Source organism: Streptomyces sp. NPDC048462 (genome assembly GCF_043200175.1).
In the GTDB taxonomy this organism is placed as follows: Bacteria; Actinomycetota; Actinomycetes; order Streptomycetales; family Streptomycetaceae; genus Streptomyces.
Map to the genome: position 1 here is coordinate 343907 of NZ_JBICXG010000004.1, position 57671 is coordinate 401577.

General features: G+C 69.7%; 49 protein-coding genes and 1 pseudogene (1 of these 50 cut by a window edge). 22 read left to right on the forward strand and 28 right to left on the reverse strand.

What is annotated here, in order from left to right; translation table 11 throughout:
- Positions 1-54 precede the first annotated feature (54 nt).
- On the forward strand, positions 55-981 hold the full coding sequence (locus ACGFU6_RS10050) for an endo-beta-N-acetylglucosaminidase H (protein WP_393609499.1): 927 nt from the start codon (positions 55-57) through the stop codon (positions 979-981).
- A gap of 8 nt (positions 982-989) precedes the next feature.
- Here ACGFU6_RS10050 and ACGFU6_RS10055 read toward each other — a convergent pair whose 3' ends face one another.
- Together ACGFU6_RS10055 and ACGFU6_RS10060 are read right to left on the reverse strand one after the other, a co-directional pair.
- Positions 990-1478 carry a DUF6069 family protein gene (locus tag ACGFU6_RS10055; protein WP_393609501.1) on the reverse strand — a complete coding sequence of 163 codons (489 nt, stop codon included), beginning with the start codon at positions 1476-1478 and terminating at the stop codon, positions 990-992.
- A gap of 164 nt (positions 1479-1642) precedes the next feature.
- Positions 1643-2464 (reverse strand): GH25 family lysozyme, encoded by an 822-nt coding sequence (locus ACGFU6_RS10060; RefSeq protein ID WP_393609742.1) that lies wholly within the window; start codon positions 2462-2464, stop codon positions 1643-1645.
- Between the two features lie 704 nt (positions 2465-3168).
- Between ACGFU6_RS10060 and ACGFU6_RS10065 the strand changes: the two genes are divergently transcribed.
- The 3 genes from ACGFU6_RS10065 to ACGFU6_RS10075 all read left to right on the forward strand — a co-directional run bounded on the left by ACGFU6_RS10065 (position 3169) and on the right by ACGFU6_RS10075 (position 7685).
- Entirely contained in the window at positions 3169-4704 is a 1536-nt protein-coding gene (locus ACGFU6_RS10065; RefSeq protein WP_393609503.1) for a polysaccharide lyase family 1 protein, read from the forward strand.
- A 416-nt stretch (positions 4705-5120) separates the two neighbouring features.
- Positions 5121-5846 (forward strand): hypothetical protein, encoded by a 726-nt coding sequence (locus ACGFU6_RS10070; protein ID WP_393340664.1) that lies wholly within the window; start codon positions 5121-5123, stop codon positions 5844-5846.
- Between the two features lie 453 nt (positions 5847-6299).
- A complete protein-coding gene (locus ACGFU6_RS10075) occupies positions 6300-7685 on the forward strand; it encodes an NAD(P)/FAD-dependent oxidoreductase (protein WP_393340662.1) in 1386 nt (461 codons plus the stop codon).
- Positions 7686-7845: 160 nt separating this feature from the next.
- Here the strand turns inward: ACGFU6_RS10075 and ACGFU6_RS10080 are convergent.
- From ACGFU6_RS10080 to ACGFU6_RS10100, 5 genes and pseudogenes are all read right to left on the reverse strand, one after another.
- Positions 7846-9209: pseudogene (locus ACGFU6_RS10080) on the reverse strand (IS1380 family transposase).
- Between the two features lie 187 nt (positions 9210-9396).
- Positions 9397-9678: a hypothetical protein gene (locus ACGFU6_RS10085; protein WP_393340661.1), complete on the reverse strand. Its 282-nt coding sequence runs from the start codon at positions 9676-9678 to the stop codon at positions 9397-9399.
- Positions 9679-10057: 379 nt separating this feature from the next.
- A complete protein-coding gene (locus ACGFU6_RS10090; RefSeq protein ID WP_393340659.1) occupies positions 10058-10450 on the reverse strand; it encodes a hypothetical protein in 393 nt (130 codons plus the stop codon).
- Between the two features lie 142 nt (positions 10451-10592).
- The gene (locus ACGFU6_RS10095) at positions 10593-11015 is read right to left on the reverse strand and encodes a sortase domain-bontaining protein (protein WP_393340656.1); all 423 of its coding nucleotides are present in this window, start codon (positions 11013-11015) and stop codon (positions 10593-10595) included.
- A 251-nt stretch (positions 11016-11266) separates the two neighbouring features.
- Entirely contained in the window at positions 11267-12169 is a 903-nt protein-coding gene (locus ACGFU6_RS10100; RefSeq protein WP_393609504.1) for an LPXTG cell wall anchor domain-containing protein, read from the reverse strand.
- A gap of 251 nt (positions 12170-12420) precedes the next feature.
- On the opposite strand from ACGFU6_RS10100, the gene ACGFU6_RS10105 reads away from it, so the two are divergent.
- Complete coding sequence (locus ACGFU6_RS10105) at positions 12421-13668, forward strand: hypothetical protein (RefSeq protein ID WP_393609506.1); 1248 nt, start codon at positions 12421-12423, stop codon at positions 13666-13668.
- The gene (locus ACGFU6_RS10110) at positions 13632-14372 is read left to right on the forward strand and encodes a hypothetical protein (protein WP_393609508.1); all 741 of its coding nucleotides are present in this window, start codon (positions 13632-13634) and stop codon (positions 14370-14372) included. Before ACGFU6_RS10105 ends, ACGFU6_RS10110 begins: the two co-directional genes overlap by 37 nt.
- Positions 14373-14674: 302 nt before the next feature.
- On the opposite strand, the gene ACGFU6_RS10115 is transcribed toward ACGFU6_RS10110, so the two are convergent.
- The 3 genes from ACGFU6_RS10115 to ACGFU6_RS10125 all read right to left on the reverse strand — a co-directional run bounded on the left by ACGFU6_RS10115 (position 14675) and on the right by ACGFU6_RS10125 (position 17218).
- Complete coding sequence (locus ACGFU6_RS10115) at positions 14675-15427, reverse strand: hypothetical protein (protein ID WP_393609509.1); 753 nt, start codon at positions 15425-15427, stop codon at positions 14675-14677.
- A gap of 512 nt (positions 15428-15939) precedes the next feature.
- A complete protein-coding gene (locus tag ACGFU6_RS10120; RefSeq protein ID WP_393340644.1) occupies positions 15940-16455 on the reverse strand; it encodes a hypothetical protein in 516 nt (171 codons plus the stop codon).
- A gap of 292 nt (positions 16456-16747) precedes the next feature.
- A complete protein-coding gene (locus ACGFU6_RS10125; protein WP_393340641.1) occupies positions 16748-17218 on the reverse strand; it encodes a hypothetical protein in 471 nt (156 codons plus the stop codon).
- Positions 17219-17572: 354 nt separating this feature from the next.
- Between ACGFU6_RS10125 and ACGFU6_RS10130 the strand changes: the two genes are divergently transcribed.
- The 4 genes from ACGFU6_RS10130 (at position 17573) to ACGFU6_RS10145 (ending at position 20968) form a co-directional block, all read left to right on the forward strand.
- Positions 17573-17773 carry a cold-shock protein gene (locus ACGFU6_RS10130; RefSeq protein WP_393609511.1) on the forward strand — a complete coding sequence of 67 codons (201 nt, stop codon included), beginning with the start codon at positions 17573-17575 and terminating at the stop codon, positions 17771-17773.
- A 763-nt stretch (positions 17774-18536) separates the two neighbouring features.
- Positions 18537-19238: a hypothetical protein gene (locus ACGFU6_RS10135; protein WP_393340635.1), complete on the forward strand. Its 702-nt coding sequence runs from the start codon at positions 18537-18539 to the stop codon at positions 19236-19238.
- A 123-nt stretch (positions 19239-19361) separates the two neighbouring features.
- A complete protein-coding gene (locus ACGFU6_RS10140) occupies positions 19362-19664 on the forward strand; it encodes a helix-turn-helix transcriptional regulator (protein ID WP_393340633.1) in 303 nt (100 codons plus the stop codon).
- Between the two features lie 83 nt (positions 19665-19747).
- Positions 19748-20968, forward strand: a complete 1221-nt coding sequence (locus tag ACGFU6_RS10145) for a tyrosine-type recombinase/integrase (RefSeq protein WP_393609744.1) — start codon at positions 19748-19750, stop codon at positions 20966-20968.
- 143 nt (positions 20969-21111) lie between these two features.
- Here ACGFU6_RS10145 and ACGFU6_RS10150 read toward each other — a convergent pair whose 3' ends face one another.
- On the reverse strand, positions 21112-22641 hold the full coding sequence (locus ACGFU6_RS10150; RefSeq protein ID WP_123527244.1) for a UDP-N-acetylglucosamine 1-carboxyvinyltransferase: 1530 nt from the start codon (positions 22639-22641) through the stop codon (positions 21112-21114).
- A 314-nt stretch (positions 22642-22955) separates the two neighbouring features.
- On the opposite strand from ACGFU6_RS10150, the gene ACGFU6_RS10155 reads away from it, so the two are divergent.
- Positions 22956-23612: an MOSC domain-containing protein gene (locus tag ACGFU6_RS10155; RefSeq protein WP_393609512.1), complete on the forward strand. Its 657-nt coding sequence runs from the start codon at positions 22956-22958 to the stop codon at positions 23610-23612.
- Positions 23613-23624: 12 nt separating this feature from the next.
- Here ACGFU6_RS10155 and ACGFU6_RS10160 read toward each other — a convergent pair whose 3' ends face one another.
- The 5 genes from ACGFU6_RS10160 to ACGFU6_RS10180 form a co-directional block, all read right to left on the reverse strand.
- Positions 23625-24254 (reverse strand): glyoxalase, encoded by a 630-nt coding sequence (locus tag ACGFU6_RS10160; RefSeq protein ID WP_393609514.1) that lies wholly within the window; start codon positions 24252-24254, stop codon positions 23625-23627.
- 5 nt (positions 24255-24259) lie between these two features.
- Positions 24260-24724 (reverse strand): helix-turn-helix transcriptional regulator, encoded by a 465-nt coding sequence (locus ACGFU6_RS10165; protein WP_393609515.1) that lies wholly within the window; start codon positions 24722-24724, stop codon positions 24260-24262.
- Positions 24725-24738: 14 nt separating this feature from the next.
- Positions 24739-25149, reverse strand: coding sequence for a VOC family protein (locus ACGFU6_RS10170; protein WP_393609517.1), 411 nt, complete (start codon positions 25147-25149; stop codon positions 24739-24741).
- A gap of 95 nt (positions 25150-25244) precedes the next feature.
- A complete protein-coding gene (locus ACGFU6_RS10175; RefSeq protein ID WP_393609519.1) occupies positions 25245-26048 on the reverse strand; it encodes a class I SAM-dependent methyltransferase in 804 nt (267 codons plus the stop codon).
- 173 nt (positions 26049-26221) lie between these two features.
- Complete coding sequence (locus ACGFU6_RS10180) at positions 26222-28441, reverse strand: MMPL family transporter (RefSeq protein ID WP_393609521.1); 2220 nt, start codon at positions 28439-28441, stop codon at positions 26222-26224.
- A gap of 202 nt (positions 28442-28643) precedes the next feature.
- On the opposite strand from ACGFU6_RS10180, the gene ACGFU6_RS10185 reads away from it, so the two are divergent.
- The 8 genes from ACGFU6_RS10185 (at position 28644) to ACGFU6_RS10220 (ending at position 39133) form a co-directional block, all read left to right on the forward strand.
- Positions 28644-29411, forward strand: coding sequence for a TetR/AcrR family transcriptional regulator (locus ACGFU6_RS10185; RefSeq protein WP_393609522.1), 768 nt, complete (start codon positions 28644-28646; stop codon positions 29409-29411).
- Between the two features lie 111 nt (positions 29412-29522).
- Positions 29523-30698 (forward strand): alpha/beta hydrolase family protein, encoded by a 1176-nt coding sequence (locus tag ACGFU6_RS10190; RefSeq protein ID WP_393609524.1) that lies wholly within the window; start codon positions 29523-29525, stop codon positions 30696-30698.
- Positions 30699-30756: 58 nt separating this feature from the next.
- Complete coding sequence (locus tag ACGFU6_RS10195) at positions 30757-31197, forward strand: glutaredoxin domain-containing protein (protein ID WP_393609526.1); 441 nt, start codon at positions 30757-30759, stop codon at positions 31195-31197.
- 143 nt (positions 31198-31340) lie between these two features.
- On the forward strand, positions 31341-32201 hold the full coding sequence (locus ACGFU6_RS10200; RefSeq protein ID WP_393609746.1) for a phosphotransferase enzyme family protein: 861 nt from the start codon (positions 31341-31343) through the stop codon (positions 32199-32201).
- 299 nt (positions 32202-32500) lie between these two features.
- On the forward strand, positions 32501-35215 hold the full coding sequence (acnA, locus tag ACGFU6_RS10205) for an aconitate hydratase AcnA (RefSeq protein ID WP_393609528.1): 2715 nt from the start codon (positions 32501-32503) through the stop codon (positions 35213-35215).
- A gap of 113 nt (positions 35216-35328) precedes the next feature.
- Positions 35329-36255, forward strand: coding sequence for an oxidoreductase (locus tag ACGFU6_RS10210; RefSeq protein ID WP_393609530.1), 927 nt, complete (start codon positions 35329-35331; stop codon positions 36253-36255).
- Between the two features lie 155 nt (positions 36256-36410).
- Entirely contained in the window at positions 36411-37805 is a 1395-nt protein-coding gene (locus tag ACGFU6_RS10215; protein WP_393609532.1) for a DUF1800 family protein, read from the forward strand.
- A gap of 11 nt (positions 37806-37816) precedes the next feature.
- A complete protein-coding gene (locus tag ACGFU6_RS10220; protein WP_393609534.1) occupies positions 37817-39133 on the forward strand; it encodes a DUF1501 domain-containing protein in 1317 nt (438 codons plus the stop codon).
- A gap of 7 nt (positions 39134-39140) precedes the next feature.
- Here ACGFU6_RS10220 and ACGFU6_RS10225 read toward each other — a convergent pair whose 3' ends face one another.
- From ACGFU6_RS10225 to xylA, 8 genes are all read right to left on the reverse strand, one after another.
- Positions 39141-40559 (reverse strand): ATP-binding protein, encoded by a 1419-nt coding sequence (locus ACGFU6_RS10225; RefSeq protein ID WP_393609535.1) that lies wholly within the window; start codon positions 40557-40559, stop codon positions 39141-39143.
- A complete protein-coding gene (locus tag ACGFU6_RS10230; protein WP_393609537.1) occupies positions 40556-41266 on the reverse strand; it encodes a response regulator transcription factor in 711 nt (236 codons plus the stop codon). Before ACGFU6_RS10230 ends, ACGFU6_RS10225 begins: the two co-directional genes overlap by 4 nt.
- The gene (locus tag ACGFU6_RS10235) at positions 41259-41480 is read right to left on the reverse strand and encodes a hypothetical protein (protein WP_393609539.1); all 222 of its coding nucleotides are present in this window, start codon (positions 41478-41480) and stop codon (positions 41259-41261) included. The genes ACGFU6_RS10230 and ACGFU6_RS10235 overlap by 8 nt, the downstream gene beginning before the upstream one ends.
- Positions 41481-41501: 21 nt before the next feature.
- Positions 41502-42881, reverse strand: a complete 1380-nt coding sequence (locus tag ACGFU6_RS10240) for a GH1 family beta-glucosidase (RefSeq protein ID WP_393609541.1) — start codon at positions 42879-42881, stop codon at positions 41502-41504.
- A gap of 13 nt (positions 42882-42894) precedes the next feature.
- The gene (locus ACGFU6_RS10245) at positions 42895-43758 is read right to left on the reverse strand and encodes a carbohydrate ABC transporter permease (RefSeq protein WP_393609542.1); all 864 of its coding nucleotides are present in this window, start codon (positions 43756-43758) and stop codon (positions 42895-42897) included.
- Positions 43755-44723 carry a carbohydrate ABC transporter permease gene (locus ACGFU6_RS10250; RefSeq protein WP_393609544.1) on the reverse strand — a complete coding sequence of 323 codons (969 nt, stop codon included), beginning with the start codon at positions 44721-44723 and terminating at the stop codon, positions 43755-43757. The genes ACGFU6_RS10245 and ACGFU6_RS10250 overlap by 4 nt, the downstream gene beginning before the upstream one ends.
- Before the next feature lie 9 nt (positions 44724-44732).
- On the reverse strand, positions 44733-45995 hold the full coding sequence (locus ACGFU6_RS10255) for an ABC transporter substrate-binding protein (RefSeq protein WP_393609545.1): 1263 nt from the start codon (positions 45993-45995) through the stop codon (positions 44733-44735).
- A gap of 68 nt (positions 45996-46063) precedes the next feature.
- Entirely contained in the window at positions 46064-47233 is a 1170-nt protein-coding gene (xylA, locus tag ACGFU6_RS10260) for a xylose isomerase (RefSeq protein ID WP_393609547.1), read from the reverse strand.
- 335 nt (positions 47234-47568) lie between these two features.
- Between xylA and yicI the strand changes: the two genes are divergently transcribed.
- Positions 47569-49824: an alpha-xylosidase gene (yicI, locus tag ACGFU6_RS10265; RefSeq protein WP_393609549.1), complete on the forward strand. Its 2256-nt coding sequence runs from the start codon at positions 47569-47571 to the stop codon at positions 49822-49824.
- A 22-nt stretch (positions 49825-49846) separates the two neighbouring features.
- On the opposite strand, the gene ACGFU6_RS10270 is transcribed toward yicI, so the two are convergent.
- Together ACGFU6_RS10270 and ACGFU6_RS10275 are read right to left on the reverse strand one after the other, a co-directional pair.
- Positions 49847-50815, reverse strand: a complete 969-nt coding sequence (locus ACGFU6_RS10270; RefSeq protein WP_393609550.1) for an SDR family NAD(P)-dependent oxidoreductase — start codon at positions 50813-50815, stop codon at positions 49847-49849.
- 369 nt (positions 50816-51184) lie between these two features.
- Positions 51185-51493 (reverse strand): hypothetical protein, encoded by a 309-nt coding sequence (locus tag ACGFU6_RS10275; RefSeq protein WP_393609552.1) that lies wholly within the window; start codon positions 51491-51493, stop codon positions 51185-51187.
- 360 nt (positions 51494-51853) lie between these two features.
- Between ACGFU6_RS10275 and ACGFU6_RS10280 the strand changes: the two genes are divergently transcribed.
- A complete protein-coding gene (locus ACGFU6_RS10280) occupies positions 51854-52495 on the forward strand; it encodes a histidine phosphatase family protein (RefSeq protein WP_393609553.1) in 642 nt (213 codons plus the stop codon).
- A gap of 14 nt (positions 52496-52509) precedes the next feature.
- Here the strand turns inward: ACGFU6_RS10280 and ACGFU6_RS10285 are convergent, their stop codons facing one another.
- A complete protein-coding gene (locus tag ACGFU6_RS10285) occupies positions 52510-52827 on the reverse strand; it encodes a hypothetical protein (RefSeq protein WP_393609554.1) in 318 nt (105 codons plus the stop codon).
- 266 nt (positions 52828-53093) lie between these two features.
- The gene (locus ACGFU6_RS10290; RefSeq protein ID WP_393609555.1) at positions 53094-56939 is read right to left on the reverse strand and encodes a GH92 family glycosyl hydrolase; all 3846 of its coding nucleotides are present in this window, start codon (positions 56937-56939) and stop codon (positions 53094-53096) included.
- Positions 56940-57442: 503 nt separating this feature from the next.
- Between ACGFU6_RS10290 and ngcE the strand changes: the two genes are divergently transcribed.
- Positions 57443-57671, forward strand: partial view of an N-acetylglucosamine/diacetylchitobiose ABC transporter substrate-binding protein gene (ngcE, locus tag ACGFU6_RS10295; protein ID WP_393609557.1) — the 5' portion only. The gene runs 1214 nt beyond the window's last position; only the first 229 of its 1443 coding nucleotides appear in the window; it begins with the start codon at positions 57443-57445; its stop codon lies beyond the right edge, outside the window.

A 57671-nucleotide genomic window follows, 5' to 3' on the forward strand; every position in this document is an offset into this window, starting at 1 on the left:
GCGCTCCCGAACAGGTCCGTGGCGCCGGCCTATGCGATGGGAGACCGATCAACGATGCTCACTCCGGTACGCAGCAGAGTACGGACGGCCGCGCTGGCGCTCTCGGCCGTCGCGGCCCTCGTCGTCGGTACGACCGCCACGACCGGCGCGGCGGCGACGCCCCTTCCCGCCCCGGCTGCCACGAAGCAGGGACCGACCTCGGTGGCGTACGTCGAGGTGAACAACAACAGCATGCTCAACGTCGGCAAGTACACCCTCGCCGACGGCGGCAACGTCTTCGACGTCGCCGTGGTCTTCGCGGCGAACATCAACTACGACACGGGCACGAAGGCGGCGTATCTGCACTTCAACGAGAACGTGCAGCGCGTCCTCGACAACGCTGTCACGGAGATACGGCCGTTGCAGGAGAAGGGCATCAAGGTCGTCCTCTCGGTGCTCGGCAACCACGAGGGCGCGGGCTTCGCGAACTTCCCGAACCAGCAGACGGCTTCGGCGTTCGCGACGGAACTCTCGGACACCGTGGCCGAGTACGGCCTCGACGGCATCGATTTCGACGACGAGTACGCCGACTACGGCAACAACGGCACCGGCCAGCCCAACGACAGCTCGTTCGTGCAGCTGGTGACGGCGCTGCGCTCGGACATGCCGGACAAGATCATCAGCCTCTACAACATCGGCCCGGCCGCCTCGCGGCTCTCCTACGACGGCGTGGACGTCTCGTCCGAGTTCGACTACGCCTGGAACCCCTACTACGGCAGCTGGCAGGTCCCCGGCATCGCGCTGCCCAAGTCGAAGCTGTCCCCGGCGGCGGTCGAGATCGGGGGCACCTCGCAGAGCACGGCCGCCGATCTCGCCCGCCGTACCGTCAGTGAGGGGTACGGCGTCTACCTGACGTACAACCTCGACGGCACCGACCGCAGCGCCGACGTCTCCGCGTTCACCAGAGAGCTGTACGGCAGTGACGCCCGCTACACGCCGTAGGGACCGGGTCAGTACTCCGGGCGCATCGCGCTGCGGCCCGCGGCGGACAGCAGGCAGCCGATCGTGATCCCGATGGCGAGGTACAGCGCCGCCGAGCCCGCCATGGCGGCCGGCGGCGCCGACGTGGTGAACGGCAGCAGCACCATGACGGCGGTGGCGAGAGTGACGATCCAGGCGAAGAAGGTGCCCGGCTGGGGCGTGGCCAGGATCAGCAGATGCAGCAGCGCGGTCGCCACCAGAGCGCTCAGGGCGGCCCCGGCGGCCAGTACCCCCGTCGACGCGTCACCCATCGCCCCGTCACCCTCCGGTGCGAAGACCGCGATCCCCAGCACCCCGCGGATCAGCAGCAGCCCCACGACGGCGGTGAGGGCCGCCACGACGGCGGTCATCGCGCCTCCCGCCCACAGCCGCGCGGTGTCGACGCGGGGACGCGCCGGCTCCGGCGGCGCCTGACCGGTCTGCTGTGCCTGCCACTCGTAACCGTTGTGCGGGTCCACGACCGGACATCTCCCCTCGGTTGACCGAACCCCGATCGTGGAACGGCCCGCCCGGCGCGGCGACCGGGCGCGGTCCGGACGGGTGACGTCCGGCCGCGATGCTCACCGGCGGCGCGGCCCCCCGTTCCGCGCCGCCGGTGTTCTCCCGGTCACCGCGCGCGTGCTCAGGGGGTGTTGTTGGCCAGCGCCAGCAGCCTCGCGCTGGTGCCGCTGAAACGGTCGCGGTCCACGGCGCCGGAGATGCCGCCCACCGAGCCGGAGTCGGTGTACTGCCAGAACGTCCAGTACGGGAAGCCCGCCGGGATGGAGGGGCTGGAGGCACTCGTCCAGTGGGCCACGAAGAGCGGGCTCTTGGCGGACATGCCGGTCCAGCTGCCGGTGCAGGTGTTCCACCAGCTCGCGCTGGTGTAGATCACTGCGTCCCGGCCGGTCTTCGCCTTGTAGGTGTTGTAGAAGTCCAGGATCCAGGTACGCATCGACGAGGTGGACTTGCTGTAGCAGCCGCCTTCGAGGTCGAGCATGCCGGGCAGTGTCAGGTTGTCCCTCGACCAGCCCCCGCCGTGGGCCACGAAGTAGTTGGCCTGCGCCGCGCCGGTGGAGAGGTTCGGCCGCGCGAAGTGGTACGCGCCCCGGATCACCTTGGCGTTGTAGGCGTTCGTGTAGTTGGCGTTGAAGGCGGTGTCCCGGTACGTCGTCGACTCGGTGGCCTTGATGTAGGCGAACTGGATCCCGGCGGCCTTCACCGAGGACCAGTTGATCGACCCCTGGTAGTGCGAGACGTCGATCCCCGGCACCGTGGCGGCCAGCTGCGCCGAGGCTCCGTCGGCGTCGATCCGGAGCTCGCGGGCGTCCGGTTTGAAGGACTTGCCGTCCTCGGTGTAGCCGACGCCCATGTAGCCGTCACCGAGGGGGATGGCGCTGCCGGCCGGGGCCGGCTGGGCCGAGGCCGGGACCGCGGACAGCATCGGGGCGAGGGCCACGCCCATGGCGAGCGCAGCGGCCGCCACGAGTCTGCGACGGACGGACCGGGGACTGTGGGTTCGGGATAACAACGGGTGCCTCCTGGCGCGTCGAGTGGGGTGGGACGGTGTCGAGAGGTGCCCGACGGCCGTGCGGGTCTACCCGCGTAGCCGGCGGTTCGTCGTAAGTGCGGTGCGGGTGCTGTGGGGGAGGTGCGGTGGGAGTGCGGTGCACAGAGCGTCCTTGATGTGGACGTGTCATGAGTGACGCATGGGCGGGCTCGCGCTGTAAAGGGGGTACGGGTTCCGGCTATGGTCCAGACCAGTGCGGAAGGGGTGGAGCTGCGGGAATGGTCCCGCGCCGGCCGGGAGTTTCCGGAAATGAAAGTTGCCCCGGGCCTGAGGGGTGGGGTGGGGTGAGCGTGTCGTCCCCTCGTGTCGGGGCCGACGGGGCCGCCCGCCGTGGCACTCATGGGTGGACGGGTGGGCCGCCCGCGGTGAAAGCGCCCTCGGACGCGGGCGGTTCACATCCTCGTTCAGCCGGTTGTCCGATCGGGGGAGGGGTCGCGGTCGATACGACCCGGTTGAGCCGCGAACGCCATAGTCTTGTCGTGCCCAAATCAAGACAGCCTCTTCTTTCTGCGTTCACATCCTTGTACGGCAAGCGTGGCGCCCCTATTCTCGCCATCCAGAAAGCGCTTTCCATCTCTCTTCGACGAATGGGAACGAACATGAGGCGACCAGTCGCACTGCGACTCTCCGCGGTCCTGTCCACCATGGCCCTGGCGGCCGCGACCGGGGCGGTCCTGACCATGCCCGAGGCCTCGGCGGCGACCGGAGGCGCCACCGGCTACGCGAGCCAGAACGGCGGGACCACCGGCGGTGCGGGTGGGCAGACCGTGCGGGCCACCACCGGGACCCAGATCCACCAGGCCCTGTGCGGCCGGGCCAGCAGCAGCACCCCGGTCATCATCGAGGTAGAGGGCACCATCAACCATGCCAACACCGCCAAGGTGTCCGGCGACAGCTGCAACACGGCCGCAGGCGTCATCGAGCTCAAGCAGATCAGCAACGTCACCCTCGTCGGCGTCGGCAGCGGGGCCGTCTTCGATCAACTGGGCATCCACATACGCCAGTCCAGCAACATCATCATCCAGAACGTGACCGTCAAGAACGTCAAGAAGTCCGGCTCGCCCACCTCCAACGGCGGCGACGCCATCGGCATGGAGAGCGACGTCCGCAACGTCTGGGTCGACCACTCCACCCTGGAGGCGTCCGGCGGCGAGGACGACGGGTTCGACGGCCTCTTCGACATGAAGGACAACACCCAGTACGTGACGCTGTCATACAGCACCCTGCGCAACTCCGGCCGAGGCGGTCTCATCGGCTCCAGCGAGACCCAGCTCGACAACGGCTACATCACGTTCCACCACAACCTGTACGAGAACGTCGACTCCCGCACGCCCCTGCTGCGCGGCGGCATCGCCCACATCTACAACAACTACTACGTGAAGCTGAACAAGTCCGGGATCAACTCCCGGGCCGGCGCCCACGCGAAGGTGGACAACAACTACTTCAAGGACTCCAAGGACGTCCTGGGTACCTTCTACACCGACACGACCGGCTACTGGCAGGTCGGCGGCAACACCTTCGACAACGTCACTTGGTCCGAGCCCGGCGGCGAGAACCACCCGGCCGGCCCCGATCCGAAGTCCAACACCACGGTCAGCATCCCCTACGACTACACCCTGGACGCGTCTTCCTGCGTGCCCGACATCGTGACCCGCACGGCGGGCGCCAACAAGGGGCTTGAGGTCTCGGACGGCAACTGCTCCACGACCACCCCGACCCCCGACCCGACCGACCCGACGCCCGACCCCACCGATCCGACCACGCCCGCCGGCACCAACCTCAGCCTCGGTGCGGGTGCCGATGGGTCCAGCAAGGCGAGCGGAACCAGCTACGGCAACGTGCGCGACGGTGACCTGAGCACCTACTGGTCGCCGACCGGTTCGACCGGCTCCGTCTCCGTCAAGTGGGGCTCCGCAACCAGCGTCTCCGCCGTCGCCATCCGCGAGGCCGCGGGCGCCCAGGGTGTGATCGGTTCCTGGCGGCTGCTGAACGCCGACACCGGAGCGGTCCTGAAGACCGGCAGCGGCGCAGGCGCGTTCACCTTCACGGCGACCTCCCTGCGCAAGATCACCTTCGAGGTCACCGGCGCCAGTGACACGCCGAGGGTCGCGGAATTCCAGACGTACGCCGGATAGCGGCGAAGTCGCAGGCGAGCGGCCCGGTCCGGGAGTACCGCCCTCCCCGGACCGGGCACTTGACCGGCCGAGCAGTCTCGGCGGCCGGTCTGGCGCACCGTGCTGCGCTCCACTCAAGATCATCTTGAGAGCTCTCAGATGTCCCGGAAGAGACCAGGGAACGCGGTGACCTGCCGCGATGACTGACTTGTGGTCGATGACCTGCGCGAATGACCTTTCGGCTGTTTCACGCTCGTGCCGCTTGATAGGGCCGAAAGTCCCAGAAAAGTCCCAGGGGACTCCCACTGCTGACGGGTGTCTTTCCGCTCTGTACGGGCGTGTGGGCCGTCGAACGGCCTCGTTTCTAGCGAAGGTGGTGGAGCCTGGATGTCGAGTGACTGGCGCTCGGCCGATGCCTTGCGGGATGGTGGGGTCTGATGATCGACGACGACTCTGCGGTCGCTGGTGGCGGTGAGCCAGCAACGTCCGCCAGCCCTCGGACGCCCTACAGCGAGAGGCCCGTCGCGCGGGACCGGCGGGCGAAAGTTCGTAAGCTGATCGAACGGCTCGTCACCGAGGGCCGCGTTCGGATCACCGGCACTGACGGCGACGAGGTCGCGGAGTGGCGGCGCGTCGTCAACTATGCGAAACGGCACGGCCTGGAACCAGTGGGCAAGCGCATCGAAATGGTTCCGTACGGTGGGCCGGGGCTGGAGCTGTTCCTTGCGGATGGCCCGCATCCCAACGCGCGGAGTCAACGGCCGAAGGAAGGCGGAGATCCAGTTCCCGTTCCCTCACGGCTGGGGAACCTCCGTCCGATTGTGACCGCGCTCAAAGACGACGAGAGCCGACTCGTCATGCCGTCTACTCTGCGCCGTAGGTCGCTCCTGCTGTTGCAGGGACTGGCGGCTGAGGCGGTCCGGCGAGGGCACGAGGTGCGGAAGGCCAGGTCGTCCTTCTACCCGCGCGAGGGCGGAGTGGACGTCGCTGTCGACGGCTTCGCGCATACCGTCACCGTCAGACAGGAGTTCCCGGAGTCCACAGATCCGGAGCGTTCCGTGCAGGAGCCTCCCACGTCCCGCAGGGCTCGTCCCTACTCCTCGATCGCTCGTGGCACGCCGGGGTCGACGTGGGGTGCCGTTAACGAGCGGCGAACCAGGTGACAAGTAACCCGCCAGTAGCTTGATCATGGTCTGTGGACCGCCCAGGTGAACCCAAAAGGGGCCATGGGATGATCTTGAACCGGCGTCAGGTCCGGCCTCGGGGAACAGCTACTGGTGAGCTCGCCTATTCAACTGTCGTCAGTTCTCCCCGGGGTCCAGCCCGCTGGTGACCGTAGGTGGTCCCAGGCCAGCGATATCTGTGCGGCGGCGGAGCATGTCGTCGGTCATGACAGGGGATCTGGCGGAGGCCGGTCCGGGTGGGCTTCCTTTTCTCGGACCGCTTCCTTTGGGCTGCCTGATCGTTTTCCTGATGGGCGGGGATTTCCCTGCCCATCAGGGTTGAGCAGGCCGTGCATACCGCAGTGGCAGGCGCGGCATTCTCGGTGATCACTGGGCTGGCGCACGCGGGATGTGCGCCCTTCGCCCCACTGCGATCGATCAAGAGGAGCAGGCGTGTCGGATTGGACTGCCACCGTTCACGGGGAGCACTCAGAGCAGGAAGTCCTGCGCGTGGAGCGGCTCCTGGAACTCAACCATGTGGAATATGTACACGTCGAGGAGAAGAACCCGGACACGGTCCGTGTGGAGCTCACGCCCTCCGGTGGTGGTCAGCCGGTCATTGTCAACGGGTACAAGCCGGGTGAGCTGATGGCGCATCTGAAGCTGGACACCTACACGGAGAAGGACTCGTACGACCTTGTCGTTGTGGGGAGCGGCCCGGCGGGGATGTCCGCCGCGTTGAATGCGAAGACCTTGTTCGGCTGGACCACGCTCATCGTCGAGGACAGCGCTCCTGGCGGGTCGGCCGGCACCGCGCTCAACCCGATCAACAACTATCTGGGAATCCCGGCGGGGACCAAGGCCCTGGACTTGGCCCACACCTGGATGGGGCAGATCAGCACGGCCGGGGTCGAGTGGCTGTCCGGATACAGGGCCACCGGCATCACACAGATCGAGGATCCCAGGAAGACCGGGACCGAGGACTCATCCCTCTATCCCACATACAAGCTCGCCATCCAGCGGGGCGATGGCAAAGACCCTGTCGACCTCTACGCGGGAATGGTACTGATCGCCGCGGGCCTCAAGCCCAACCGGCTCGGATGTACAGGTGAAGAGGAGTGCTTGGGCCGGGGCGTGTATTACAGCGCGCTGCCCACCGACATCACCAGGGCAAGGAAGGAAGGCGTCATTGGGATTGTGGGTGGGGGGGACACCGCCTCCGTGGCCGCGATCCTGCTCGCCGAGGAGAAGGCGAAAGACCCGGCACAGAGATTGCAGGTGGCCATGTTCGTCCGGGGAAAATTCGGCAAGGACACGATCCCCGGAAATGTGGACAGGGTCAGGGAATACGTGGACCGGCAGCTCATCACCATCTATGAAGGGACCGAGGTTTTCACGTGCGTGGGGAAGGACAGGAAGCTGGCCCGCGTGGAGTACGGGAAGACCCAGCATCCTGAAAAGGTCGAGTCGCTTGACCTGACCGCCCTCTACGTCCTGACGGGGGGCGTCGCCGATACCCAGTGGCTTCAGGGCATTGGGCTGCGGATCGTCTCCGACGAGGATGTGGAACAGCGCCGCTATCGGAAGGCCGGCGCGGTGATCACCGGAGGAGTCGACAGCAAGCTGGGTTCGCTCACGACAACAGGCGTGGACGCCATTTTCGCCGCAGGGGACGTGCGCGAGGGCGCGGTGCGGCGTATCGCGGCTGCCGTGGGGGAAGGAGGAGCGGCCTCTCTCGACATGAACTCCTATCTGGTCACAGACGGGACCTGGCAGAAGGCTGTCAAGGAAGGGACGGCGCTGTACAAGTTCTACGAGGTCACCGCACCCAGGAACTAGCCTCGAAGTTTCATGACGGTGCGCCGACGGAGTCGGTGGACCGTTTTCGTGCCGTGGACTGAGATTGGGCAGGTTGAGGGCCCGAGTGTCGTCTCGGGGAGGCGCCGGGTTCCACTGCTCCGGTGTCGTGCTGCTGTCGTAGGGACGGGAAAGTTGCTGTTCATCCTGGGCTTGGCAGGAGTGCGAGTTGGTCGAGTGCGGCGGTGATGTGGCCGGTCCAGGGCCAGTGTCGGGCCAGGCGGAGGATCCGCCGGCGGCCGGTGGTCACGAGCTGTCCGGCCGCGGTGAACAAGCGGCCGCAGGCGGCGGGGTTCCCAGAGGCGGGCCTTGCCGGTGAGTGCGAGCATCGGCATCCAGGCCAGCAGGTCGAGGGCGATCTGCACGATCTCCAGCCAGATCCGGTTCTGGGCGGTGCGGTGCAGGGGAAGGTTGCGCAGGCCGGCGGCGCGGGCGTTTCGGATGCGGTCCTCGGCCCGTGCCCGCAGTCGGTGACGGAGCTCGAGTTCGGCGATCGGCCGGCCCGAGGTGTTGGTGGCGAAGCACGTCAGCCGCATGCCGTCCGCATCGATGAGCCGCAACTGTGCCCCGGGGTGTGGTCGTTCCTTCCTCACGATCAGCCGCATGCCCTTGGGCCAGCCGTCCTGGACGTCGCCGGTGAGTTCGGCGACCCAGGCGCCGTCGCGGATCTCGCCGCCGGTTTCGACGGCCGGAGTCCAGGCCGATGCCGGAACCTTCAGCACGTGCTGGTGGACCTGCTCGGTGACCGTCATGCCGACCGAGTAGGACAGCCACCGTCCTCGCTGGGCGAGCCAGGCGACGAAGTCGTGGGTGCCGCCCGCGGAATCGGTGCGGATCAGGGTCCGGCGCCCGCGCCGGTACTTCTTCGGCAGCTGGGCCAGGGCCAGTTGGGTGGCGGTGATGTGGTCGGCCGCCGTGTTCGATCCCGCGTTGCCCGGCCTGAGCAGGGCCGCGACCGGTTCACCGGTGCCGCCCGGTCCGTGGTCGACGAACCCCATCAGCGGGTGGTGACCGTAGGTCCGCTTCCACGTGGGTGCGGCATCTTCCTTGTCCGAGTGCGCGATCACCAGCACCCCGTCGAGGTCCACGGTCACCGTCCCGCCCGCATCAGGCGCTTTCCGATCGGCCAACCGCCAGACCTGCTGGCGGACTTCGGCCCGCGCGGCACGGATGGCCCGCAGGGCCTTCTCTCCGGAGGCCGCGAGGGTGTCGATGAGGCGGGAGACCGTCGGGTCGGAGGCCACCGGCCCGAACACAGCCGGCTCGGCCCGCGGCATCCCCACGTCGGCCAGGCAGTCCCCGCCCAGCGTGACCGCCAGGGCCACGTCCAGCAGGATCTTGCCCGGATCGTGCACCGCCCGAGCCTTCCGCCACGGCGTCAGCGTCGCTGATATCGCGGTGTCCAAGCCGGCCTTGCGGACCGTCTCGACCAGCAGCACGCACCCGGCCTGCGAGACCACCGCCCTCGATGCGGACACGCGGGTACGACCCGATACTCTTCTTCACCTGAGAAGTGCCTCCGACTGGAGCAGGAACAAGGACCTCGACAATCCTCATTCTTGCTGGTCAGAGGCACTTCTCGCTTACCTGACCACCCGCCGGACGGCCCGCTTCATGAAAGCGCGAGGCTAACCTCGATCGTTCATGAGTCCTCGTCGGTTCGCTGACGGGGACTCTATAGCGTGACCGACGGTCAGTCGGGAACGATGCACCAGATGTGCCATTTGGCCGCGCCCCAGCCCTGGACGGAAGCGGTTCCCGGAGGGCAGTCCTGGTAGACCCATTCGCCGCCGGGGACGCAGGTGTCGAACCCCGTGCCGTTCTTCTGCTGGGCCCCGGGGAAGGGGCATTCTTCGTCGTCGGCCACGACGCGCTGTGACGCCGTGTGGACGGGGGCGGCGGCCGTGGCCGCGCCTGTCTGGGTGAACGAGGCGCTGGCGAGCAGGGCCACGACGGCGAAGGTGCGGAATTGCACGTGTACTCCTTCGTGTGGACAGAACATGCGCCCACAGCATCCCGGCCCGTGCGCAGCCACAGCGCCAGTCAGCCTTTCGTGGGCGCGGCGCAGCCCGCAGGAACTGCGGGGCGGGCCCGCCGCGGCGCGAACCGGTGCCGCTGCCCCGAGTGCGCCCTGTCCGCAGTCCTTATCCCTCCTCCATCACCAGGGCTGAGGACAAGGAGAGGGGCACAGAGGGGATGTCAGCGCTCCGGAGCGGCAGCGAAGACATCACTACCGCAGGCCAGGGGCGGTTTTCGAGGCACCCTTGACAGAACGGTGTGCACGCGTAGTTGCCGGGTTGGTTGCCTACCTGGTTGCGCAGTTGGTTGCCGGATTGGTTGGCGAACGGCACCGGTCAAAGGTTCCGGAAACTTCGGCGGCGCCGGTCCGCAGGCTGCTGCCCGGATGGACGAACCGACCGTGACGTCCACGTTGGCGGCATGTTGGAACGCCCATGGACTTCGTGGTTGCTTTTCAAGGCGATCACGCTACGTGCGGCGGAGAGGAACTCGGTGGTGATGGAGAGGAGTCCGAGGGGTTCGGTCCAGTTTCCGACATCGTCACCGATCTGTGGCAGGGCCACGGTCCGGGAGAGCGCATAGGCCAGGACCGCTGCTGCGGTCACGGCTGCTGTCAGAGCCCACACGGTGGGGCTGTCGTGGAAGGGGAGGGTCAGCGCCAGAGCGATGCAGACGGCGGTCAGTGCGATGAACAAGGCTCCGATGTAGGGAGCTTCCTTCAGGTGCATCGGTGTGACCGGGATGTGCGCGACGCCGGCGACCACAAGCAGGACAGCGGCGGGATACCGCAAAGGATTGCGCAGAGGTGTCCGCCGCCACGAGGGCGCTATGGGCGCTTCGAACCACGGCAGCCTCCTGGGAGTGGTGTGGTCAGCGGGATGGCGGCCTGGTGTGGGGGGTGGCGTAGACGACGACGTTGTCGTTGTACTCGCGGGTGTCCGCGTTCCAGCCGGTGCAGGTGATCAGGCGCAGGCTCGGTCCTGGGGTGGGTCCGTAGACGGTGCTGCTGGGGAAGTCGTCCTTGGGGTAGACGGCGACGGCGTCGATGGTGAAGTGGGCCGTGCTGCCGTCCTTGCGGGAGACGGTCACTGGCATGCCGGGTTTGACGGCGCTGAGGTTGTAGAAGGCGGCGGGGCCCGCTGTCGAGTCGACATGCCCGGCGAGGATGGCGGTGCCGCGCTCACCCGGAGTGACGGAGGAGTCGGGCCAGCTTGCTTGCTGCGGGTTGTCGGGGAGCGGGATTTCTCCGTCCTCGGCGGTACGGACCGGCTGTATCGATGCACGCAGGGTCACACCGGCAATGGCAACCGAGGCCGGGATGGACCGGGCCATGCCGGACTGCGTGGCGGTAGTGGTGGGGGCTTGTGTCGGGACGGCTCCGGCAGGGAGGGGGCGTGGCGGCGGGGATGGCTGGTCGACTACAGCAACGCCGATGGTCACGGCGCCGGCGAGTGCGCACAGTGCGGCCGCCGCAGTCCATACGCTGCGACGGCCTTCCCCGCGGGCCGAGTGAGGGCCCTTGTTCATGGGTGCTCCCGCTGCCGTCAGTTCTGCTTGAGGGCGTGCTTGCGGCGGCGCAGCACGACCATGCCGGTGGCGCCCAGGAGCAGCGTGCCGGCCGCGCCCAGGAGAGCGGTGTGCTGCGCACTCTGGGTGCCGCCTTCACCCGCGGCTACGCTGCCGGAGGGGCCGTCGGTGGTTCCGGGGAGGGTCTGGAACCACAGGAAGATGTTGGTCGGGATGGGCTTGGTGACACCCGAGTTGGGGTCAGCGGCCAGCTTGTTGACCGTGTCCATGCTCTTGCCCGCCTGGATCTTGGCGAACGAGTCGGGGTTGGTGACACCGATGACGGAGACGGGCCACCACTCGGGCTTGTTGTCGTTCCGGTCGGTGATGATGTGGTCGTGACCAGGCAGCATCGTGTTCTTGAGCGCGGAGGCCGGCATCTTCAGCGTGGCGGCGAGCCGCGAGAGGTCGATGTTCATGGGGTGGTCCACGCACGGCTTCCCCGCGGGGCACTGGAGCGTGGCGGGGGCCGGGGTGAACAGGGGCACCGGGATGTACAGCGGGTCGGTGAACTTGTCCGACGTCGTCCCCGGCGGCACCTGGTTGTACTTGGCGCCGGCCTCGCACTTGCTGGGAGCTCCCGAGGTGACGGAGGTGTCGCAGTAGAAGTTCTGGGTGTAGAGGAACTGGGTGGTCTTGCCCTCGTACCAGCCGTCGGTGACGCCGATGTTTCGGCAGAGGTCCTGCGGCTGCCCGGTGGTGCACATGTTCTTCAGCGGCTGGATGACGCGGTTTCCGGTGGGAGCCGGACCGAACCCGTCGCCGCTGTTGCCCATACCGTCAGCGGCCGCGAGACCGATGGTGCCTGCGGTGGCCAGGGCGAGGGAGGATATTCCGGCAGCCACCCGGGCCAGACGCTGACGAGCTATGTTTGTGCTCATTCCTGATTGGTCCTTTCGATTCGCCGTGACCCTGTCGGCATCGCGTGGCAAGGTCTCCGGACAGCGGGGCCGCTTAGGGGCGGCACTCCACATCCAGGACTACTGCACGTGAGCCGCCATGGCTCTGGGTGATGGACTGTGTGGGTGATCAGGCCCCGGCTCAGTGGCGGTGGAACACCGACACGCTTCGATCCGCTCCGGACTGATCACCGTCGACGGCATTCGGCTTTCTTCTGAGACAGGGGTCTTCCGTGACAGGAAAGCTGGTTACCAGGGATGAGCGTCTGACGCGGCTGCGCGAGCAGCTGCAGGGCGCTGCGACGGTGACCGAGGGACGGGCGGCCTCTTCGAAGGGCGCACGGTTGTTGTACGGGGTGGCCTTGCACGGTGCGGCGCGTCAGGCGGCGGGTCTGGAACTCACCATCCTGGAGGGCGAGCTGGTGCAGGTGCTGGCCGCGGTGCTGCCGGATGAGGAGGAGGTGCGGGACTTCGGGCAGGTCTACACCGAGGAGTCTGTCGGCCGCTCGCATCTGTTCCCCGACTGTCTGGCCACACGCCCGGTCACCGAGGGGTACGCGGAGGAAGACCTGGCGCGGGATCTGCCCGCCCTGGCCCCGGAGATCGCGGCGCAGACGAACGTGCGGGTAGTCGACCTGGACGCCGTCGAAGGGGCGGGTGTCCGGGGGGCCCGTACGGATGAGGAGTTCGCCCGCGCGGCCGCCGAATACGGGTGGGGGGCGACGGTGATGACCGCCTCGGGGCAGGAGCCGGCCCCGGCGAACGCGCCCGCGATTCATGCGCGGATGAGCCTGACGAAGTTCTGGTGCTACAAAGAATCCAACGAGTGGAGCGCCTCCGACGAGCTCTACTGGGCCGTCTGCTCCGCCGCCGACGAAGGATCAGAGCGAGCCGCGGCCACACGTGAGTACGAGGACGTCGACAAGGGCGAGACCCACTTCCTGGACCCGAACACCATCATGTTCGAGGGAATGGTCAAGAACTCGCTGATCGTGCATATCGAGAGCTGGGAAAAGGATCAGGGCAGTCAGGCGGACGTGCAGCGCATGCTCGCCCAGATGACCACCCGCCTGCGCACCACCGCCGAGAAGCTGGCCCTGCTCCCGATGGGCGACTGGGAAGCCTCCGACGCCTACTCGGCCCTGGCAGGCATGCTCGCCGACCTGGTCCTCGCGCTCATCAATATGGCGGCAGACGACTGGGTCGCGGGCCACGTCTTCACCTACGACCGCGCAGCCCTGCAACGTCTGTCCGGGCCCGAGATCAAACTAGGCTACTTCGGGGGGTCCCAGTATGAGGGCGGGACCGAGCTGTACGGCCGGATCGACGTCGCCACCACCGACGTCAACAACATCGCCCTCATCACCGGCAACGGCACCACCTGGAACACCCAAGCCTGCCCTGGCCCGGTTCCAAAACCCCGGACGCGCCCGCCCTGGCCGCGGTGGGCTCCACCCTGTACTGCGCGGTGCGCGGCATGAACAACCAGATCTACATCAGCCGCCAGACCGCCGGAACCTGGAGCGGCTTCGCCCCGGTCCCCGGGATCGGGAGCTACTACGCCCCGGCGCTGACCGCCCACAACGGCCAGCTCTACCTGGCCCACACCCGCACCGACGGCGCGCCCCTCGTCCGGTCCTCCACCAACGGCACCACCTGGACCTCCCCGACCCTGCTCCAAGGCCATGCCGTCTCCGGCCCTGCCCTGGCCGTGCGTAACGCAGTGCTGCACTGCGCATACGCCTCCCATCGCGGGGCGATCTGGTTCAACTACTCCACCAACCCGGCTGCAACCGCGTGGACGCGGGCCGAGGGTGTCACCGACGTCGAGGCCAATTCGGCTGCCCCCGCGCTCGCGTCGATCGCGGGAAACCTCCATCTCGTCTACCGTGCCGGACACGATCACGGCATATACCACCGGATCCACAACGGCTCCGTATGGCAAGCCCACACCAAGCTTCCCGGCACCACGGCGGACTCCCCGGCCCTGGTCGCATTCGGCAACCGCCTGTACTGCGCGGTCCGCGGCGGCGGCAACCACCAGCTCTACATCAGCAGCACCCCGAACGGGTCGGCCAACAGCTGGACTGCCTTCCAGACGGTCGCGGGTCCCCTGACGATGTCCGGCCCCGCCCTGGCCACCCCCAACAGCACCGACCTGTACCTCGCCTACCGGACCGTCTGACACCGGCCCGGCACGCGCGCACGCCGCCGCACCGCTCGGCAACCGACGACCGCGGTCATGCCTCCCGGCGCTCGGCGCTGCGTGTCCGGGGCGTTGGTGCGGGCGTGGGGCGGGGTGATCTGGCGGCTCTGGTGAAGGGGGTGTCGGGCGGGGAAGGCCGGGCGGTTCGCACCGCCCGGCCCACGTCACATGTTGATTGACAAGTCAGACTGCTTCGCGCATCGCCAGCACGGCTTCCCTGAGGTCCTTGGGTGCCTCGGCATAGTGGCCCGTCTCGACCCGATACCTGCCTGCGCCGATGGTCACCGTGCGCAACTCGGCGACAAGGCGGGCGTTTCGGACACTGGGGGATCGCCGGAGATCAGATTGCCCGCCGCCCAGTGGTCCTCGAAGGGCCCGACGAACCCGCGGGCTGCGTTGAATGCCTCGCGGACTTTCTTCAAGGCCGCGACCTCGGCGGCGGCGAATCCGGCCTCCGCCCCGCCTTCGCCGTCCGTCAGTGTGACCCGCAGGTCGGTCGCCGCGAAGCCCCAGGGCCCTGCCTGTGCCGCCTGTTCCCGGCAGTCGGCGTCTACCGCCGAGGCGGCCCCGGCCGGGAGCCTCCCGGCGGGGGACCTGTCCGCGAACACGTAGCCGCCCTCCGCCAGAGGCTCCACCGTCAAGGTCACCTGAGCGCCGTCGGCGGTGCCCTTGACCCAGGTGGCGGCGGCACCTATCCCCTCCAGGTATACCGCCCTGGAGCGGAGGCGGGTCAGACCGACGCCGAACTCCTCCCGCAGGCGGGCCGCCAGAAAGGTCAGCCGTCCCTCGCTCGTGCTGCGGAGGGTGGCGTGCCCGGTCCCCGCGTCGAGCACGTACCGGAGGGACCGGTCGGCCGCGGCGAGCTGCGGCAGGGCGGCAGCCAGTTGCTCCCTGTCCGCCGGTGTGGTGGGCTCGACGACGCACTCGACGACGAGCGGGCCAGTCCCGGCGTCGAACGTTGGGGCGTCCCACTCCACCGCGTCCTTCTCCTCTTCCAACTCCCAGCCCTCGTCCACAATGTCCGAGTCGGCCATGGGTCCCCTGGAATACGTGCGGTCGTGCGGGCGCCCGGTCCCAGCCGCCCGCTTTGTCCCTCCGGCTCTACCGGACGGGAGCCGCACCGCGCAGGAGGACTTCAACGGCGCGCCGGTGTCGGCCCGTTCCCACCGGGCCGGCCGGGCTCACTCGTCCTGACCGTCGTCATCATCGAGACCGACGGCGTCCGGGTCGCGCAGCGGGCGCAGGCCGTCGACTGGCTGGGAGGCGGTGAAGCTGTAGCGCCGAATGCCCCCCCTGGTTCTCCTTCACGGTGACGCGAGCGAATCCGCCAGGAGCGCCCACAAATCCCTGGAGGCAGTACTGCTTGCGGAGCGTGTCCAGGGTGCCGTCCACCCGCAGCGAGTCCAGAGCGGTGTTGAGCCTGTCGAGTGGTCACTACGGTGTACGCGGCAAGCCGAAGGGGCCTGCGACGGGTCCAGGCCCGCAATCCGAATGCCCCGTTGAGACCTGGCAGCCTGGGTGCCTTCCTGTGTTTCGCCCCGGTAGTTCAGGCGCTGGCGAGGAGGTCAACTTTGTCGCCGCGGGAATCGCCTGGCGAGGCAGTGGAGAACCCGACGACGGAACCGCTTCCCGTATGGGTCCAGTGCTCGCTCGCGTCCTTGTTCACGACCGTGCCGTCCGGGTTCTGCTTCCACGCCAGTTTGGCGGGCCTGACGACCCTCCGGCAGATGACGGCTTGCCAGAGACGGCCCGAGGCGTTGATGCAGCTGCCGTCGGTGCCGTACACGATGCCGTATCCGTCCGCGTCCACTGTGCGACGCTCCCACAGCTGGGCGGTGTTGGCAGGGTCACAGGGCCGGTAGCGCAGGATGGCGGGGTCCCTCGTCTCCCGCGTGACGCACTGCTTGGCACCGTCGATGGTGGCCTGGATACGGAAGGAGGTCTTCGCGGGCGGGAACACGCTGGTGGCAGCACTCGCCGAAGTGGCCGAGAGGACCGAGCAAGCGGCAGCGGTGAGGGCCACGAGAGCCAGGGCCGGGGAACGGCGGGAAGACGTATTCATACGGATGGGACTCCTTGGCTGGACGGCACGATGCGGCACCTGGATATCCAGGCGTGAACTGGCAGGAACATGGAGGAACGGACCGGAGTATGCGCACAGGGCCAGCAGAAGCCCCGGATCTCAGCCTCACAGGCTTCCCTGTCGGCACACGGCCACGCCTGACCGTAGGTGCGCTCGATCCCCCCGGACGGAGTAACTCTGCTGTGCTCGGGGGCATGTCAGGCGGTGGCGGTGTGACGCGTGGCTTTGTTCACGGACTGCTCGTACCCGAGGCCACGATGTCAGGTGTGGGTCACACTCCGTTCCAGCGGAGCCCGAACCAGGAGTCCCAGCTCTCCTGCCGGCCGCCGGTGTTGTAGATGCGCCCGGTGGTGTCGTCGCAGGATTCGGCGCGGAACTCGAAGTGGGCTGTGTTGCGGGGGCCCAGGTGGAGCCTCCTGGCCTTGGCGTCGACGCTGTCCTTGTTGTAGGTGACGGTTCGTGTGGTGTTGCCGTTGTTGGAGCCCCTGAAGATTGTTGCGGTGCCCTTGTCGAGGGTGATGGTGAAGGACTGCTTCTCGATGTGCCCGAGGACGTCGTAATCGCGGCTGCCCTTGTAGACCGCGTGGTCGTTGGGTCCGGTCCAGTCCGCCAGGGTTGCTCCGCAGTCCTTGGCCCTGCCGTCGCCCACCGCTGGCCCGGTAACACCGGCGAGGGTGGCCGCCGCCAGTACGGTCGCCAATGCGGCCTTGGTGATGAGTCGTGGGGACACGCGTCCGGTCATGTGGAAGTTCCTTCGCTCTGAGGGCGACGCCGGTCGACGTCCATACGTGATAATCACGCCGCCCGCCCCATGGACGCCGGGCAGCCGGGGCAGCGTCACCCGCCCGGGGGGTGGCGAACCTCCGATCGGGCTACACCGCGCGTGACTTCGGGGCCCGAGGGCCCTCCCTCCGTCGAAGTTCGAGGCCGTCACGCGCCAGCGGCCCGCGAGGGGGATACCAGCGCCCCGTTCGATGACCTCGCGCCGGCCCCGCGTGGGCGCTTCACCCGTTCGGTTCAGTTCGGCACGCCCGCCAGGGGCGTGACCTTCCGTGTGCGTGCCGTGGCGGTCCGTGAACTATGGAGGGAGAGTGTTATGCCAGCAGGAACGGTGAAGTGGTTCAACGCGGAGAAGGGCTTCGGCTTCATTTCCCCGAACGACGGCGGCCCGGACGTACATGTCGAGGCCGCCGTCCTTGGCTCAACGGGCTGGTTCCTGGAAGAGAACCAATCGGTTTATTACGATGTCACCGATGGCCCGCGGGGGCCCCAGGTCACGGGCGTCACCGCGATGTGAGTCGCCCCTCCCTGCCGTGCGCCTCCCGGCCCGCGCACCCGCGGGCCGGGAGGCGGCCCACCGACTTCGTCGGCGGACCGTCACGAAACTTCGCGGCTAGGACCTGAGTTCGCTGCTTGGGGATAGGTCAGTTCTCTGTTCAGGTTCGGGCTTGGAAGCATCGACGCCCCATCCTGTCCGGTGCTGATTGCGTTCCCTGTGCCTCTTGCTCTACCTCCGTAGTCCAGCGAGGGGCGTCTGCTGCGTTCCGGTCGAATCTTTCGGCCGCCTGGAGCCGTAACTCCGCGCAGAAACGCTGCCGTTCGGCGTTCAGGTCGCCTCTTTGTGTCACCCGCCGCTTCGGTGATACCGCACGGGCAACGAGCCGTCAGCCCCTACGGCCCCACGAGTTCAACCTCAGTAACAACGAAGGAGTAAGCGCTTAGAAGGCGCCTGCTCTGTCACAACGTTTTCGCCCGTTCCGGGCCGAGTGCTCGATGGGTCGATCCTGGTGATTCCGGCACCAGCGTGGTGGTTTGGCGTGTGGTTCGCCGACGGCAGACATATTGATCCCGGAAGGGACTGGAATCGTGCGGGAAAGGAAGCGAACCTAGATCAGCTCGCGGAAGGGTGTGTGCGTGAGCGGGGCAACATAGCCGACGATCGCCGGTTAGCCAAACCGGCGGTTCTCCGGACCATTGGAGAAGTCCGGTCGCCCTGCGATTTGCATGCGATGGCCGGACGGCTGTTTCTATCCCCAAACCTCACTTCAAGGAGCTTTCCCGTGGCCGCAGTTGTTAGCGAAGGAACGTTTCATTTTTCCGATCGGCAGTGCTTCGCGATCCTGGACTGGGCTGGCGAACAGCCACAGAGCGGCCTCGTTCTGCGGGCCTTCCTGGCCTCCATCGCTCTCGCGGCGCTGCGCCCGGAGGAAGCCCTGGCGCTGCGTGTTCGAGAGGTGGAACTCGCAGAAGACGGCGCTGGTTGGCTCCTGGTCCACTCTCAGGCTCAAGAGCGCCGCGAGAAGGATTCGGACCGTGCGGGCGCCGTACGGCGTGTTCCCGTCTGCCGTGAGTTGGCGGTGATCCTGAAGGCGGAGACCATCCGGCGCGGTCTCGGCCCTGAGGACGCGATATTCGTTCTCGACGATGGACAGCCGCTTACCGCTGAGGTCTACCGGAAGGTTTGGCGGCAAGCGCGGGCGGCGGTTCTGCAGGCGCATGAACTCGACTCGTCGCTCGGTAGGCATGTATCGGCTCTCCGTGACGCGCGCATCGCGACATGGCTGAAGAACGGCGACCAGACGGCGGGCCACCTCCTTGCGGTGGCCGAATGCGCCGGAATGAGCGCTCCTCGCCTCGCCGAACGCTTCGCGAACTGCCTTCGCAAGCCGACACGGGACGAAATCCCTTGGGATCGACTCGAAGCCGCCTTGGCCCTTCCTGACCCGCCGAGCCAGCCGACTTCGACCGCACGGCGTCCGTAGCGGCACACCGGGTCGCGGCTTGTCCGCGATTCTTCCCTGCCTCACGACAGGCAACGGCTGGGCGGACCAGCGGTTTCCGCCCAGCCGGGCTCGCCTCTCCCGCCTCTCACAGAGGAACCCCAGATGCCTGCACGACCCTTGCTTGCCCCCACTGCTTCCTCCACGGCGGTACGTACGGCCTTCCTGACCGTGAAGGACGCCGCCGATTACCTCGGCCTCTCACCCCACACCCTCTACGTCTGGCGCCACCGCCGTCAGGGACCGCCGAGCTTCCGTATGGGCCCCCGCGGTCGCGTCATGTACCGAGTGGCAGCTCTCGACGCCTGGGTCCGCGAACAGGAGCAGGCCGACTCCCGCTCCAACCCCGCCCTCAACCCACTCAGCGTCCGGCCGCAGGAGCGTTCCGCCCGCTTTACCACCGCCTGACACGGCCTCCTGCGCCATAGAACGCCGCCGTCACCCTCATCACAAAGGAGCTCCACCTGGCCGGCTACATAGAAGACCGATGGCTGAAGAAGCGCCCGAACCCGAAAACCGCCAAACGCGACCGCACCGCCATGTACGGCAAGTGCACCCGCTACCGCGTCAAGGGCATCCCCGGCGTCAAGGACCGCTCCTTCGACGCCCTCCAGGACGCCAAGACCTGGCTCGCCCAGGCCCAGACCGACGCACGCCGAGGCGAGTTCGTCGATCCCCGCGACGGGGCCATCTTCCTCAAGGACTACATCGCCACCCACTGGTGGCCCACCCAGAGCGGTGACCCGTCCACGATCGAGCGGATCGAACAGAGGGTACGCCGCCACATCGTTCCCCACCTGGGTGCTCAGCCCCTCAACGCCATCGGCACGGAAGTCCTGCGCCACTGGAAGAAGCGGCTGGAGAAGGACCTCGGTCCGACCTCCATCCGTCTGGTCTGGGCGACGCTCTCCAGCGTCCTCCAGGCTGCGGTCGAGGACCGTCGCCTCGGACGCAACCCATGCCGGTCCAGCACGGTCCGGCCTCCGCCCGCGGCCCCTGGCAGGGTCGAGGCGTGGCCGCCCGAACGGGTCCTGGCGGTACGGGAGGCCCTGCCGGACCGCTACCGGCTCCTCCTCGTGATCGGAGCAGGTCTCGGGCTCCGCCAAGGGGAAGCGCTCGGGCTCTCCACGGACGACATCGACTTCGAGAAGGAGGTCGTCCATGTTCGGCGGCAGATCAAGATGGTGCGAGCGAAGCTGTGCTTCGCGCTTCCGAAAGGCCGCAAGGTCCGGGACGTGCCGCTGCCGGCCAGCGTGGCCCGGGCTATCCGGCAGCACATGGAGCAGTTCGTGCCGGTGCCGGTCACGCTGCCCTGGGACGATCCGACTCCGGCCGAGACGCCGGTGGAGGCCAAGCACCGACGGCCGAGGACCTACAGCCTCCTGGTGGCGGGACGCGAGCGGAAGGCCATCAACCGGAACTACTTCAACTCCTACGTGTGGAAGCCGGCCCTGGCCGCGGCAGGTGTGATCGCCGCGCTCGACGAGGGCAGCGCAGACGGTGCTCGCGTGTGGGAGCCGTCCCGGGAGCACGGCTTCCACGCCCTGCGCCACTTCTACGCCTCCGAGGAACTGGAGGCTGGCGAATCGGTCGTCTCCCTGGCACGCTGGCTGGGGCACTCCGACCCCGGGTTCACGCTACGGAAGTACTCCCACTTCCTGCCTCGCGCGGGCGCACGAGGCAGCGCCGCCATCGACGCGATTTTCGCGTAGCCGTGGCCGGTCGGCAGAACCTGTGGAGCGTGGCTCGTAGCCCACCGGGGGCCCAAAGTCCCAGAGAAGTCCCAGAGGTGCCGCCGCACCCCTCCCTGACCCGCTAAATGGCAGGTCAGACGGGGTGCGGCGGCATCCGTATATCAAATGTCCCGGAAGATCTCGATCTGTGCGCCCACCGAGTTCAGCCGCTCCGCCAGCTCCTCGTAACCTCGGTTGATCACGTACACGTTGCGCAGTACGGAGGTGCCCTCGGCCGCCATCATCGCGAGCAGCACCACCACCGCGGGCCGCAGTGCGGGCGGGCACATCATCTCGGCCGCGCGCCACCGGGTCGGACCCTCGACGAGCACCCGGTGCGGGTCCAGGAGCTGGAGCCGCCCGCCGAGGCGGTTGAGGTCGGTGAGGTAGATGGCGCGGTTGTCGTAGACCCAGTCGTGGATGAGGGTCTGGCCGTGGGCCGAGGCGGCGATGGCCGCGAAGAACGGCACGTTGTCGATGTTGAGGCCGGGGAACGGCATCGGGTGGATCTTGTCGATCGGCGCCTCCAGCTTGGAGGGCCGGACCGTGAGGTCGACCAGCCGGGTGTGCCCGTTGTCCGCCGCGTACTCCGAGGTGCGGTCGCAGTCGACGCCCATCTCCTCCAGCACCGCGAGCTCGATCTCCAGGAACTCGATCGGCACCCGGCGGATCGTCAGCTCGGACTCCGTGACGACGGCGGCGGCGAGCAGGCTCATCGCCTCGACCGGGTCCTCGGAGGGGGAGTAGTCGACGTCCACGTCGATGGTGGGCACACCGTGCACGGTCAGTGTGGTCGTGCCGACGCCGTCCACCCGTACGCCCAGCGCCTCCAGGAAGAAGCAGAGGTCCTGGACCATGTAGTTGGAGGACGCGTTGCGGATGACGGTGGTGCCGTCGTGCCGGGCGGCGGCCAGCAGCGCGTTCTCGGTCACGGTGTCGCCGCGCTCGGTCAGCACGATGGGGCGGCCGGGCGTGACGGAGTGGTCGACCCTGGCGTGGTAGATGCCCTCGGTCGCGGCGATCTCCAGACCGAACCGGCGCAGCGCGATCATGTGCGGCTCGATGGTCCGGGTGCCGAGGTCGCAGCCGCCCGCGTACGGCAGCTTGAACTGGTCCGTGCGGTGCAGCAGCGGCCCGAGGAACATGATGATCGACCGGGTGCGGCGGGCGGCGTCCGCGTCGATGGCGTCCATGTCGAGCCGGGCCGGCGGGACGATCTCCAGATCGGTGCCGTCATTGATCCACCGGGTGCGCACACCGATGGAGTTCAGCACCTCCAGGAGGCGGTAGACCTCCTCGATGCGGGCCACCCGGCGCAGCACCGTGCGGCCCTTGTTGAGCAGTGAGGCGCAGAGCAGTGCCACGCAGGCGTTCTTGCTGGTCTTGACGTCGATGGCGCCGGACAGCCGGCGTCCGCCGACCACCCGCAGGTGCATGGGGCCCGCGTAGCCGAGCGACACGATCTCACTGTCGAGTGCTTCACCGATGCGGGCGATCATCTCAAGGCTGATGTTTTGATTGCCGCGCTCGATGCGGTTCACGGCGCTCTGGCTGGTGGCGAGCGCCTCGGCGAGCTGGCTCTGTGTCCAGCCCCGGTGCTGGCGGGCGTCACGGATGAGCTTGCCGATACGTACGAGGTAGTCATCTGACATGCCAAAAGGCTATCTCATATATGAGATGAGGCTGTTGGTGGGGTGTGGCGTTCGGGTGACGGGCGGGTGCAGGCCCGCGGTGCGGGCGCACGGCGGAGTGCGGGCGCCGCCGCCCGCCTCCATCGTCCGCCCGCCTGGCCCGGCCGGCATCCGGGGCGCGTCCAGCCGGGTGCCTCCGCCGGTGGCGGGAGCCTGGCCGCCCGCCCCGTCCGCCGGCCCCGTCCGCCGGCCACGGGCGGCAGCCCCGGGCGGCAGCCCCGGGCGGCGGGATAAATGTGTCGCCCCGGCGCGGGCGCGATCGTATGGTCCCCGGCATGAAGCTGCTCTCCGTCAACACCGGCCGGCCCCGCCCCAACCCGTGGAAGGGACTGGGCTCGACCGGCATCGACAAACGGCCCGTCACGGGACCGGTCGCCGTCACCGCCCCCGGCCCCAAGGGCACCGGAGCGGTCGGCCTCGCCGGTGACCGGGTCTACGACGTGAAGCACCACGGCGGCTCCGACCAGGCCGTCTACGCCTACGCCCGCGAGGACCTCGACGGCTGGCAGGCCGAGCTGGGCCGGCCGCTGGCCGACGGCGTCTTCGGGGAGAACCTCACGACCCTGGGGATCGACGTCAACGGCGCCCTGATCGGGGAGCATTGGCGGATCGGGGCGGACGTCCTCCTGGAGGTGTCCTGCCCGCGGATCCCGTGCGGGACGTTCCAGGGCTGGCTGGGGCGTGACGGCTGGATCAAGCGGTTCACGCAGGCCGCACTGCCCGGGGCCTACCTGCGCGTGATCGAGCCGGGCGACATCCGCGCCGACGACCCGGTCGAGGTGGTGCACCGGCCGGATCACGAGGTGACCGTCGCGCTCGCCTTCCGGGCCATGACCCTGGAGGGCGAGCTGCTGCCCCGGCTGCTGGCCGCCGACGCGCTGCCGGACGAGAGCAAGGAGCTGGCCCGCCGGCGTACCTCCGGGCGGCGGTGAGGACGGGGCGAGTCATTGTGCGGCTTCCCAGGCGAAACCGTCCGGGTCCGTGAAGGGGCCGGCGCCGCCGCCGATCACGAGCCGGTGCGAGCCGGTGCCGTCGGGGGAGACCCCGGCGTCCTTGGCCAGGGCGCGACGCCGGTACAGCGCCGGCTTGACCTGACCCGGGCCGGCCTCGAACTCGACGTACATCCGGCTGATGCTCTTCGCCACGGCGAAGCCCCGGCCGACGTAGAAGCGCTTGCTCGCGACGATGTCCTCGACCCCGAGCAGGAGCACGATGTCGTCGACCTCCCGGGTGGCCGGACCGGTGTCCTTCTTCGCGGAGGTCGCGACCTTCCAGATCGTGCCGTCCGGGGTGCGGACGACACCGCCGTACCCCCAGAACGACTTGGCGGCGGGCTTCAGCGACGTGGCACCGGCTTCGAGCGCCGAGCCGATCAGGCTGTCGACGGTGCCCGGCTGCGACACCGTGAGCGAGAGCGTGAATCCTCGGAAGCCGTCCGACGCCGCCCCGGAGGCCCGCAGGCGCAGCTGCGGGCCCAGGCCGAAGGCGGCGGCGTAGAAGTGCTGGGCGGCCGCGAGGTCGTCCACTTCGAGGGTGAGTGAGTCGACTGAGGTGACCGCTTCGGTGATTGCCATGACAGTCACGCTAGTTGTGGCTCCGGGGCGGGCGCTTCTCGATTCCTGACCGGTCGCGTCACTTGTTTCGCCACGCAGGGCGGCGCCCCCGAGACGGCGCCCGAGGCCCGGCGCCGGTAGGCGCTGGGCGACATCCCGACCAGTTCGGTGAAGCGCGTGCTGAAGGAGCCGAGTGATGAGCAGCCGACCGCGAAGCAGATCTCCGTGACGCCCAGGTCGTCACGGAGCAGCATCGCCCTGGCGCGCTCGATACGACGCGACATCAGGTACGCGTACGGCGACTCGCCGTACGCCAGGCGGAATTGGCGGCTGAGGTGGCCTGCGGACATGTTCACGTCGCGGGCGAGCGCCTCGACGTCCAGCGGCCGCGCGTACTCCCGGTCCATCCGGTCGCGCACCCGGCGCAGGAGTGCCAGGTCACGCAGTCGCTGATGTTCGGCGCGGGCCCGTGCCCACGAGGGACGGCACAAGAGCTGATCCCTTCTCAGTGGAGTTCCTGGATGCGGATCAAGTTGCCCGCGGGATCGCGGAAGGCGCAGTCCCGGATCCCGTACGGCTGCTGGGTCGGTTCCTGGACGACCTCGGTGTCGCCGGCCTGCACCTTCTCGAAGGTCGCGTCGAGGTTCCGGGTGGCCAGCAGGATCCACCCGTAGGTTCCCTTGGCCATCATCTCGGCGATGGTGCGGCGCTCGTCCTCGGTGACCCCGGGGTCGGCGGCCGGGGGCGCCAGCAGGATGGAGGTGTCGGGCTGACCCGCCGGGCCGACCGTGATCCAGCGCATCCGTCCCTGGCCGACGTCGCTGCGGACCTCGAAGCCGAGGGTGTCGCGGTAGAAGACCAGGGAGGCGTCCGGGTCGTCGTGCGGAAGGACGCTGGTGTGAATGGTGATGTCCATGGCGGTCAGGCTATGCACGCTCCCACGACCCGCGCTTCTCGAATCCTGACCGATTCGGGACCCGTTTCGGACCGGTCCGGCCGTCCGGGAGGCCGTTACGGGCGCCGGCCCCAGGCGGAGATCATCGGGGCCGTCGCCAGGTCGAGGTCCCCGGTGGCGACGTTCGACAGGTGACGGTCGATGTCCGCGTCGTTCGCGATCCCCGCCGTCACGAGCCTGCCACGGATCTGCCGTACGGTCGCCGCCTCGAGCACGGTGCAGGCGGGCGACGTGATCGGGAAGTAGGAGTCCGCCCGCACGTCGAGCAGGCCCGCCTCGCGCAGCCGCCTGGGCAGGGTCCGCCCGTACGCGAGATCGGCACCCCGCCCCGCCATGAGCTCCCGGAACCCGGACCGCAGACGGTTCGCCAGCCGCTGCTCGGGACCCGACTCGTCCGGACACAGCAGGGGCTGCAGCCCCGGGTCGGCGTCCTCCAGGAGCAGCACACCACCGGGTCGCAGTGCCTGGACCATGCGGCGCAGGGCCTCGGCGCGGTCGACGACGTGCACCAGGACCAGCCGGGCGTGCACCAGGTCGAACCCACCCGGCGGCGGCGGGTCCGCCGCGACGTCGTGGCGCAGTACCTCGACGACGTCGGAGGCGGCCTCCCGGGCCCAGGACACGTCGATGTCGGTGCAGACCACCCGGCCGGTGGCGCCGACCCGTTCGGCGAGACCTGCCGGAACGGAAGGGCCGCCGGCCCCGACCTCCCAGCACCTCATGCCCTCGGTGAGGCCGATCCGGTCGATGTGCCGGAAGGTCACCGGGTCGAACAGCTCGGCCAGCGCGCCGAACCGGATGCCCGCCTCCGACTGCTGGTTGTCCAGCAGATACCCGTGGTCCTCGCCGTGCTCGGTCATGCCCTGCCTCACCGTCGCTGTCCGCGTCCGCGCGGTCCGGCCGGTCCGCCGCACCGGAAGTCCACCATGCCCGGCGCCGCCGGGCACCGCCCGGCCCCCGGGTCGCCGCGCGTGTGCCCGCCTCCCGGTCACGGGGAGACGGGCACACTCCGTCGAGCGGGGCCGCAGGGTGGTCAGACCTGGGCCGCGTCCTTCACGTACGACGGCTCGGCGGCGGGTGCCGGGGCGGGGCCGCCCTCGCTGAGGCCGATCCGGCCGTGGACCCTGCGCAGGAAGCCGGGCGCGTACCAGGCCGCGCGGCCGAGCAGCCGCATCGCGGCGGGCACCAGGATGCCGCGTACCGCGACGGCGTCGATGAGGATGGCGAGGCCGCTGCCCAGGCCGAACAGCTGCATGAAGCTGAGCTCGGCCGTGCCGAAGGCGAAGAAGCTCACCGCCAGCAGACAGGCGGCCGCGCTGACGATGCGCCCCGTGTGCCCGAGGCCGTTGGTCACGGCGCTCTCGTTGTCCTCGCCCAGGTCGTGGAGTTCCTTGATGCGGCTGGTGACGAAGACCTCGTAGTCCATGGAGAGTCCGAAGGCGATGCAGAACATCAGCACGGTCATGGACACCTCCATCGGCTGCGCGGTGAAGCCGAGCAGGGAGGAGAGGTGGCCGTCCTGGAAGATCCAGGTCATGACGCCGAGGGTCGCCCCCAGGCTGATCAGGTTGAGCACCAGTGCACGCAGCGGCTGCACGATGCTGCCGGTGAACAGGAAGAGCAGCAGGAACGTGGTGAGGACGACCAGGGCCACCGCGATCGGCAGGCGGTCGGCGATCGCGCCCTTGGCGTCGACGAGTACGGCGTCGGTGCCGCCCACCAGCGCCTGCGAACCGGCGGGCGGGGCGAGCGCCCGCACCTCGCCGACCAGGGCCTGGGACTCGTCCGACTTCGGTTCCAGGGCGCTCACCACGTTGATGCGCTGTGCGTCGGGGCGGCCGAGCGAGGGATCGCCTGCGGCGGTGGACCGTCCGCCGGTGTACGTTCCCGCGCTGGTCTCGACCCGGGCGACGCCCTTGAGGCCGGACAGTCCGGCCGCGTACGACCCCAGCGGGGTCCTGCCCACCGAGGAGTCGATGACGACGTGGAGGGCGGCGTCGTCGTTGCCGTCGAACTTCTTCTGAAGGACTGCCGAGACCTGGCGGCTCTCGGCGCCCGAGGGCAGCACGCGCTCGTCCGGTGTGCCGAAGGTGATGCCCAGGAGCGGGCTCGCCGCGACCAGCAGGACCGCGAGCACCGGCAGCGCGGTGAGCGCGGGCCGCCGCATGACAGTGCCGGCCAGCCGCCCCCACATCGGGGCCCGGGCACTGGAGCGGCCCGGGTTCGACCACGGCAGCCGCCCGCTGTTGACCCGGTGGCCCAGGACGGTGAACAGGGCGGGCATGACGAACAGGGTGCTGAACGCCGCGATGGCGACGACCCCGACCCCGGCGTAGCCGAACGAGCGCAGGAAGTACTGCGGGAACACCAGGAGGGCTGCGAGCGCGGCCGCCACCGTCGCGGCGGAGAAGGCGACCGTACGGCCCGCGGTGCTCACCGTCCGCCGGACGGCGTCGTCCACGCTCGCCCCCGTCGCGAGCTGTTCCCGGAACCGGCTGATCATCAGCAGGGCGTAGTCGATGCCGAGGCCGAGCCCCAGTGCCGTGGTCAGGTTGACCGCGAAGACGGAGACATCGGTGACGCTGCCGAGGAGGAAGAGCTCCGCGAACGTGCCCGCGATGGCGATGATCCCGATCACCAGCGGCAGCAGAGCTGCCACGGCGCTGCCGAAGACGATCAGGAGCAGCACCAGGGTCAACGGTACGGCGATGCCCTCGGCCAGCAGCAGGTCCTTGCCCGACTGCGTCCCCATCTCGCTGGTCACGGCGGCGGCCCCGCCCGCCCGGACCGTGAGCACGTCCTTGTACGGCCCGGAGTAGGCGTCGATGACGCCCTTGGTGTTCTCGTCCCGCTCGGTGCCGTTCCCCTTCACATGGGCGAGCACCATGGCCTCGCGGCCGTCCTCGGAGCGCAGGGCGGCGCTGCCCGTGTCCCAGAACGAGACCACGTTGTCGAGGCTCTTCTCCTTCTTGAGGCTCGCCAGCAGGGTTTGGCCGCTCTGCCGCGCGGCCGGGGAGTCGACGCGGCCCCCGTCGGCGCGGACCAGCAGGACCAGGTTCGTCTCCCCGCCGAACTTCTCGTCGATGACCTCTCCGGCCCGGGTGGACTGGGAGGCCGGGTCGTCGTAGCCGCCCCCGAGCAACTTGCCGAACGCGCCGGAGCCCAGGACGCCCATGAGGGCAACAGCCACGACGGCGACGACGAGTATCAACCGGGGCCGGCGGATGGCCAGTTCGGCTATGCGTTCAAACACGCACTTTCTCCTTAGGTGTTCATATGGCGAAAACGGCCCGAAGCGACCGGAGTTGTTCAAGGGGGGTGCTGCCGGTGTGCTGCCCGGCGGAGCGCCACGAATGACGTTAGTGGGGAACAAGAAGATTTGGCAGTGTTAGATTTTCTTCACGGGCGGCAACTTTCCCTTGCCCGGGGCGCACTGGCCGCCGTACGGTCGCCACATGCCTGCCGACGAACACGTGACGGCCCCGCCGACCCTGCGCCAGCGCCGCCGGGCCGCCGCGACCCGGGAGATCCTGGACGCCGCCGAGCGCGGCATCGCCGAGAGCGGTCCGGCCGCCCTGTCCCTGCGCGCGGTCGCCCGGGGCCTCGGTATGACCGTGCAGGCGCTCTACCACTACTTCCCGAGCAGGGAAGCCCTCGTCACGGAGCTCATCGCCAAGGCGTACGGCGACCTGGCCGACGCGGTGCAGGCCGCCGTCGACACCGCGCCGGACGACCCCGGCCTGCCGCGCCTGGTGGTCGCGGCCGAGGGCTACCGCCGGTGGGCCGTCGCCCACCCCGAGCGCTTCCAGCTGCTCTACGGCACGCCGCTGCGGGACTACGCGGCGCCGGTCGAGGGGCCGACGACGCAGGCGATGCGCCGGATGAGCTCGATCTTCGAGCGCGAGATGTTCGACGGGTTCACCCGGGAGCAACTCGCCGCCGCCGAGACCCCCGTGCTCTCGCCGGAGCTCCGGGCGTACCTGGAAAACCTGCCGCACTACGGCCCGGGACGCCTGCCGCCCCCCGCGACCGCCCTCCTGCTGAGCGCGTGGGGCCACCTCAACGGCCTTGTCATCCTGGAGGTGTTCGGCCACGCCGCCTTCCTGGGTGACCACCAGGCCGAGCTCTTCCGCCTCGCGATGCGGAACCTGCTGGACGACGTGCACCGGCAGATCCCGGCGGCCGACCGGCCGGACCGGCCTTCGAAGGCTTCGAGCGGCTGACCGCGCCGCAGTCGTGATACCCGGGTCTGACCGGAGTCAGACAGAAGAGGTACGCCCAAGTCGCCCTGTCGTCCCATGTGTTGGTGTCCGGGGCTGCCTAGCGTGGAGCACATGATCACAACCGGACTCCACAGGAGCGGTGTTGCCGCGCTCCTTGCCCTCGCCCTGTCCTTCCCGCTGCTGGGCGCGGCACCGGCCCCCGGCGCCCGGACCCCGTCCTGGTCCACTCGCACGGACGCGCCGCAACTGCCCCGCCCCACCGGCCCGTACGCGGTGGGGCGGCGCACCCTGCACCTGGTCGACCGTCACCGCGCGGACCCATGGGTGCCGGCGGCCGGTCACCGGGAACTGATGGTGTCGGTGACCTACCCGGCGCGCCCGGCGAGTGGCTCGCCCGTGGCGTACATGACGGCCGAGGAGGCGCGGCTCCTCCTGGCGGCGCAGGGACTCGACGGCGTCGTCTCCCCGGAGACGGTTGCCCGGACGGACACCTACGAGCGGGAGAAGGCCTCCCCGGCCCGGGGACGCTTCCCCCTGGTGCTGCTCTCCCCGGGATTCTCGATGCCGCGCACCACCCTCACCTCGCTCGCGGACGAGCTGACGAGTCGCGGCTATGTCGTCGCCTCGGTGGACCACGCCTACGAATCCTCTGGCACCGCGTTCCCCGGCGGCCGCGTGCTGACCTGCGTGGCCTGCGAGCGGGTCGACACCGACGAGGAACAGGCCGAGGCCGTGCGCGGCCGGGCCAGGGACATGTCCTTCGTGATCGACGAGCTGACGAACGGCCGGCAGGCGGGGGCGCTGTCGGGGGCGATCGACCCCCACCGGATCGGCATGGCCGGTCATTCGATCGGGGGCGCGGCCGCCGCGGCGACCATGGCCGGTGACCGGCGCGTCCGGGCGGGAGCCGACCTCGACGGTGACTTCTTCGTGAGCCCCGCCGCGGCGGGGCTCGGGCGGCGCCCCTTCATGATGCTCGGCACCGAGACCCTGCACAGCCCCGGCAGCGCGGGCACCGACTGGCCCGGGGCCTGGGAGCATCTGGCGGGCTGGAAGCGCTGGCTGACCGTGACCGGCGCCGGGCACTTCTCCTTCACGGACCTGCCGTACCTGGCCGATCAGCTCGGCCTGCCGGACCCCTCCGTGCCGCTGTCCGCGGAGCAGGGGTGGCACATCACCCGTGACTACGTCGCGGCCTTCTTCGACCTGCACCTGCGGGGCATCCGGCAGCCGCTCCTCGACGGTCCCTCCGCCAGGTATCCCGAGGTGGTGTTCCGGCAGCCCTGACCCGGACGAAAGCCCCTGTTGCGGCGAGCGGTTCGGCTCATCGGTAGCCTGCTCCACCATGATGCGCGCCTGGATCCTGCCGATGCTCTACCTGCTCTGTGGCTCAGCCGTCGCGACGGGGTCGATCCTGGAGGGGAGCACCGGTACGGCGGTGGCACTCCTGCTCGTGTTCCTGGCACTCGCGGGCCTGCACTCGCCCCTGATCTTCCCGAGGTCGACCGGTGCCCGGGAGGCGCGGCGCCGCAGCGCCGCCGACGGCCGGCCGGTCGTCTACTGGCGGCCGGGCTGCGCGTACTGCATGCGTCTGCGCATCCGGCTGGGCCGCGGCGCCGGCCGGATGCACTGGGTCAACATCTGGCGCGACCCGGAAGGAGCCGCGGCGGTGAGGGCGGTCAACAACGGCAACGAGACCGTGCCGACCGTCTTCGTCGCGGGGCTGCCGCACACCAACCCCGATCCCGCGTGGGTGCGCGAACAGCTCGCCCCTCCTCGGGGATGAGGCAGGGACGACAGGCGAGCCGACCTGTCGCAGTGAAGGCCGAGCGGTCCTGCCGCGCCCTGAGCCGAGCGACGACAGTTGGCACCCGGCCACCCCTGGCCGGCATCGCCCTCGCTCATCCATGCCAAGATTCGAGGGTGGATATGGCCGATGTCACGCGTGCGATCGCGGCTGCGACTTCGGTCGCCGCATCGCTCGACCTGCCGGCCGACGACGCAACCGTTCTTCACAACTCGAACAAGCTGGCACTGCGGCTGACGCCGTGCGACGTCTTCGCCCGGGTCGCCCATGTGGGACAAGAGGTTGCACGGTTCGAAGTCGATCTCGCCCAGCGGCTCACCAGGATCGGATGCCCGGTGTGTCCCTTGGAGCCCCGGGCGGACCCGCGAGTGTACGTACGCGATGGCTTCGCGGTGACGCTGTGGACCTACTGCGAGCCCGTGACACCTCACACCTCGCCGGTCGGCTACGCCAGGGCGCTGGAGCAGCTGCACGCCGGTATGCGCAAGGCCGATGTGCCGAGCCCGAGGTTCACGGACCGGATTACGGAGGCGGAGGAAGTCGTCGCCGACCCGGATCGCTCGCCGGAGCTCACCGGCGCGGACCGCGTGCTCCTCAGCGGCAGGCTGGCAAGCCTGCGACGAGCGATCGACGACCGCGGCGCCGTGGAGCAGCTGCTCCACGGCGAGCCCCATCCGGGCAATGTGCTCAGCACGGAGAACGGCCCGTTGTTCATCGACCTTGAGACGTGCTGCCGTGGTCCCGTCGAGTTCGATCTCGCCCATGTTCCGGAGGCGGTCTGCGCGCACTACCCAGGCGTTGACCAGGGGCTGCTGGACGAGTGTCGGCAGCTCGTTATCGCGATGGTCGCCGCGTGGCGTTGGGAGCTCGGCGACCAGTTCCCGAACGGGAGGTGGTTCGGAGAGGAATGCCTGCGCTTGCTTCGCGAGGGTCCTCCTTGGCCGGCACTCGACACAGTCACCAGGCGGCTGGATGAGCTGTAGTAATCGCCGAAGGTCACGTGAACGCGGCAGGGAGCCAAGCGACGAGGCTGCCGCCGTCCCAACCCCATGCGCGCTGCGAACGGGCGAGCCCCGACATGACCCTTCCCCGGCGATGTACTAGAGTTATCTCGACATCGAGATATATGCCGAAGGCGCACAGCGGGCCGCCGCGCGGTAAGGGCTACCTAACTAAGCCTTACCTTAGCGGATGGTCGGAGTGGCTGTAGGCAGCACCACGCGGCGCCCGCCCCAGTGAGGCGCGGCGCGGAGTTACGCGCACATTGATGAAGGAGACTGTCGTGTCGGCGAACAGCTTCGACGCCCGCAGCACGCTGCGCGTGGGCGACGAGTCGTACGAGATCTTCAAGCTGGACAAGGTCGAGGGCTCCGCGCGCCTCCCCTACAGCCTGAAGGTGCTGCTGGAGAACCTGCTCCGCACGGAGGACGGCGCGAACATCACCGCCGACCACATCCGGGCGCTCGGTGGCTGGGACTCCCAGGCTCAGCCCAGCCAGGAGATCCAGTTCACGCCGGCCCGCGTGATCATGCAGGACTTCACCGGTGTGCCGTGTGTCGTGGACCTCGCCACCATGCGTGAGGCCGTCAAGGAGCTCGGCGGCGACGCCACCAAGATCAACCCCCTCGCGCCGGCCGAGCTGGTCATCGACCACTCCGTCATCGCCGACAAGTTCGGCACCAACGACGCGTTCGCGCAGAACGTCGAGCTGGAGTACGGCCGCAACAAGGAGCGCTACCAGTTCCTGCGCTGGGGCCAGACCGCCTTCGACGAGTTCAAGGTCGTCCCCCCGGGCACCGGCATCGTCCACCAGGTCAACATCGAGCACCTGGCCCGCACGGTCATGGTGCGCGGCGGCCAGGCGTACCCCGACACCCTCGTCGGCACCGACTCGCACACCACCATGGTCAACGGCCTGGGCGTGCTGGGCTGGGGCGTCGGCGGCATCGAGGCCGAGGCCGCGATGCTCGGCCAGCCGGTCTCCATGCTCATCCCGCGCGTCGTCGGCTTCAAGCTGACCGGTGAGCTGCCGGCCGGCACCACCGCCACCGACCTCGTGCTGACCATCACCGAGATGCTCCGCAAGCACGGCGTCGTCGGCAAGTTCGTCGAGTTCTACGGTGAGGGCGTCGCCGCCACCTCGCTCGCCAACCGCGCCACTATCGGCAACATGTCGCCGGAGTTCGGCTCCACCGCCGCGATCTTCCCGATCGACGACGAGACGCTGAAGTACCTGCGCCTGACCGGCCGCGACGCCCAGCAGGTCGCGCTCGTCGAGGCGTACGCCAAGGAGCAGGGCCTCTGGCTCGACCCGGCCGCCGAGCCCGACTTCTCCGAGAAGCTGGAGCTCGACCTCTCCACGGTCGTCCCCTCCATCGCCGGCCCGAAGCGCCCGCAGGACCGCATCGTCCTCGCGAACGCCAAGGCGCAGTTCGCCCAGGACGTGCGCAACTACGTCTCGGACGACGAGGAGGCGGGCAAGGAGTCCTTCCCGGCCTCCGACTCGCCGGCCGCCGCCAACGGCGTCCCGTCGAACCCGGTCACCGTGACCGCCCCCGACGGCACCTCGTACGAGCTCGACCACGGCGCCGTCACCGTCGCCGCGATCACCTCCTGCACCAACACCTCGAACCCGTACGTGATGGTCGCCGCGGCGCTCGTCGCCAAGAAGGCCGTCGAGAAGGGCCTGACCCGCAAGCCGTGGGTCAAGACCACGCTCGCCCCGGGTTCGAAGGTCGTCACCGACTACTTCGACAAGGCGGGCCTGACCCCGTACCTCGACAAGGTCGGCTTCAACCTCGTCGGCTACGGCTGCACCACCTGCATCGGCAACTCCGGCCCGCTGCCGGAAGAGGTCTCCAAGGCGGTCAACGACCACGACCTGGCCGTCACCTCGGTGCTCTCCGGCAACCGTAACTTCGAGGGCCGGATCAACCCCGACGTCAAGATGAACTACCTGGCGTCCCCGCCGCTGGTCGTCGCGTACGCCATCGCCGGTTCGATGAAGGTCGACATCACCAAGGACGCCCTCGGCGTCGACCAGGACGGCAAGCCCGTCTACCTCGCCGACATCTGGCCGACCGAGGCCGAGGTGAACGACGTCGTCGCCAACTCCATCGGCGAGGACATGTTCAACAAGTCCTACCAGGACGTCTTCGCGGGCGACGCCCAGTGGCAGGCGCTCTCGATCCCCACCGGCAACACCTTCGAGTGGGACGCCGAGTCCACCTACGTCCGTAAGCCCCCTTACTTCGAGGGCATGACGATGGAGACCACCCCGGTCTCCGACATCACGGCCGCGCGCGTCCTCGCCAAGCTGGGCGACTCGGTCACCACCGACCACATCTCCCCGGCCGGTGCGATCAAGGCCGACACCCCGGCTGGCCAGTACCTCACGGAGCACGGCATCGAGCGCCGCGACTTCAACTCCTACGGCTCGCGCCGTGGCAACCACGAGGTCATGATCCGCGGCACGTTCGCCAACATCCGCCTGCGCAACCAGATCGCGCCGGGCACCGAGGGCGGCTTCACCCGCGACTTCACCCAGGCCGACGGCCCGGTGTCCTTCATCTACGACGCCTCGCAGAACTACCAGGCCGCCGGCACCCCGCTGGCCATCCTGGCGGGCAAGGAGTACGGCTCCGGCTCGTCCCGCGACTGGGCGGCCAAGGGCACCGCGCTCCTGGGCGTCAAGGCCGTCATCGCCGAGTCCTACGAGCGCATCCACCGCTCGAACCTCATCGGCATGGGCGTCCTCCCGCTCCAGTTCCCGGAGGGCCAGACCGCCGAGACCCTGGGTCTCACCGGCGAGGAGGCCTTCTCCTTCACCGGCGTGACCGAGCTGAACGACGGCACCACCCCGCGCACCGTCAAGGTCACCACCGACACCGGTGTGGAGTTCGACGGCGTCGTCCGCATCGACACTCCCGGTGAGGCGGACTACTACCGCAACGGCGGCATCCTGCAGTACGTGCTGCGCAGCCTGATCCGCAAGTAGGTCCGGCGGGCAGTACGAGGAGAGGGCCGCATCCCCGGCGACGGGGGTGCGGCCCTCCCGCGTGCGCGGGGGAGCGCAGGTGTGCGACGGCCGCCGCAGGGGAGGTGTGCCGCATGCACTCCTGGAACCTGGACGACATGCCCGACCTCTCCGGTACGACGGCCGTGGTCACCGGCGCAAACAGCGGTATCGGAGCGGTGACGGCCCTCGTCCTGGCGCGCGCCGGCGCCCGTACCGTGCTCGCGTGCCGGGACCCCGGGCGCGGCCGGCACGCTCTGGAGGCCGTCCGCCGCGCCTGCCCCGGTTCGGACACCCGGCTCGTCCGCCTCGATCTCGCGGATCTGGCCTCGGTCGCCGAGGCCGCCGAGCAGATCACGCGGGAGACCGACGGGCGGCTCGACCTGCTGGTGAACAACGCGGGAGTGATGGCGCTGCCGCCGCTGCGCACCGCGGACGGCTTCGAGAAGCAGTTCGGCACCAACCACCTCGGCCACTTCGCCCTCACCCAGCGGCTCCTGCCGGTCCTCGGCCTCCAGGGACCGGCACGCGTGGTGACGCTCTCCTCGCTGGCACACCGGATCGGCCGCATCGACCTCGACGACCTCAACGCCGAGCGCGGCTACCACAAGTGGCGTGCCTACGCGCAGTCCAAGCTCGCCAACCTCCTGTTCACGGCGGAGCTCGACCGGCGCGCCAGGGCCGCCGGCCGGGACCTGACCGCGCTGGCGGCGCACCCGGGCCTGTCGGCGACGGAGCTGGGACAGGCGGGCCCGCGGCTGGCCGGGCGCACCTGGGCGGCCCGGCTGGAGCGGCTCTCCCGCCTGTACACACAGCCGGCCTCCGTCGGCGCGCTCCCGGTGCTGTGCGCGGCCACCCTGCCGGCGGCGGTCGGCGGTGCGTACTTCGGCCCCGGCCGCCTGGGCGAGACCAGGGGCGCCCCGGCCCCCGCCGTCAAGTCCGCACGCGCCCAGGACATGGAGACGGCCGCTGCGCTCTGGGAGGCATCGGCCCGCCTGACCGGGCTGCCGGGCGAGGTGTGACGGCAGCCGGCGCCGCGTGCTGACCGGGCGGCCGGGGAGCGCGCACACCTGCGAGGGCCGGGGGCGGTCCGGCCGGGCGATGCGCCCCGCAGGTTCCCACCGAACTCACACCCTGCGCATACGCCGGTCCCACCCCGGCGGCGCACGGTGGGCGCATGGGACGGCCACTGGACACCAGAGCACACGTCATGCGCCTTCTGCAGCGCACCGGCTTCGACGCCGCGCCGGAAGCCGTCGAGGCGGCGGAGAAGGCGGGATTCGCGGCCACACTGGACCGTGTCCTGGCCCCCGGCGACGACGCCGGTGCCGCCGCCACCCCGCAGCCCCGTCTCGATCCGCTGCCGCGCCGGAAGGCCGGCGGGAAGCAGAAGAAGGGGAAGAACGGCGAGGACGGCAAGAGCACCGGCGCGCCGGGAAGCGACAAGGCGGACGAGGACGCCAAGAAGGCCTTCCGGTCCGCCGTGCGCGAGCAGCGGCAGGACATCGCCCTGTGGTGGCTCGACCGCATGGTCGCCGCCGAGCGGCCGTGGGCGGAGAAGCGCACCCTGCTCTGGCACAACCACTGGGCCACCTCCGTACAGAAGGTGAAGTCCGGCTCCGCCATGCTCGTCCAGAACGAGACGCTGCGGCGCCTCGGCGGCGGCGACTTCCGTACGCTGGCCCGCGCCATGGTCCGGGACCCGGCCCTGATGGTCTGGCTGGACGCCCCCGGCAGCACGGCCGACGAGCCCAACGAGAACCTGGGCCGGGAGCTCATGGAACTCTTCGTGCTCGGCGTCGGCCACTACACGGAGCAGGACGTGAGCCAGGCGGCGGCCGCCCTGACCGGGTGGACCGTCGACCGCAAGGACCCGGACGGCTGGCGGGCCCGCTTCCACCCGGACCGGCACGCCTCCGGCCCGCACACGGTCGTCGGGGCGACCAAGGAGTTCACCGCGGCCTCCCTGATCGACCACCTCGTCGACGTTCCCGACTCCGCCGCGTACCTCGCCACCCGGTTCTGGGGCCGGGTCGTCACCGCAGCGCCGCCCTCGAAGGAGAGCCTGGCGCGCATCACCGCCGCGTACGGGAAGGGGCGTGACGCGACCGCGATGATCCGGGCGATGCTGACGGACCCGGTGTTCGCCGACCCCGGCAGCGTCCTGGCCAAACAGCCCGTGGAGTACGTCGTCGGCGCGCACCGGGCGCTCGGCGTCCGGCCCTCGAAACTGCCCGCGCCGGCGCGGACCAAGCTGCTGCGCACCCTGGAAGGCCTTGGCCAGACGCCGTTCGCGCCGCCCAGCGTGGGCGGCTGGCCGGCCGGCGCGGCGTGGCTGACCGGCGCGGCCGCCCAGGTGCGCATCGCCTTCGCGCAGAGCCTCGTGCACCGGGCCGACCTGACGGACGTCGAGCACGCCTCGGTGAAGGACCGGCCCGCACTGCTCGCCCGCAAGCTCGGCGTCCCGGCCTGGGGTGCCTCGACCTCCGGGGTGCTGACCGCCGCGGCGCGCGATCCGCACCGGGTCACGGCCATCGCGCTGACCGCCCCCGAGTACCTCGTCCTGGCCTGAAGGAGACAACCGTGGACACCTTGACCCGACGCAGGTTCCTCGTCACGAGCGGAGTGGCGGGTGCCGCCGCCCTCGTCGCGGGGGGCACCGCCTACGGCGTGCACGAACTCCTCGCCGCGAACGGTGAGGAGGCCGGTTCCTCCGATACCCCGGTGCTCGTCCTGGTGACGCTGTACGGCGGCAACGACGGCCTCAACACCGTCGTGCCGGCGGCCGACCACGCCTACCAGGACGCCCGCGGCGACCTCGCCTACAGCGAGGACGAGGTGCTGCCGCTGGGCGAGGGGCTGGGCCTCAACCCGGGCCTGAAGGGCTTCAAGAAGCTCTGGGACGACAAGAAGCTGGCCGTGGTGCGCGGAGTGTCCTACCCGCGCCCCGACCACAGCCACTTCCGGTCGATGTCCATCTGGCAGACCGGTTCGCCGGGCAGCCCAGTGCCGTCGGGGTGGCTCGGCCGGTGGCTGGACACCTTCGGCACCGCCGATCCGCTGCGGGCCGTCTCCGTCGGGGCGACGCTGCCGCCGCTGCTCGCCGGTGAGAAGACCGCCGGGGCGGCCGTGCGGCTCGGCGCCGCGGGCGTGCCGGACGCCTGGCTCCGGACCTGCACGGAACTGTCCCGCGCACCCGAGGGGAGCCATCCGCTGCTCGCCCGCGCGGCGTCCTCGCTGGGCGATCTCCCCAAGATCGACGCGGCGTTCCCCCACGACGGCGCGTCAGGAGAGGCCGGCGGAAAGAAGGGCAAGCCCACGAAGTCCGGGAGCGCGACTCCCGGCCCCGGCACGACGGCCGAGGACCCCGGAGCACCTGCGGACGGGGACGAGGACGAGAACCAGGGCGCGTCCGCGGGAGGACAGGGCGAACTCGGCGCGCAACTCGACGTCGTGGCCCGTGCGATCACCGCGGGTGCCAGGACCCGGGCCTACAGCGTCAGCCTGGGAGGCTTCGACACCCATGCCGCGGAGAAGAGCACCCAGTCACGGCTGCTGGGCCAACTCGACCACGACCTGACGGCCTTCCTGGAACGAGTGCGGTCCGCCGGGGGCGGCCGGCGGGTGGTCGTCGCGGTGTACTCCGAATTCGGCCGCACGCTGCGGGCGAACGGCAACCAGGGCACCGATCACGGCACGTCCGGCCCGGTGTTCGTGCTCGGCGACCCGGTGCACGGCGGGTTCTACGGCGACCAGCCGAGCCTGACGCACCTCACCGACGGCGACCTGGCCACGACGACGGACTTCCGCGACGTCTACGCCACCCTTCTGCACAAGGTCCTCGACAGCGACCCGGCGCGGATCCTGGCCGGCCACGACCGGACCCTCGGCTTCCTCTGAGCCGCGCTCAGCCCGGCGCCGCGGGGAGGACCACCCGCACGGTGGTGCCCGAACCGCCGGGCGGGCTCGCCACCTCCACCGCGCCGCCGTGCGAGGCGGCGACCGCGGCGACGATCGCGAGGCCGAGCCCGCTCCCGCCCCCGCTGTGGGTCCCGGCGGCACGGTAGAAGCGGTCCAGCACCCGGGGGAGTGCCTCGGCCGGGATTCCGGGGCCGTCGTCGGCGACCGTGAGGACCGCCGTTCCCGGCGCCTCGCTCACCTCGATCCGGACGGCGGTGCCGGCCGGGGTGTGCACCCGGACGTTCGCCAGCAGATTGTCGACAAGTCTGCGGAGCTGGTCCCCGTCGCCGGTCACGACCGGTCCGCCGCCGGGGACGGACAGCTCCGGCGCGTGCCCCGGACCCACCACCCGGGCCGAGGCCGCCGCGGCCCGGACGACCTCCGCGAGGCGGACCGGTTCCCGGCGGGTGCCCGGGGAAGCGTCCCGGGTGCCCGGGGACGCGTCCAGCCTGGCCAGCGTCAGCAGGTCGTCGACCAGCCGTCGCATCCGCAGCGCCTCGTGCGTGATGCCCTCCATCACGTGCTCCCGCCGCCCGGCGTCGTCGAGGACGCCCTGGTGGTGCAGGTCGGCGTAGCCGAGCACCGCGGTGAGCGGTGTCCGCAGTTCGTGGGAGGCGTCCGCGACGAACCGCCGCAGCCGGGCGTGCGCGTCCTCCTGCCCGTCCAGCATCGTGTTCAGGGCGAGGCCGAGCCGTCCGACCTCGCTCTCCTCGTCGGCGGGCCGCACCCGGCGGTCGCCCTGTCCCGCCGCGATCGCGTCGGCGTCGCGGGCCATCGACTCCAGGGGGCGCAGGCCGCGCCGCAGGACCACCAGACCTGCGGCGGCGAGCAGCGCGATGCCCGCACACGTGCCCACGGCCTCCGCGAGCAGCAGCCGGTCCAGCGTGCCCCGCGCCTGCGTCATCGGCACGGCGACGACCAGAGTGCCGCGCCGGTCGGGCAGCGCGTGGGTCAGCAGCCGGTACTCCGGCCCGTCCGGCGTCACGGAGGGCACGGTCACCGGTCCGTCCGCCGCCCGGAGCGGCGGGTCGGGGACCCGGGGCGGTGGGTCGTCGGGGTCGCGGAGGCCGGGCACCAGGTCCCGGTGGACCCCGTCGGGCTGGATGATCTCCAGGTAGTACTCGGACGTACCCAGCATGCGCGCGCTGCCGGCGAGCCCGCGGGTGGGCGGCAGTTCCTTGCGCACCTGCGTCATCACGCGCCGGTGCACCGCCTGGAGCGAGGTGTCGGTCCGGTCGGTGAGGTAGCCCCGCACCGACCCGTACAGCACGGCGTCCAGCGCGAGCAGAACGGCGGTGGCCAGGACGAGCAGCGTGCACAGCAGCCGGCCGCGCAGCGAACGGGGCAGCAGCCGCCGTGCCGTCATCGCGCGTCCGGAGCGGCGCGCAGGATGTAGCCGACACCGCGCCGCGTCTCGATCAGCGGCGGCCCGAGGGCGTCCAGCTTGCGGCGCAGGTAGGAGATGTAGGTCTTCAGGACACCGGCATCCCCGTCCCCGTGCTCCCAGACGTGGGCCAGCAGCTGCTCGCGCGTCAGCACCCGCCCGGTGTTGAGCAGCAGGTGGTGCAGGAGCCGGTACTCGGTGGGTGACAGCTCCACCGGCCGGCCCGCCCGTCGCACCTCGTAGGCCGCGGTGTCCATCTCCAGGTCGCCGCAGTGCAGCAGACCGTCGGTGCCCGGCGCGGCCGCGCTCTCCGCGCCGCGCCGCAGCACGGCCCGCACCCGGGCGGCCACCTCCGCCAGCCGGAACGGCTTGGTGATGTAGTCGTCCGCGCCCAGGTCGAGGCCGCCGACGACGTCCTCCCCGCTCTCGCGCGCGGTGAGGAAGACGACCGGGACCCGTGATCCGCCGGCGCGCAGCCTGCGTACCACCTCGAAACCGTCGAGGTCCGGCAGCATCACGTCGAGCAGGACCAGGTGCGGGGAGTCCTCCCGTACCCGGGCGAGCGCGTCCCGGCCGCACGCGGCCTCCCGCACCTCGTAGCCCAGAAACCGCAGGGACGTCGCCAGCACGTCGAGGATGGCGGGCTCGTCGTCCACCACGAGCACCCGTATCCCTGTTCCCTCAGCCATCCGGCCATGGTGTCAGGGCCGTGGCGCCCGAGGTACCCCGAGGCCCGCGCACCGGCGGACCGCACCTCCGGTGCCCGGGGGTGCGGTTGATCGCCGTGGGCTTGTACCGGGCGGCGGCCCTGCCGGTGCCCTTGTACAGGTAGAGCTCACCCTTGGCGTTGCGGGCGACCAGGTCCGCGATGCCGTCCAGGTCGAGGTCACCGGGGGCGAACACGGTGTTGTACCGCTGACGCGGTTACTTCCGGTGGGCCGCGATCAGCTCCTGGTACCAGTGGTAGCTGTCCTTCGGGGTGCGTTCCTGGGTGTCGTAGTCGACCCGGATGATCCCGAACCGCTTCGCGTACCCGAGCGCCCACTCGAAGTTGTCCAGCAGCGACCAGACGTAGTAGCCCCTGACCTCCACGCCCGCGTCCATCGCCGCCCGCAGCGCCGTCAGATGGGTACGGAGATAGCCGACGCGGTCCGCGTCGTGCACCGAGCCGTCGGCGTCCACGGTGTCGGACTCCGCCGAGCCGTTCTCCGTGATGTGCACCGGCGGCAGCGCGTCGCCGTAGGTCTCCTTCAGCGCGGTCAGCAGCTTGGTGAAGGACTCCGGCACGACCGGCCAGCCCATCGCCGTCCGGCGCACGCCGGGGTAGCTGCCCTCGCTGTAGCGGTTGTCGGTGGCGACCCGCAGCGCCGGGTCGGCCTCGCGGTGCGGGGCGTCCGCGACCACGATGGGGCGGTAGTAGTTGATGCCGAGGAAGTCCAGCGGCCGGGAGATGAGCTCCAGGTCGCCCTCGTGGCGGAAGTCCTGCGCGGTGATCAGCTCGCCCCAGGTCTCCTCCTCGGTGGCCGGGTAGCGGCCCGCGAGGATCGGCTCCGTCCACACCAGGTTGTGCTGGGTGTCGGCGCGGACGACGGCGGCCAGGTCGGCGTCCGAGCCGGTGGCCGGGACGTTGCGGTCGAGGTTGAGCGTGATGCCCGCCTCGCGCACCCCGGCCGCCCGCAGCTCCCTCATCGCCAGGCCGTGGCCGACCAGCAGGTGGTGCGCGGCGGCCATCGCGCCCCGCCCCTCCTTCGCGCCGGGCGCGTGCCGGCCCACCGAGTAGCCCAGGAACGCGCTGCACCACGGCTCGTTGAGGGTGATCCAGCGCGGCACCCGGTCGCCCAGGTGCTCGGCCATGATCCCGGCGTACTCCCCGAAGCGCTCCGCGGTCTCGCGCACCCGCCAGCCGCCCCGGTCCTCCAGCGCCTGGGGCAGGTCCCAGTGGTAGAGGGTGGCGGCCGGTTCGATGCCCGCTTCGAGGAGCGAGTCGACGAGCCGGGAGTAGAAGTCCAGTCCCTTCGGGTTGACCGCGCCGCTGCCGTCCGGCTGGATCCGTGACCAGGCGACGGAGAAGCGGTAGGAGTCCACGCCCAGTTCGCGCAGCAGCGCCACGTCCTCGGGGTAGCGGTGGTAGTGGTCGCAGGCGACGTCACCGGTGTCACCGCCGTCGGTCTTCCCGGGCGTGTGGCTGTAGGTGTCCCAGATGGACGGGCCGCGGCCGTCCTCCCGGACGGCGCCCTCGATCTGGTACGAGGCCGTGGCCGCCCCGAAGACGAAGCCGGGCGGGAACACGGGGAACTCACTCATGGGAACGCAGTCCTTACTTGACCGAGCCGCCGGTGATCCCGGCGGCGATGTACTTCTGCGACAGGACGAGCAGGACCGCCGCCGGGATCGCCGACAGCACGGACGCCGCCATGACGGAGCCCCAGTCGCCCACATGGGCGCCGATGTACTGGTAGATGCCCAGCGTGATCGGCTTGACGTCGTCCGTGGTGTTCAGCGTCAGCGCGAACATGAAGTCGCTCCACGCGTAGAGGAACGAGAACAGCCCGGCCGTGATCAGGGAGTTGCGGCTCATCGGCAGCACGACCCGCACGAAGGTGCGCAGGCGTCCCGCACCGTCCACCTCGGCCGCCTCGATGACCTCGCGCGGGATGGCCACCATGAAGGAGCGCATCAGTACGATCGCGAACGGGATGCCGAGCGAGGCGTCGGCCAGCATCAGTCCGGCGTAGGAGTTGACCAGGCCCATGTCCACGTAGGCGCTGTACAGGGCGTTGGCGACGACGATGCCCGGCACCATCTGGGTGATCAGGGTGCCGAAGACGATCGTCCTGGTGCCGCGCAGCCTGAACTGGGCGAGGCCGTAGGCGGCGGGCGCCGAGACGGCCAGGCAGATGACCACCGCACCGAGCGCGACGGCCAGCGAGGTCAGCAGGTTGCGGCCCTGGTCGGTGACGGCCGAGCGGAAGCCCGACAGGTCCAGGCTGTGCGGGAAGGGGTCGACCTCAAGCAGTCCGGACTCGGGCTGGAGCGCGGTGTTCACCATCCAGTACAGCGGGAACAGCATCACGCACAGCACCACGACGCCGAAGACCGTGGCGCCCCAGCGCCGCTTCGGCCGGCCGGTGGCCCGCGTGGGGGCGGCGGGGGTACGCGCAGTGCTCGCCATGCCGGTCACTTCCCCTCGTTGCGGTTGGCCCGCAGGTAGAACACCGCGAAGACGGCGGAGATCAGGATCAGGATGTTGCCGACCACCGCGCCCGCTCCGAAGTCCAGCTGGACGAAGGAGTTCTGGTACGTGAGCGTGCCGAGCGTCTGGGTGGAGTCGGCGGGGCCGCCGTCGGTGAGGGCGAGGATCAGGTCGAGGACCTTCACCGTCGACATGAAGCCGAGCACCAGGACGACGGTGATGACGGGCCGCAGCATCGGCAGGGTGATCGAGCGGAAGGCCCGCCAGGCCGAGGCGCCGTCGAGGGAGGCGGCCTCGTACAGCTCCCTGGGGACCTCCTGGAGGCCGCCGTAGAGGATCACCATGTTGAACGGGATGCCGATCCAGATGTTCACCAGGACCACCGAGAACAGCGCCATGCCCGTGCTGGTCAGCCACGGGGTGTCGCCGCCGAGGCCGATCGTGCCCAGGAAGGAGTTGAGGACGCCGGTGTCCTGGTCGAGGATGCGCCGCCAGACGACACCGGAGACGACCATCGGGACCAGCCACGGCAGCAGGATCAGCGACCGCAGGATCCCGTTCAGCGGGAAGCGGCGGCTGAAGAACACCGCGAGGCCCAGACCGATGCAGAACTGCCCGATCAGCGAGCCGACGGTGAACAGGATGGTGTGCCACAGGGCCTTGCCGAACAGCTCGTCGTTGAAGACGCCGCTCCAGTTGGCCGTGCCGTTGAACGGGGAGCTGCCCGTGAAGAACGTGGACGGTGAGTAGTCCTGGAAGCTCATCACGATGTTGCGGACGAGCGGATAGCCGAAGAAGAGCGCCATGAAGATCACGGCGGGGGCGATGAAGCCCCACTGGGCCAGGCGCCTGCGAAGGCGGGTGCGCGCCGGGTTCGGCGGCTTCGCTGCCTTCGCGGCCTTCGTGGCGGGGAGCGCCGGACCGGCGGCTGCGGAGGCGGTGGTGGTCGACATTCGTGTACCTCAGTTCCCGCTCGTGGCGCGCTGCTGGGCGCGCTTGAGGGCGGCCTCGCTCGACTCGCCGGTGAGGGCGGACTGGAAGGCGCTCTGCAGCGCGAGGGAGACGGACGACCAGCCCGCGCCGAGCTTCGCGGTGCGCGAGCGGGCGGTGGCGACCTGGTCGGAGAGGGCGGCCAGCTCCGGGACCTTCTCGCGCCACACGGCGGCGGCCTTCTTGTTGGCCGGGACCATCCAGCTGTTGAGCGCGTAGGTGATCTGTTCCTGCTCGCCCGACATACAGCCGATGATCTTCGCCGACATCTTCTGCCGGGCGCTGTCACCGGTGTTGGGCACGGTCAGGATCCCGCCGCCCAGCGGACCGACCGAGTCGTCCCCGGCCTTCGGGACCGGGATCTCGGCCATGCCCCAGTGCAGCGCCTTCTTGGTGTTGAGGGTTTCGACCTGCCACGGGCCGTTGATCATCATGGCGGCGTTGCCGGCCATGAACTGGTCGTTCACATCGGCCTGGGTCCAGTTGACCGTCGACTTGGACAGCGAACGGTCCTTCAGCAGGTCCTTCCAGTAGTCCAGCGCCCCGGCCACCTGCGGGCTGTCGAGCTTCGTCTCGTCGCCGCCGTTGGACCACATGAACGGGGTGAACTGAAAGACGCCGTCCTCCGCGCCGCCCGCACTGAGCGCCAGCCCGTACCGCTTGCCCCGGGTGAGCTTCTTCGCGGTCGAGCGCATCTCGGCCCAGGTGGTGGGCACCTTCAGGCCGGCCTTGTCGAGGGTGTCCTTGTCGTAGAACAGCGCCAGGGTGTTCACCGTGCGCGCCGCGCCGTAGTAAGTCCCTTCGTACGAGCCGAAGTCGACGATTCCCCGGGGGATGTCGGTGGTGGTCAGGCCGAGCTCCTTCAGCGGGATCAGGCCGCCGGCTTCGGCGAACGTCGGCATCTCGGAGGCGTCCAGCTGGAGGACGTCGGGCAGCGACTTCGAGGACGCCATCCGCAGGGCCTTCGTCATCACCTGGGCGGCCGGGACGCTCTGCTGCTCGATGGCCACCCCGAGCCGCTTGCCGCACCGGGCCAGCGTCTGGGCGTCCCAGCGGTGGTAGGACTCGTCGGTCGACGAGTTCATGACGGTGTACACGTCCGGGTCCCGCTGCTGTCCGCAGCCGGACAGGACCGCGCCGCCGGTCAGTGCGCAGACGACGGTCAGCGGAACGATGACCCGCCGGTGGGGACGACGGCGCCGGTGGCGCAGGCCGTCCGGGGGAGCTGCTGTCACGAGGGTGCCCTTGCGTGGGAGGGGTACGAAGGGGTGCCCGGCGGTGGTGGCCGGACACCCCGGGGGCGTCAGCTGACGCCGAGCAGGTGCTCCATGGCGAGCTGGTCCAGGGCCTCGAACGCCATCGAGCGCTCGGCCGCCGCGGTCACGTCGAACTCCTCGTAGGCGGTGCGGTCGGCCAGCAGCCCGGCCACACCGTCCGCGGCGGTGGGCCGCGCGAGCTCGTCCAGCCGGGAGGCGGCCAGCGCCTCCTTGACGGCAGGGTCGGAGCGGAACGCCAGGGCGCGCTCCTTGAGGATCAGGTAGTTGCGCATGCAGTTCTTCGCGGACTCCCAGACCCCGTCGATGCCGTCGGTGCGCACCGGCTTGAAGTCGAAGTGCAGCGGGCCGCTGAACTCCGAGCTCTCCAGCAGGTCGACGAGCCAGAAGGCCTGGCGCAGGTCGCCGGCGCCGAAGCGGAGGTCCTGGTCGTACTTGATGCCGGACTGGCCGTTGAGGTCGATGTGGAAGAGCTTGTCCGCCCACAGCGCCTGCGCGATGCCGTGGGCGAAGTTGAGCCCGGCCATCTGCTCGTGGCCGACCTCGGGGTTCACGCCGTACAGCTCGGGGCGCTCCAGGCGCTCGATGAAGGCCAGCGCGTGCCCGACGGTCGGCAGCAGGATGTCGCCGCGCGGCTCGTTCGGCTTGGGCTCGATGGCAAAGCGGAGACCGTAGCCCTGCTCGGTCACGTACTCGCCGAGCAGGTCGAACGCCTCCTTCATCCGGTCCAGCGCGAGCCGGATGTCCTTCGCACCACCGGACTCCGCACCCTCACGGCCACCCCAGGCCACATACGTCTCGGCGCCCAGCTCGACGGCCAGATCGATGTTGCGGATCACCTTGCGCAGCGCGAACCGGCGCACGTCACGGTCGTTGGACGTGAACCCGCCGTCCTTGAACACCGGATGCGTGAACAGGTTCGTCGTCGCCATCGGCACCTTGAGACCGGTGCGGTCCAGAGCGTCCTTGAAGCGGGTGACGAGTGCGGCCCGCTCGGAGTCCGTCGAGCCGAACGGGATCAGGTCGTCGTCGTGGAACGTCACACCGTGCGCGCCGAGTTCCGCGAGTCGCTCGACGGACTCGACCGGGTCCAGGGCGGGGCGGGTGGCGTCACCGAAGGGGTCGTTGCCGCGCCAGCCGACGGTCCAGAGCCCGAAGGTGAACCTGTCGGCGGGGGTGGGGGTGAAGCGGTTCGACATACTGCTGCCTCTTGTCGACATGCCCGGACAGCTGCGCCGCCGCCCGACCGATTTGTTTGCTGGCAGTACTAATACGCCATACCGGCGTTTGTTTCTAGACCATCCTTGTGACAGGCCCGTCACGCAGAGGTAATTCGGGAGCGTGATGCGCGGCATCGAGCCTCGGCCTGGGCCGGTCCAACTCCGTGACCATGGATTGTCGAAGCGCTTCGAAGAATATTTGTTTTGTGTACGATCAAAACTGGGATCAGCAGCACGGCCCGGTAGCGCCGGCCCGTCCACCCACTCCTGACGACGCAGCCCGAACGCCCCCGTACCGGCTAAGGAAGACCCCCATGAAGTTCACCGACGGCTTCTGGCAGATGCGAGACGGTGTGGACGCCTCGTACGCCACCGAACTCCGCGACCTGCGGCTCGACGCCGACCGGCTCACCGCCCACGCGGCCGTCAAGCGTGTGACGCGGCGCGGTGACACGCTCAACGCACCGCTGATCACGGTGGAGGCGTTCGCCCCCGCCGAGGGCGTCATCGGTGTCCGCGTCACCCACCTCGCGGGCAGACGCCGCCCCGGCCCCGACTTCGTGCTGCCCGGCGCCGCCGGGGACACCGCGGCCACCACCCGCGACGACGGGACGGCCGCCGAGCTCACCAGCGGCCCGCTCACCCTCCGGCTGCCCACCGGGGGCGACTTCGGCCTGGAGTTCCTGGACGCCGACGGCCGCCTGCTGACCGCCGCCGGGCGCAAGGGCACCGCCTTCGCCACGACGGGGGGCGGCGGCCACCACATGCTCGCGCAGCTCGCGCTCGGCGTCGGCGAGACGATCCACGGTCTCGGCGAGCGGTTCACCCCGTACGTCAAGAACGGCCAGGTCGTCGACATGTGGCAGGCGGACGGCGGCACCAACACCGAACAGGCCTACAAGAACGTCCCGTTCTACCTGTCGTCGCGCGGCTACGGCGTCTTCGTCAACCACCCGGGCAAGGTCTCCTTCGAGGTCGGCTCCGAGGCCGTCGGCCAGGTGCAGTTCAGCGTCCAGGACCAGGTCCTGGAGTACTTCGTCGTCGCCGGCCCCACGCCCAAGGACGTCCTCACCCGCTACACCGCGCTCACCGGCCGCCCTGCCCTCCCGCCGGCCTGGTCCTTCGGCCTCTGGCTCACCACCTCGTTCACCACCGACTACGACGAGGAGACCGTCACCTCCTTCGTGGACGGCATGTCCGAGCGCGGCATCCCGCTCTCCGTCTTCCACTTCGACTGCTTCTGGATGCGCGAGTACCAGTGGTGCGACTTCGAATGGGACCCGGACACCTTCCCCGACCCGGTCGGCATGCTCGCCCGGCTCAAGGAGAAGGGCCTGAGGATCTGCGTCTGGATCAACCCGTACATCGCGCAGAAGAGCGCCCTGTACGCCGAGGGCGCGGAGAAGGGCTACTTCGTGCGCACCCCCGAGGGCGACATCTGGCAGTGGGACAAATGGCAGGCCGGCATGGCGCTGGTCGACTTCACCGACCCCGAGGCCACCGCCTGGTTCCAGGGCAAGCTGAAGACCCTCCTCGACCAGGGTGTCGACGGCTTCAAGACGGACTTCGGCGAGCGCATCCCCACCGATGTCGTCTGGCACGACGGCTCCGACCAGGAGCGGATGCACAACTACTACACGCACCTGTACAACAAGGCCGTCTTCGAACTCCTGGAGAAGGAGCGCGGCCAGGGGGAAGCGGTCCTGTTCGCGCGTTCCGCCACCGCCGGCGGCCAGCAGTTCCCCGTCCACTGGGGCGGCGACTGCTGGTCCTCCTTCGGCGCGATGGCAGAGTCGTTGCGCGGCGGACTTTCCCTCTCGCTCTCCGGCTTCGGCTTCTGGAGCCACGACATCGGCGGCTTCGAGGGCACGCCCGACCCGGCGGTCTTCAAGCGCTGGCTCGCCTTCGGCCTGCTCTCCTCGCACAGCCGCCTGCACGGCTCCTCGTCCTACCGGGTGCCGTGGGAGTTCGGCGACGAGGCGGTCGCGGTCGCCAGGCAGTTCACCGAACTGAAGCACCGGCTGATGCCCTACCTGTACGGCGCGGCCGTCGAGGCCCACCGCACCGGCGTCCCGACCATGCGCCCGATGCTGCTGGAGTTCCCCGACGACCCGGCCACCCGCACGGTGGACCGCCAGTACCTGCTGGGCCCCGACCTCCTCGTGGCGCCGGTCTTCAGCGAGGACGGCCAGGTCGAGTACTACGTCCCCGAGGGCACCTGGACCCACTTCCTGACCGGCGGGACCGTCACGGGACCCGCCTGGCACCGCGGCACCCACGGCTTCGACAGCCTCCCGCTCCTGGTCCGCCCCGGCGCGGTCCTGCCGCTCGGCGCGGACGTCTCGCGCCCCGACGGCGACTGGACGCAGGACCTTCAGCTGCGGGTTTTCGCCCCCGAGGGCCTGGGCGACTTCACCCGCACGGTGACGGTCCCCGGCCTCACGGGCGCCCCGGCCGCCACGTACGAACTGGTCCGCGAGAGCGGCACGCTCCGGGTCACGGCGGACACGGACCGGCCGTACGAGGTCGTGGTCGTCGGTGACGCCTTGCTGGACGTTGTCATGGGCTGAGGCGGTACGGCGGCCCGGTCCGTCACGGCGTGGGAGGCGTCGTGACGAAGGGCGCGAAGTCGATGCCGGCCGTTTCACTGCTCGCGTCCCACAACCGCTCCGCGACGCAGGTTTCCGTGAGGCGGTCCCACACCGGTTCGCGCCGTGGCCTGCCGCGCAGCCCGAAGACGCGCGGCCCCCACAGTTCCCCGCCGAGCACGGCAGGGTCGAGCACGGCCCGGACCGCGGGCCACGCGCCGGCGTGCTTGCCCTGCAGGAGGAGGCCGGCCGGCGCTCCACCGAGCCGGGTGCCCGCGGTCCGCACATGGACGGGCGGCCGCGACGGGGTGAGTGAGTCGAGTGCCCCGCCGGGATGGACCACCATGCTCGCCACCGTGCTCCGGGCGGCGCGCAGCCTGCGGTCGAGTTCGAGGGCGAAGTGCATCTGTGCCAGCTTGGAGCGGCCGTAGACGCGCTTGGGCCGGTAGTCCTGAAGGGACTGCAGATCGTCCAGGCAGAGCTGCTCGGACTTCGCAGCGAAGCTGCCCATGGTCACGACGCGTGCCGCCGGTGCGGCCGACAGCAGCGGCATCAGCCACCGGGTCAGCGCGAAGTGGCCCAGATGATTGGTGCCGAACATGAGCTCGTGGCCGGCTCCGGTCTCCTGGCGCGGCGGGTCGTCGAGGGCGACGCCGGCGTTGAGGACCACGGCGTCGAGGCGCTCCACCTCCAGGCAGTCCACCGCCGGTCCGAGCGACGCGAGGTCGGCGAGATCCAGCCGGACGGCCCGCACCTGGGCGCCGGGCACCCGTGAGCGGACCGAGGCGCAGGCGGCTTCCGTCTTCGCGGGACTCCGGCCGGCCAGCACGACGGTGGCGCCCGTCGCGGACAGCTGCTCCGCGATGAAATACCCGATACCGGCATTGCCGCCGGTCACCAGGAAGACGCTGCCGGCGGCGCGCGGTGGCCGGTGGACGTCCCAGGGCGGCGCGGGAAACGTGGACGACGACATGGCGATGCGGCTCCCTTGCGTGGGAGGCGTCCGCGGCTGTTCCGCGAGGCACTCTCGGCATCAAGGTGTCAGCCGCCACCGACACACGGCCGACGGATCACCGACAGCCCGGCCGGCGAACGGCCCGGGCTCGGTCACCGAGCGCCTCTGCCCGCTGTTGACCGGATCGACCGCGACCGGCTGCCGAGGGCCCGTACGGCACCGCCGATCTCGCATCGAACGTGACGGGCAGGCCGCCCAGCGGCGACCGGCCGAGCGCCGCAGGGGGCGACCGCCACCGGCAGGCGTCACGGATGACCCTCCGCCTTCAGCCACGTACTCGGGGTCGTAGCGGTGACCAGGACCGGACAGGCCCTCGCGTTCGCCGCGTCAGAGGTCGCTGTCGATTCCCGTGACGACCGGTGTTCCGATCGGCGCGTCCTGCGCCGCGACCCCGGCGTCCCGCAGCGCCGTGGAGACCAGTCGCGCCGCCTCCAGCTCCGCCTCGTAGCGGTCCGTGGCATCGACCTCCAGACGGATGGAGAAGGTGCCGTCGTCGTTGAGGGTCAGCAGATCGAGTCCCTCGCTTCTGCTCACGTCCGTGTGCCGCTTGGCCAGCTTCTCTTTCAGCGTGGCAAGCGAGGCGTCCGGGAGCTCGGTGACGAACGTTCCGGGAACGGTGATGACGAAGGTGGTCACGACGTTTCCTGCTTCCGTTGCGTAGAGCGTGTCCTGTCCGCTTTCCCTCATTCTCCGCTCCGAACCGGTCGCTGCCTCGGACCGGCGGCCCCGGCGAGGGCGCGGACGGGCGGGCCCGCCTCTACACCCTTGTCGAGGCGCCGGGCTCGTCCCCGGCCCCGCCTACTCTCCGGGCCTCCGGCGACAGCCCCCCGCCGGTGTTTCGGAACGGGATCGACGGGCGGCTCCGCGCGCCGTCGCCCTCGTCACAGCCGGAATGCGATCGTGGACCAGCGGGTTCGCACCATCGACAGCACGCGACGCAGCCCGGCCGGGCGGCTTCCGTGAGCGGTAACGGCACAGAGAGCGGATGACCTTCACATGGGCGAGTTGATCCTGATCCGGCACGGCGAGACCGAGTGGTCCCGCAACGGGCAGCACACGAGCCACACCGACCTGCCCCTGACCCCCCTCGGTGAGCGCCAGGCCCGCGCCCTCGCGCCACTGCTCGCGGACCGTGACATCGCCCTCACTCTGGTCAGCCCCTCGGTACGGGCCCGGCGCACCGCCGAACTCGCCGGGCTGGCCGCCCCCCGGATCACCCCCGAACTGCGTGAGTGGGACTACGGCGGCTACGAGGGCATCACCACGCACGAGATCCATCGGACCCGCCCCGGCTGGAACCTCTGGACGGACGGTGTCACCGCCGGCCCCGAGGCGCACCCCGGCGAGACCCCGGAGGAGGTCGGGGAGCGGGCGGACCGGGTCCTGGCCGAGGTCCGGGAAGCCGCCGAGCGGGCCGGGGACGAGGACATCGTGCTCGTCGCCCACTCGCACTTCCTGCGCGTCCTGACCGCCCGCTACCTCGGACTGACCCCCGCCGAGGGCACGCTCTTCCAGCTCGCCACCGGCGCCGTGTCCCGGCTGGGCACGGAACACGGGCAGCCGGTCATCACCGCGTGGAACGTGTCCCTGCCCGAGAGCCTGTTCCCCACCGCCGTTCCGGACGCCTCCCAGCCCTGACCGGCACGGCGGCGTCAGCCCGCGGCGGCCGGCTCGTCCTCGTGCGGGCACCCGGCGGGCAGGGGAGCACCGGCGACCTCCAGAGCGGTCACGGCCTGCTGCGCGACCCCCTCACCGGGCAGCCAGGTGAGGTAGGGGGCCATGAGGGTCGGCCCGATCGTCCAGATGCAGGCGTATTCGCCGCCCGGGTCGGCGGTCAGTTCGGCGGCGCAGTCGAGCACCGACCGGTCGTAGACTCCGTTTTGGAACGCCTGGTAGTTCTGCCTCATCTCCTCCCAGTCCTCGCTGAGTCCGTCGAGCATCAGGTCGTCGATGTCCATCACGGTCCGCATGACGCACGGCTTGGGCCGGGGAAGTTCCCGCTCCGCCGTTCCCCGGCTCCGGTGCGGCCCAGGATGTTTACAGTCCCACGTGGCCGCGCTAGCCTCCCCCACGTGTGGGAGCGCTCCCAAGCGTTGGCTGGTCCGCCGTCCCCGGACGCGTTTCCACCGGCGTGAACCCGGTCCCGCCACCGGACTCGCCCGCATGGCGGGGTGAGAACGCCGGACGGCCGGCATCTCGTGGGGAGATACCGGCCGTCCGTCGCGCTGTCGTACGGTCAGGAGATCAGCTCCACCTCCGCGAGCGTCGCCTCACTGTCGAGCACCAGCCGGTAGTGCGCGTAGGAGCCGGGGGACTTCACCGTGAAGGCCCTCGTCTGCTTGTCCCAGGCGAACGACTGGCCGGACTGCTTGTCGAGGTCCTTCCAGGTCGTGCCGTCCGAGGAGCCCTGCACCACCCAGCCGCTCGGCGCCTTGTCCGCCGCGCCCGACGTCAGCGTGTACTGGACCGCGTTCGTCGCCGAGGGGACCGGCAGCTCCACCGTGGTGGCGGTGGCCGAGGTGGCCGAGGTGTTGTCGAAGAGGGCGCCCGCGCCCTTCAGGACGTCCTTCTTCGGCGTGGGCACCTTGTCGTCCTTGGTGATGGAGACCGGCGCGGCGTCCTTGCCGGTGCCCCAGGCCGACGGCTTGGGACCCATGTCGAAGTCGAGCACGCCGCCCTTGGCCAGCAGGTCGTGCGGCAGCGAGGTGGAGGTCCACTTCTTGCCGTTGACCTTCAGGCCCTGGACGTAGATGTTCTTCGCGCTGTTCTTCGGCGCCCTGACGACCAGGTCGTGGCCGTTCTCCAGGTGCACGGTGGTCTTGGTGAACAGCGGGGAGCCGATCGCGTACTCGCCGCTGCCCATGACCAGCGGGTAGAAGCCGAGCGAGGAGAAGAGGAACCAGGCCGACTGCTCGCCGTTGTCCTCGTCGCCGTGGTAGCCCTGGCCGATCTCGCTGCCCGTGTACAGGCGGCCGAGGACCTCGCGGACCTTCTCCTGCGTCTTGTACGGCTGCGAGGCCGCGTCGTACATGTACGTGACGTGGTGGGCGACCTGGTTGCTGTGCCCGTACTGGCCCATCCGTACGTCACGGGCCTCCGTCATCTCGTGGATGACGCCGCCGTAGCTGCCGACGAACTCCGGGCCGGCCGTCTCGGGGGTGGCGAAGTACGTGTCCAGCTTCTTGGCCAGACCGTCCCGGCCGCCGTACAGGTTCGCCAGGCCCTTGCTGTCCTGCGGGGCGGTGAACGCGTAGCCCCAGCCGTTGGTCTCCGTGTAGTCGTAGCCCCACACGCGCGGGTCGTACTGGTCGGACGGCAGCCGCCAGTCGCCCTTGGCGTCCTTGCCCTGGAAGAAGCCCGCCTTGTCGTCGAACAGGTCCACGTAGTTCCGGGCCCGGTTCATGAAGTACTCGGACTCGTCCTTGTAGCGCTGCTTGTGCGTCTTCTTGTAGAGGGCCTGGCCCATCTGCGCGATGCCGTAGTCGTTGACGTAACCCTCCATCGACCAGGACATGCCCTCGTGGGTCGTGGTGTCGGCGTACCCGACGAACGGGGACGTCTCCATGCCCTTGCGGCCGACGCCGGAGGACGGCGGGACGACCGTGGCGTTCTTCAGGGCCGCGGCGTACGCCGCCTCCGCGTCGAACTTCACGCCCTTGACGTAGGCGTCGGCGAACGCGACGTCCGAGGAGGTGCCGGTCATCAGGTCCGAGTAGCCGGGCGAGGACCAGCGGGAGATCCAGCCGCCGTCCTTGTACTGCTGGACGAAGCCGTCCACCATCTCGCCGGCCTTCTTCGGGGTGAGGAAGGAGTACGCCGGCCACGTCGTCCGGTAGGTGTCCCAGAAGCCGTTGTTGACGTACACCTTGCCGTCGACGATCTTCGCGCCGGTGTGGGTCGGGGTGTCCGAGCCGACCTGCGGGGAGAACGGCGAGGCGTACTTGTCCTTGCCGCCGACCTTCTCGAAGCCCGAGTTCGGGTAGAGGTAGAGCCGGTACATGCTGGAGTACAGCGTGGTCAGCTGGTCGGTGGTCGCGCCCTCGACCTCGACCTTGCCCAGCAGGTCGTCCCAGGCGTCCTGGGCCTTGTTCTCGACCCGGTCGAAGGAGCGCGAGGCCGGGATCTCCGCGGCCAGGTTCTGCTTCGCCTGGTCGATGCTGATCAGCGAGGTGGCCAGGCGCAGGTTGACGGTACGGTCCTTGCCCGCGTCGAAGCGGAGGTAGCCGGTCACGTCGTCACCGCCGCCGCCGGAGAGCTTGCCGCTGCCGGTGACGGGCGCGTCGAAGACGCCGTAGACGAACAGCCGGGTGGCACCGGTCGAGCCGCCGCTCTTCACGTCCGAGAAGCCGGTGAAGGAGCTCGTCTTCGGGTCGAGGGTGAGCCCGCCGTCGTTGGAGACGTTGTCGAAGACCATGCTCGCGTCCTTGCCCGGATACGTGAACCGCATCCGTGCCGCGTGGTCGGTCGGCGTCATCTCGGCCTTGAGGCCGTTCTCGAACGTGACCCCGTAGTAGTGGGGCCTCGCCGTCTCGTTCTCGTGCTTGAACGGCAGCGCGCGTGCCTTGCGGTCGGCGTCCGGGGCGCCGGACGCGACCGACGGCATCAGCTGGAAGGTCTGCCGGTCGCCCATCCAAGGGCTCGGCTCATGACTCGCGCTGAAGGCCTGCATGGTGGGCAGGTTGTCGTCGTTGTTCCCGCTCGCGTAGTCGTACAGCCAGCTGGTCGATCCGGCGTTGGTGACCGGGGTCCAGAAGTTGAAACCGTTGGGGACGGCCGTCGCGGGGAAGTTGTTGCCCCGGGAGAAGCTGCCGCTGGAGTTCGTGCCCCGGACGGTCGAGGCGTAGTCCGAGAGGTGCGCCTTGCGCTTCTCGGGGGCCTTCGGGGCGATCTTGACGTCGTCGATCCAGCCCTGGAACTTCGACGGGCCCTTGGGGGAGTCGTACGCGACGAGGATCCGGTCGACCGTCTTGCCCGCGGCGACCGTGCCGATGCGGGCGTCGACCTTGTTCCACTGGTTGACGTACAGCCGCTTGGCGTCGGCCTGGCCCTGCGGGGTCAGCAGGCCGCCGTTGGAGTCGGTGGCGCGCAGCTGGCTCAGGTACGTGCCGTCGGTGAACGCCAGGTCCACGGCGACGTGGGTGGCCGGGTAGGACAGGTCCGTCTCGCCCATCTGGGGGTAGACCAGGTAGGAGAGTTCGGTGTCCCGGGTGACGGCGGTGTTGACGTCGAAGACCTTGTTGTACGAGTAGGCCCGCCCGTCCGCCTTGTGCGTTCCGGCGTAGCGCAGCGCCTTCTTCCCGGTGAAGCCGGCGCCGGCCTTGGCGGTGGGGGAGCCGGAGGGGCCCCGGTCGATCTGGCTGCGCATGTCGTCGGGGGCCGGGGCGGAGGTGTCCCCGTCGGAGAACTGGACGTCGGCGAGCTGGGTCGCGTCGTCGGCGCCGTTGTTCTTCGTGATGTCCAGGCGGAAGTGCTGGTAGGCCTTGTCCGCCGTGAAGTCGTAGGACTTGGTCTGGAAGCGCTCGGAGAAGGTCTGGCCGGTTCGGGAGTCCAGGTCCGTCCAGGTCTTGCCGTCCTCGGAGCCCTGCAGCGTCCAGTCCTTCGGGTCCCGTTCGTCGTGGTCGTCGGCCGAAGTCAGGGCATATGTGACGACCTTGACCGGTTCGGAGAGATCGAACTCGGCCCAGGCGGTGGGCTTGAACGACAGCCACTTCGTACCGGATTCACCGTCGACGAGGTTTTCCTTCACCTCACCGCCGCCGGTGTTCTCGTCGCTGGCGCGGACGTCTGTGACCTTGTCGGTGACATTGCCCGGTATTCCGGCGGAGAAGCCGCCATCGATACCCGATGTCCGCTTCTTTCCGTCGCGGCCTTCTTCGACGGTATTGCGCCAGTCCGGCTGCTTCTCGTCCTCTTCGAAGGATGAGCTGAAAGTCCGGTCGCCCGAGGGCCGATGGCCCTTTTCCGCTGACCCGGCCGACTGAGCGGCGGCCGCGGTGGGGGCTGTCACGACCAGGATCAGTGAAGCCGCGATCAGCGCGGCCGTACCGTTTTGTCTCTTGCGAGAACCGTGTCGGGGCTGCATGCCGAGCCATTCCTCCCGAGGAAGTGCACTTGGACAACGTTGTCAGAAGCGTGCGCAAGAACCAGTAGGAAGTGAAGTGCCTGGTGGTGTCAAGGGTGTTGGATGGGAGCCCGCAGTCGAATCGACCGTATTGCGGAAATCGTTACATCCGGAGGAGGCCGTGCGGTGCCGTGGTATCAGCGAGGTCTCAACTCGGGAAAGACTGCCGCTCAAACCTGCATTCGATCTTGCTCAGTTGGGCGCAAGTGGACTATACCTGTCGGCGTCTGCACAGCATTTTTTCATCTGTGCGACAAGGGGGACAACCGGGGCAGGGCAACTCGACGCGCCACAGGTGCGTCGGCTGGCCCCTCCCCCCGTACCCCCCACTGCAATGACTAGCCTGAAATCTGCACCACCCAAGCGCAACTGACCGCGGTGGCGGGGCCCTTCGCCTGAGGCGAATATCGATGGGGCGACCGGTACAACACCGCCTGAGTCCTGGAGAAGGCGAGGACTTGAGCATGGCATCCACCTCCGCCCGCAAGAATGAGGGCCTTGGCCGTCGCGACGTGATCAAGCGGTCTGCCGCACTCGGTCTGATCACGGTCCCGACAATGAGCTTCCTGTCGGCGTGTGCGAGTAGCGACAGCAGCAGCGACGACACGGTCAAGAAGGGCAAGACCAGCGCGAAGAACCCGCTGGGCGTCAACGACACGGCCGGCCTCGACGTGGTCATCTTCAACGGTGGCT

Excerpts from the sequence above, each read along its gene's own strand:
- ACGFU6_RS10050 (WP_393609499.1), top strand. The coding sequence starts at position 55 with ATGCTCACTCCGGTACGCAGCAGAGTACGGACGGCCGCGCTGGCGCTC.
- ACGFU6_RS10060 (WP_393609742.1), bottom strand. The coding sequence starts at position 2,464 with ATGGGCGTGGCCCTCGCCCCGATGCTGTCCGCGGTCCCGGCCTCGGCC.
- ACGFU6_RS10065 (WP_393609503.1), top strand. The coding sequence starts at position 3,169 with ATGAGGCGACCAGTCGCACTGCGACTCTCCGCGGTCCTGTCCACCATG.
- ACGFU6_RS10070 (WP_393340664.1), top strand. The coding sequence starts at position 5,121 with ATGATCGACGACGACTCTGCGGTCGCTGGTGGCGGTGAGCCAGCAACG.
- ACGFU6_RS10090 (WP_393340659.1), bottom strand. The coding sequence starts at position 10,450 with ATGCACCTGAAGGAAGCTCCCTACATCGGAGCCTTGTTCATCGCACTG.
- ACGFU6_RS10100 (WP_393609504.1), bottom strand. The coding sequence starts at position 12,169 with ATGAGCACAAACATAGCTCGTCAGCGTCTGGCCCGGGTGGCTGCCGGA.
- ACGFU6_RS10115 (WP_393609509.1), bottom strand. The coding sequence starts at position 15,427 with ATGGCCGACTCGGACATTGTGGACGAGGGCTGGGAGTTGGAAGAGGAG.
- ACGFU6_RS10120 (WP_393340644.1), bottom strand. The coding sequence starts at position 16,455 with ATGAATACGTCTTCCCGCCGTTCCCCGGCCCTGGCTCTCGTGGCCCTC.
- ACGFU6_RS10125 (WP_393340641.1), bottom strand. The coding sequence starts at position 17,218 with ATGACCGGACGCGTGTCCCCACGACTCATCACCAAGGCCGCATTGGCG.
- ACGFU6_RS10130 (WP_393609511.1), top strand. The coding sequence starts at position 17,573 with ATGCCAGCAGGAACGGTGAAGTGGTTCAACGCGGAGAAGGGCTTCGGC.
- ACGFU6_RS10140 (WP_393340633.1), top strand. The coding sequence starts at position 19,362 with ATGCCTGCACGACCCTTGCTTGCCCCCACTGCTTCCTCCACGGCGGTA.
- ACGFU6_RS10150 (WP_123527244.1), bottom strand. The coding sequence starts at position 22,641 with ATGTCAGATGACTACCTCGTACGTATCGGCAAGCTCATCCGTGACGCC.
- ACGFU6_RS10155 (WP_393609512.1), top strand. The coding sequence starts at position 22,956 with ATGAAGCTGCTCTCCGTCAACACCGGCCGGCCCCGCCCCAACCCGTGG.
- ACGFU6_RS10160 (WP_393609514.1), bottom strand. The coding sequence starts at position 24,254 with ATGGCAATCACCGAAGCGGTCACCTCAGTCGACTCACTCACCCTCGAA.
- ACGFU6_RS10170 (WP_393609517.1), bottom strand. The coding sequence starts at position 25,149 with ATGGACATCACCATTCACACCAGCGTCCTTCCGCACGACGACCCGGAC.
- ACGFU6_RS10175 (WP_393609519.1), bottom strand. The coding sequence starts at position 26,048 with ATGACCGAGCACGGCGAGGACCACGGGTATCTGCTGGACAACCAGCAG.
- ACGFU6_RS10185 (WP_393609522.1), top strand. The coding sequence starts at position 28,644 with ATGCCTGCCGACGAACACGTGACGGCCCCGCCGACCCTGCGCCAGCGC.
- ACGFU6_RS10190 (WP_393609524.1), top strand. The coding sequence starts at position 29,523 with ATGATCACAACCGGACTCCACAGGAGCGGTGTTGCCGCGCTCCTTGCC.
- ACGFU6_RS10195 (WP_393609526.1), top strand. The coding sequence starts at position 30,757 with ATGATGCGCGCCTGGATCCTGCCGATGCTCTACCTGCTCTGTGGCTCA.
- ACGFU6_RS10200 (WP_393609746.1), top strand. The coding sequence starts at position 31,341 with ATGGCCGATGTCACGCGTGCGATCGCGGCTGCGACTTCGGTCGCCGCA.
- ACGFU6_RS10210 (WP_393609530.1), top strand. The coding sequence starts at position 35,329 with ATGCACTCCTGGAACCTGGACGACATGCCCGACCTCTCCGGTACGACG.
- ACGFU6_RS10215 (WP_393609532.1), top strand. The coding sequence starts at position 36,411 with ATGGGACGGCCACTGGACACCAGAGCACACGTCATGCGCCTTCTGCAG.
- ACGFU6_RS10225 (WP_393609535.1), bottom strand. The coding sequence starts at position 40,559 with ATGACGGCACGGCGGCTGCTGCCCCGTTCGCTGCGCGGCCGGCTGCTG.
- ACGFU6_RS10230 (WP_393609537.1), bottom strand. The coding sequence starts at position 41,266 with ATGGCTGAGGGAACAGGGATACGGGTGCTCGTGGTGGACGACGAGCCC.
- ACGFU6_RS10240 (WP_393609541.1), bottom strand. The coding sequence starts at position 42,881 with ATGAGTGAGTTCCCCGTGTTCCCGCCCGGCTTCGTCTTCGGGGCGGCC.
- ACGFU6_RS10250 (WP_393609544.1), bottom strand. The coding sequence starts at position 44,723 with ATGTCGACCACCACCGCCTCCGCAGCCGCCGGTCCGGCGCTCCCCGCC.
- xylA (WP_393609547.1), bottom strand. The coding sequence starts at position 47,233 with ATGTCGAACCGCTTCACCCCCACCCCCGCCGACAGGTTCACCTTCGGG.
- yicI (WP_393609549.1), top strand. The coding sequence starts at position 47,569 with ATGAAGTTCACCGACGGCTTCTGGCAGATGCGAGACGGTGTGGACGCC.
- ACGFU6_RS10270 (WP_393609550.1), bottom strand. The coding sequence starts at position 50,815 with ATGTCGTCGTCCACGTTTCCCGCGCCGCCCTGGGACGTCCACCGGCCA.
- ACGFU6_RS10280 (WP_393609553.1), top strand. The coding sequence starts at position 51,854 with ATGGGCGAGTTGATCCTGATCCGGCACGGCGAGACCGAGTGGTCCCGC.
- ACGFU6_RS10285 (WP_393609554.1), bottom strand. The coding sequence starts at position 52,827 with ATGCGGACCGTGATGGACATCGACGACCTGATGCTCGACGGACTCAGC.
- ACGFU6_RS10290 (WP_393609555.1), bottom strand. The coding sequence starts at position 56,939 with ATGCAGCCCCGACACGGTTCTCGCAAGAGACAAAACGGTACGGCCGCG.